Source organism: Sphaerimonospora mesophila, assembly GCF_001417795.1.
GTDB classification, from domain to species: domain Bacteria; phylum Actinomycetota; class Actinomycetes; order Streptosporangiales; family Streptosporangiaceae; genus Sphaerimonospora; species Sphaerimonospora mesophila.
In genome coordinates this window covers 115,343-172,462 of the sequence record NZ_BCBX01000042.1, presented here as the reverse complement: position 1 = coordinate 172,462, position 57,120 = coordinate 115,343, and the positions used below count along the sequence as shown (strand labels likewise).

The following is a 57,120-nucleotide window of genomic DNA, read 5'->3' as shown; positions in this document are numbered from 1 at the left end:
CGAGTGGGAGCAGCACCTCGGCGGTGCTGCTGAACCCGATGATGCCGAGCCTGGCCCGGTCCGCGACCACCGGGTTGACCGCTATCTCCTGATAGATCAGGGGAAGCTCCTGGTTGATGGCGTCGAGCGGCGGTCCCTGCATCGAGTACGACTCGTCGCAGACCAGGTAGAAGGGGAGTACCTGTTCACTCATTGGTTGTCCTCAGCTCTCCGACGTGCGGGCACAGCCGCTGGTCACGAAGTAGATCTCCATGGAGATCGATCCGGGTGGTGCGGCGAGATCATGGAAGTTTCGGGTGGCGGCCGTCCCGAAGATGCCGGGGAAGGCCGTGCTGATGGCCTTGTTGACGCGGCTCGCGAGTTGCACGCCGCCCCCGGCGCCGCCGGCGCCGCCGGCTGCGCCGAAGGTGAGCACCATGCCCGCGTGCTTGCCGACGAGACGGCTCCTGTGTTTGCGCAGCTCCGTCTTGACCTGTCGAGTGAGACGGACGTCGCTTGCGCCGGGACTCACGGAGAACGAAATCTTGGTGGCCTTCGCCCCTACGCCGGCGACTCGGGTCGCGCAGGGAGAAGGGCTCGGTGAGGGGCTCGGCGACGCGCTGGCGCTCGCCTTCGCGCCGAGGGGTTTGGGTGGTGCCGGAGGCGGTGCCTGTGCGCCCAGCATGATGATCGTGAGCCCCAGTAGAAGATCGGCGAACAGCCATCCGGCGAGGAGCAGCGACGCTGTCGGACCACGACGCGCGATCACGGACGCCGACCCTCCCCTCCGTCGCCGGCGTTTCCTGTGAGGGTGCTCGATGCAGTGCGGGTGCCGCTCAGCGCTGGATTGCCGTCGGGCCCACCGATGGGTTCATTGTGAACCGAGACGACCTCGGCGTCAGCGGGTGAGGGTCCCCCGATGCCAGCGGTGACGGCCGCCGCGGCCTGCCGTACCGCGTCGTCCAACTGGCCGATGGCACGTTGCAGCGCGGCGATCTCAGGGGCGGTGGTCTGACGGATGGCCGCCGGAACCTCCTGGAGGGCTCGTGCCAGGTCGGCGGGCAGCCGATCCAGTGCGTCCCGTGTCTCCTCCAGCAGTTGTACGGTGCGACCGGCGGTGTCCGAGACCATCTCGATCCTTGCTGCGTGCGCGCTCGCGGTCCCTGCCCAGTCGTCCAGGGCCTCCCTGACCTCGGTGCCCGCGCCTCCGAGAGCGGCGGCAAGGGTGCCGCTGGTGTCGGCCAGGACCTGACCGATGCGGTCTCCGTTCGCGGTGGCGACGGCCTCCACCCGGTCCACTGCGGAACCGATACCGGCGGTGGCGCTCACGAGTTCACCGACCCGCACGTCCAGGCTCGCGGCGGTGGCGCGTACGGCCTGGCCGGTCGAATCCGTCAGGTCTCGCACCGCCTGTCCGGTAGAGGCCGCGAGATCCTGGACCACCTGGCCGGTGGACGCCGCCATGTCGCGTACGGCCTGCTCGGTCAGCGCTGCCAGTTCGTCGAGCGATTTCCGCACGCTGGTGGTCGAGTCGAGGATGACGGTCCCGAGCCGGTCACCGATCCGGTCGACCGCCTCATCGGTCTTCTCTCCCACGGAGTCGATGGCGTAGGCGGTCCGGTCGACCGACTGGAGCAGGGTCTCGGCTGCGGAGGTGATGGCGGTCAGGTGCTTGTCGAGGGTCGCGATCGAGTCCCGTACCTCGGCGATGCCCGCCGTCATCGCGTCCGTGACCTGACCAGTGGTTTTCAGCGCCTTCTCCAGCGCCTCCAAGACCTGCGTGTGAACCTTGCCGATCGTCTCACCTACCTGGCTCAGCTCGGTCGCGCTCTTGGTCAGCTCGGCCTGAAACCGGGCGGGAGAGGACAGCTTCACCTGGCTGAGATGCAAGGTCGCCCTAGTGAGCGCGGACAGGAGGCGGGGGCGTAACTCTTCCTTCTGCTCGCTCGCCCGCTCATCCTCCCAACGGTGTACATATCGCTCAACCAGCGTCACGGTGATCACCAGGATGATGGCGCTGAATGTCATGATCGCCACGCTGTCGAACTTCCACAGGCCGGTCAGCCTGCCATCGAAGCCCTGCTGCCACATCTCCAGAAAGGGACGGCGTGCTGCTTCGACTTCTCCCGACGCGAGAGCCTCTCCATACGCCGTCGTCGCCTTCTTCAGGCCAAACCACGTGATCGCGATGGGAAGGAAGACCAACACGGCCTGGATGTAATAGATGAACTTGGAAAACTTCTGCCACGTCGGCGTGGTCAACACGATCGCCAGGACCGTGTCCTCTGGGGGGAAGGCGGAGAACAGATCCACCTCACACCACAGCCCGGCCTTGCCGGGGTCGTTCACCGCATCCGCCAGCTCGGTGAGCTGGTCTGCCCGGGTGGCCACCGCGGGGTGTTCGGCGAGCTCGCGAAGCTCGGTGGCAAGCTTCTGGTCCGTCACGGAAGACCGACGTCCTCTCGTTAGATTCGGTTCAGCACAAAACGGAACTCCGGATGGACCGATCCATCCGGAGAAGCCGCCGTGAGCCTTCCGGCTCTATGTGGGGCAAGCGTCAACTTTACGCATATAAACGCTTAGAAAAGGCTTAGGCGCGAGTGGGATGGTAGCGCGGATTTCCGCGCCATCGGTAGCGATCGAGCCGGTTTTCGATAACGGTGCGGCTGCCGGGATTTCATGCAGGGGAAAGTCTTCCTCGTCATTGCCGCCGAGATTGTGACTGCGGGACGGCGAAGGTCGATCGCATCGATTATATTGTGAATCGAAGACACATGCAAGCTAGTGGTTCATGGCTTCGACACATGATCGCCGTTGGGTTTCCACAGGCTCTACCGGCTGCTCGGCAGGCCCCGGCGGGGCGACGATGGCGTGACCTCTCGGGAGCGGGTGAGCAGATTTCAGCTTTGAGAAGTGCTGATCTCTGGGCTCATGCCTCCTCCGCGCGGTTTCGACTCCGAAGAGGTCACCGGTCCGATCGGCGCAGGAGATAGGTGTCCATGATCCAGCCCTTGCGGGCGCGGGCCTCAGCGCGGATCTCGCCGATGCGGTCGCCCACCTCGCTCACCTTCCCGGACACGAGGATCTCGTCCGAGGTGCCCAGGTAGGCGCCCCAGTAGATGGTGTGGTCGTCGAGGCCGAGGAAAGAAGAGCGGGCGTCGAGCATGACGACCGTGTCGTCGGCGGTGGGGCCATCCTCGGCCAGACGGCGGCCGGTGGTGAGATGGACCGGCCGGCCGACCTGGGTGAGGCTGGTGCGGTGGCGGGCGGTCAGGGCGGCCACCGCGCTGATGCCGGGGATCACCTCGTAGTCGAAGGTGACGTTTCCGCGGTCCAGGATCTCTTCGACGATGGCCAGGGTGCTGTCGTACACGCCCGGGTCGCCCCAGACGAGGAACGCCCCGGTCTCGTCCTCGCCCAGTTCCTCGGCGATGAGCGCTTCGCAGGCCAGCGCGCGGCGCGAGCGCCAGTCCGCCACGGCGTCCGTGTAGGCGGGAGTGGTCCGGTCGCGCTCCGGGTCGCGGGCCTCGGCGATGCGGTACGGCGGGCGGCCGTGTTCCTTGATCAGTTCATGTCTGAGCTCGATCAGCTCGTGCTTGGCCTCGCCCTTGTCGACGATGAAGAAGACGTCGGTGGCGGCGATGGCCTTGGCCGCCTGCAGGGTGAGATGGTCGGGATCCCCGGCGCCGATGCCGATGATGAGTAGCCGCACGCGTAGGAGTGTAGGCACTGGCGGACGGCCGGACGCGACCGGCCGTGCAGAAAGCCTCGATATACGATATTGCTCGCGAATCACCTGAGGAGGGTCGTGAATCTGGTCGAACAGGGGGACGGGTTCGCCAAGTTCTGGCGGGAGCGGCATCTGTGCACGCTCGCCACGGCGCGTCCCGGCGGGCCGCCGCACGTGGTGCCGGTGGGCGCGACCTTGGATCTGGCGACCGGCATCGCCCGGGTGATCACTTCGGGGACCTCGTACAAGGCCCGGCTCATCGGCGCGGGCGGCGCGCTGGTGGCGCTGTGCCAGGTGGACGGCCGCCGGTGGTCGACGCTGGAGGGCCGGGCCGTGCTGCGGACCGAGCCGGAGCAGGTGGCCGACGCCGAGCGCCGCTACGCCGTACGCTACAAGCCGCCTCGCCCGAACCCGTCCAGGGTGGTAGTGGAGATCACGGTGACGCGCGTGCTGGGCAACGTTTGATCACCGTAGTCGGCATCGGCGCGGACGGCTGGGACGGACTGCCGGCCGAGTCGCGGCTGGTGGTGGAGGCGGCGGAGGTGCTCATGGGCGGCGCCCGGCAGCTCGACCTCGTCCCCGCGTCGGCCGCGGAGCGGGTGGCCTGGCCGTCGCCGCTGCTCCCCGCGCTGCCGAAGATCATCGAGACGTACGCGGGCCGCGAGGTGTGCGTGCTGGCCAGCGGCGATCCGATGTTCTACGGCATCGGCTCCACGCTGGTGCGGCTGCTGGGCGCGGCCCGGGTCAGGGTGCTGCCGCATCTGTCGTCGTTGTCGCTGGCATGCGCCCGGCTCGGCTGGCCGGTCGAGGAGGTCGACGTGATCAGCCTCGTGGGCCGTCCGCCCGCGACGCTGAACGCCGCCCTGCTGCCCGGAAGGCGGATCATCGTGCTCGGCGCGGGCCGCGGCTCGCCGTCCCTGGTCGCCCGATCGCTGGTCGAGCGGGGGTACGGGCCCAGCACGATGACGGTGCTGTCGGATCTGGGCGCGGCCTCGGAGCGCATGGTGCGGGGCCGGGCGGACGACTGGGCGGCGCAGGCGCCCTCGGCGCTGAACGTGATCGCCGTCGAGTGTGTAGCGGAGCCCGACGCCGAGCCGCTGGCACGCGTTCCGGGGCTGCCGGACTCGGCGTTCGAGCACGACGGACAGCTCACGAAGCGCGAGGTGCGCGCGGTCAGCCTGTCGCGGCTCGCGCCGCTGCCGGGAGATCTGCTGTGGGACGTGGGTGCGGGGGCGGGCAGCATCGCCATCGAGTGGATGCGCAGCCACCCCTCGTGCGCGGCCGTGGCGATCGAGCGCAGGGCCGACCGCGCCGCCGCCGTCCGGCGGAACGCCGACCGCCTGGGCGTGCCGTCGCTGCGCGTCGTGGAGGGGAGGGCGCCCGCGGCGCTCGACGGCCTGCCCGCGCCGGACGCGGTGTTCGTCGGCGGCGGCGCCGCCACACCCGGCCTGCTGGAACGCTGTTGGGCGGCGCTGCGGCCCGGCGGCCGGCTCGTGGTCAACGCCGTCACCATGGAGTCGGAGTCCGTGATGGGCGAGTGGTACGGCCGGCTCGGCGGCGACCTGGTCAGGTTGTCCGTGCAGCGGGCCTCGCCCGTGGGCGCCTTCACCGGATGGCGGGCCGCGATGCCGGTGACCGTGTGGTCGGTCACCAGGAAGGATGTGCCGTGACCGTCTACTTCATCGGGGCGGGCCCCGGGGCCGCCGATCTGATCACGCTGCGCGGCCTGCGGCGGCTCCAGACCTCGCCCGTGTGCCTGTATGCGGGCTCGCTGGTGCCGCGCGAGCTGCTGGAGTCGTGCCCGGCGGACGCGCGGCTGGTCGACACGGCGAACCTGACGCTCGACGAGATCGTGGCGGAGCTGCTCGCCGCGCATCGGGCCGGGCTGGACGTGGCGCGGCTGCACTCGGGAGACCCGTCGGTGTTCAGCGCGGTGGCCGAGCAGATGCGCCGGCTGGACGCGCTGGACGTGCCGTACGAGGTGGTGCCCGGGGTGCCCGCTTTCGCGGCGGCCGCCGCCTCCCTGGGCCGGGAGCTCACCGTGCCCGGCGTCGGCCAGACGATCATCCTTACCCGCACGTCGGCCCGGGCGACACCGATGCCTGACGGCGAGGACCTGGCCACGCTGGGCGCGAGCGGGGCCACGATGGTGCTGCATCTGGCCGTGCAGCGGATCGACGCCGTGGTGGCCGAGCTGTTGCCGTCGTATGGCCCAGACTGCCCGGTCGCCGTGGTCGCGCGGGCGAGCAGGGCGGACGAGGTGATCCTGCGCGGCACGCTGGCGGACATCGCGGAGCAGGTGCACGAGGCCGGGATCCGGCGTACGGCGGTGATCGTCGTCGGGCGGGTGCTGACGGCGTCGCAGTTCCCCGACAGCCACCTCTACAGCGTGGACCGGGTCAGGCCGTGAGACGGGTCCTCATCCTGGGCGGTACGGCCGAGGCGCGGGCGCTCGCCGCCGAGCTGGCCGCCGATCCGGACATGCGGGTGGTGTCGTCGCTCGCCGGACGGGTGACCGATCCGCGGCTTCCCGCCGGGCGGGTGCGGATGGGCGGGTTCGGTGGCCCGGACGGGCTGGCCGCCTGGCTGGCGGCCGAGCGCATCGACGCGATGGTGGACGCCACCCACCCGTTCGCGGCGCGGATGACGGCGTCGGCGGCCGAGGCCGCGGCCAGGACCGGAGTGCCGCTGCTGATCCTGCGCCGGCCGGGCTGGCGGGAAGGGCCCGGCGACGTCTGGCAGCGGGTCGCCTCCCTGCCCGAGGCGGCGGCCCGGCTGCACGGGATGGCACGACAGCACGGGCCGGCCCGGGTGTTCCTCACCACCGGGCGGCGCAGCCTGCCGATCTTCACCGGGCTGGCCGGGGTGTGGCTGCTGGCCAGGTCGGTCGATCCGCCCGAACCACCGGTGCCGGACAACGTGCACGTGCTGCTCGATCGCGGGCCGTACACGGTGGAGGGCGAGCTGGCCCTCATCCGGGAGCACCGCCTGGACGTGCTGGTCACCAAGGACAGCGGTGGCCGGATGACCACCGCCAAGCTGGTCGCGGCCCGCGAGCTCGGACTTCCGGTGATCATGGTGGACCGGCCGCCCCTGCCGACCGGCGTCCGTACGGTTGAGACGGTCGGCGCGGCCGTCACCTGGGTCGGCGGCTGACGCGCTCCCCGACCTGGGGGCCGGAGCTCCGCGGACGGGTCAGGGGTAGCGGCGCGGGGTGTAGACGCCGCCGTCGCCGGTCACCCGGGTGGTCGAGGAGCCGATGATCAGCAGGCAGCGCATGTCGACCTGGGCGGGGTCGAGCTCGCCCAGTGTGGTGACGGTGACGCTCTCCTCGTCGCCGCCGACGTCGCGCCCGATCACCACGGGGGTGGCGGCGTCGCGATGCTCCAGCAGCAGGTCCCGGGCGGCGGCGAGCTGCCAGGTGCGGCTGCGCGAGGCCGGGTTGTAGAGCGCGAGGACCAGGTCGGCCCGCGCCGCGGCGGTCAGCCGGTCCGCCACCACCTCCCACGGCTTGAGCAGGTCCGACAGCGACAGCACGCAGTAGTCGTGGCCGAGCGGCGCGCCGACCCGGCCGGCCACCGCCTGCGCCGCGGTCAGTCCGGGGACGATCCGCACCGGCACGTCGGGGAAGTCGGCCGCCGCCTCCAGCACGGCGCTGGCCATGGCGAACACCCCGGGATCGCCGGAGGACACCACGGCCACCCGCGCTCCTTCGCGGGCCAGCTCCAGCGCGTGCCTGGCACGCTCCGCCTCGGCCCGGTTGTCGGTGCGGTGGCGGCGCTGGCGCGGGTTCGGCGCGACCCGGTCCACGTACGGGCCGTACCCGACCAGGTCGGTGGCGGCCGCCAGGGCCTCCTGCGCCTCGGGGGTGAGCCAGGGGCGACCGGCGGGGCCGAGCCCCACCACGGACACCTCGCCGGCGGATGCGACGGAGGCGGGCTCGGGCGCGAACGTGCGCTCGGCCGATCGGTCGGCAATGGGGCTGGCGAGCAGGGCCAGCGAGAAGTAGGGCACCTCGCCGGGGTCGACGTCCTTGAGCGGCGCGACCCGTTCCGCGTCCGTGGTGGCGCGCTCGACGTACCATGCGTCGTCCAGCCGCCCGGCCTCGGCGAGGGCGTCGCGGACCTTGGCGAACGTCCTGCCCAGCTTGAGCACGGCGGCCGAGTCGGTGCCGCGCAGCCGTTCGGCGAGTTCCTCGGCGGACAGCGTGCCGGGCAGCACGGTGAGCACCTCGTCCCGCTCGACCAGCGGACGGCCCAGCACGGCCGAGGCGGCGCTGACGGAGGTCACGCCGGGCACCACCTCCGTCGGGTAGCGCTGCGCGAGCCGCTTGTGCATGTGCATGTACGACCCGTAGAACAGCGGGTCGCCCTCGCTCAGCACCACCACGGTCCGGCCCGCGTCCAGATGCGCGGCCAGCCGCTCGGCGCAGTCGGCGTAGAAGTCGTCGAGCGCGCCCTGGTAGCCGCCGGGATGGTCGGTGGTCTCCGTGGTCAGCGGGTAGAGGAGCAGCTCCTCGATCTGGCCCTCGCGCATGTACGGCAGCGCGATGGAACGCGCGATGCTGCGGCCGTGCCTGGCGGCGTGGTAGGCGATCACGTCGGCCTCGCCGATCAGCCGGGCCGTCTTGACCGTGACCAGCTCGGGGTCCCCCGGGCCGAGTCCCACCCCGTACAGCCGTCCTGTCATCGCGATCACTCCGTCTCGCTGGCGATGGCGTTGACCGCCGCCGCCGTCATCGCACTGCCGCCGCGACGGCCGTGCACCACCAGATACTCGAGGCCGCTGTCCGCCAGCGCCTGCTTGGACTCCGCCGCACCGATGAAGCCGACCGGGATGCCGAGCACCGCCGCCGGCCTGGCGGCCCCTTCCTCGACCAGTTCGAGCAGCCGGAACAGGGCGGTCGGCGCGTTGCCGATCGCGACCACGGCGCCGCCGAGGCGGTCGCGCCACAGTTCGAGCGCGGCGGCGCTGCGGGTGGTGCCGAGCCGTTCGGCGAGTTCGGGTACGGCGGGGTCGCCGAGCGTGCACACCACGTCGTTGCCGGCGGGCAGCCTGCGCCTGGTCACGCCGGACGCGACCATCATGGCGTCGCACAGCACGGGTGCGCCGCGGCGGAGCGCTTCGCGGGCGTGGGCGACCACGGAGGGCGACCAGCCGAGGTCGGCCACGAGGTCGGTCATCCCGCAGGCGTGGATCATCCGTACCGCCACCTGGGCCACGTCGGGCGGCATCCCGGTGAGGTCGGTCTCGGCGCGGATGGTCGCGAACGAGCGGCGGTAGATCTCGGCGCCGTCGCGAATGTAGTCGGTCACTGCCGCCCCTCCCGGTAGCCGTCGGCTGTGGCGATCATCTGGACGACCCGGCCGCGCGGCAGCCCGCAGCGTCGCGCGCATCCGGCCCAGTGAACGGGTGTGTCCGTGGCCCGGTCCAGGCCGGCCACCCAGCGTCGTGCGTCGGCCTGGACGTCCGCCAGCGACTTGGCGCAGCCGGGACGTCCGGTGCATGCGGTGACGCCCGCCCACGGCGAGTCCGGATCGGTGACGAGCCCGGCGGCGTCGAGCGCTTCGGCCGCGCGGTCCGCTTCGGCCGGGGACAGATCCGGCACCACGACGGTACGCCAGGGGGTCAGCCGTACGTCGTCGCCGACGTCGGCGAGCGCCCGGGCCTGGGCGGCCGACAGCCTGCCGAGCGGCACCAGGGCTTCGAGGGCCACCCGGCCGTCGCGCTGCGCGTGGCGTCCGGCGCGGCGGAGTCCCCGCGGCCGCCGCACCTCGAAATCCGGGCTCACCTCGAATCCCGGGCTCACCTCGAATCCCGGGCTCACCTCGAATCCCGGGCTCACCTCGAATCCCGGGCTCACCTCGAATCCCGGGCTCACCTCGAATCCCGGGCTCACCTCGGAATCCGAGGTGGCGGGGGCCCCGAGCCCGGCCACGGCGTCGACCAGGCGGGCGGCGACGCGCGCCGGCCCGTTCTCCAGTTCGCGGATCCGCCACGCACCGGTGCTCGCCGGCGTACCGCCGTCGGCCGACATGTCGCAGTCCGCCCGCGTGGCGCCGCGCGCCTCGGCCTGCGCGGCCCGCTCGTCGAGGAACGCCTCCGCAGCGGAGATCATGAGCGAGGCCGCGGATTCGGGACGCGTGGTCAGCCCGCTGTCGGAACCCGCCAGCAGCAACCGCGCCCCGGTCCGGTGCTCGGCCGCGAGCGTGACGTCGGCGCCGAGCCCGGCGACGTCTCCGGTGCCGTCGTCGAACGCGAACAGGAACCGTCCGGGAAGCTCGGCCAGCCGAGGGCGAGCGCACAGTTCCCGATCCAGCGCCTCGACCAGCGGCCGGGTGGCGAGCAGGCCGGCGTGGCCGCGCCCGCCGAGCGGCGAGGCGACGATGTTGCGCACCCGCTCGTGCGTGGCCGACGGCAGCAGGCCGGCGGCGGCCATCCGCCCGGCGAAGGCGGCGGGCGCGCGCAGGCCGCGGACCTGGACGTTCGCCCGGGAGGTCAGCTCGATCACCCCCGAGCCCAGCTCCGTGGCGCAGGCGGCCAGCTCGCGCAGCTGCGCGGGGGAGATCACCCCGCCCGGCAGGCGGATCCGGGCCAGCGGGCCGTCGGCCGCCTCGTGCACCTGGAGCGCTCCCGGACAGGCGTCCGAGCGCTCACGTCCGGAAAAGTCGCTTATCGACACGGTGAGGATGGTAGCGCCAGTTATTTCGGAGGCTTTTGTGTCGTAGGCTCCTCGGTAGGCGATGGCAATGGGAGGAAGCCGGTGTGAAACCGGCGCGGTCCCGCCACTGTGACCGGGGAGCGAACCCCACCGCAGGCCACTGCCCGGCGACGGGTGGGAAGGCCGGGGGGAGCGTCGATCCGGGAGCCAGGAGACTCCTGCCGTCGTGACACCCGCGACCGGGGCGAGGACCCCGAGGGAGGATTGCGTCGTGCCAGGCGACAGCCGTACCGTCCTGCTGCTCTCGACTTCCGACACCGACCTGCTGAGCGCCCGTGCCAGTGGCGCGGCCTATCGCCTGGGCAACCCCGCCCGGCTCGGGGTGGACGACCTGCCCGATCTCGTGACGGACGCCGACCTGGTGGTGGTGCGCCTGCTGGGCGGACGGCGGGCCTGGGAGAAGGGGCTCGACGCGCTGCTGGCCGGCCCCCGCCCCGTTGTGGTGCTGGGCGGCGAACAGGCGCCGGACGCCGAGCTGATGGAGCTCTCCACGGTCAGCGCCGGGGTCTGCGCCGAGGCGCACGCCTACCTGGCACAGGGCGGGCCGGCCAACCTGGCGGAACTGCACGCGTTCCTGTCCGACACGGTCCTGCTGACCGGCGAGGGGTTCGCACCGCCCGCGCCGGCCCCCTCGTGGGGGCGGCTGGAGCGCCCGGCCGGTTCGCGGAGCGGGCCGGTGGTGGGCGTGCTCTACTACCGCGCGCATCACATGGCGGGCAACACCGCCTTCGTGGAGACGCTCTGCACCGCCATCGAGGACGCGGGCGGGCAGGCGCTGCCGGTCTTCTGCTCGTCGTTGCGCACCGCGGAGCCCGAGCTGCTCGACACGCTGCGCGCCGCCGACGCGCTGGTGGTGACCGTGCTGGCGGCGGGCGGCTCCCGGCCGGCCACCGCCGGGGCCGGCGGCGACGACGAGGCGTGGGACGTGGGCGCGCTGGCCGAGTTGGACGTGCCGATCCTGCAAGGGCTCTGCCTGACCACGAGCAGGCAGGCGTGGGAGGAGAACGACGACGGGCTGTCGCCGTTGGACGCGGCCTCGCAGGTGGCGATCCCCGAGTTCGACGGCCGGATCATCACCGTGCCGTTCTCGTTCAAGGAGATCGACGAGGACGGGCTGACCGTCTACGCCGCCGACGCCGAGCGGGCCGCCCGGGTGGCGGGCATCGCCGTACGGCACGGCCTGCTGCGGCACACCCCGCCGGCCGAGCGGCGGTTGGTCGTGATGCTGTCGGCGTACCCGACCAAGCACTCCCGGATCGGCAACGCCGTCGGGCTGGACACGCCCGCGAGCGCCGTACGGCTGCTGGCCCGGCTCGCCGAGGCGGGCTACGACCTGGGCGAGGGGTTTCCCGGCGTGGCCGAACAGGACGGCGACGCGCTCATCCACGCCCTGATCGCGGCCGGCGGCCAGGACCCCGACTGGCTGACCGAGGAGCAGCTGGCGGGCAATCCGGTACGGATCTCCGCCGCCTCCTACGAGCGGTGGTACCGCACCCTGCCCGAGGACCTGCGCGCGGACATGGAGCGGCACTGGGGGCCGCCCCCCGGCGAGCTGTTCGTGCACGACGGCGACATCGTGCTGGCCGCGCTCCGGGCCGGGAACGTGGTGGTGATGGTGCAGCCGCCGCGTGGCTTCGGCGAGAACCCGATCGCCGTCTACCACGACCCCGATCTGCCGCCCAGCCACCACTACCTGGCCGCCTACCGCTGGCTGGCAACGGGGGGAGGGCCCCTCGGAGAGGGGGGTGGGGAGGGCACCGGGTTCGGCGCGCACGCGATCGTGCACGTGGGCAAGCACGGCAACCTGGAATGGCTGCCGGGCAAGTCGGCGGGCATGTCCGCCTCCTGCGGCACCGACGCCGCCATCGGCGACCTGCCGCTGATCTATCCGTTCCTGGTCAACGACCCGGGCGAGGGCACGCAGGCCAAGCGGCGGGCACACGCCGTGCTGGTCGACCACCTGGTGCCGCCGATGGCGCGTGCCGACACCTACGGCGACATCGCGCGGCTGGAGCAGCTCCTGGACGAGCATGCCTCCATCGCGGCCATGGACCCGGCCAAGCTCCCCGCGATCCGGGCGCAGATCTGGACGCTGATCCAGGCCGCCCGGCTCGACCACGACCTCGGGCTGGCGGACCGGCCGCACGACAGCGAGTTCGACGACTTCATCCTGCACGTGGACGGCTGGCTGTGCGAGGTGAAGGACGCCCAGATCCGCGACGGCCTGCACGTGCTCGGCCAGGCGCCCACGGGTCAGGACCGGGTGAACCTGGTGCTGGCGATGCTGCGGGCCAGGCAGATGTGGTCGGGCCGGGAGACCCTGCCCGGGCTGCGTGAGGCGCTCGGCCTGGCCGAGGACGGCACGGCGCGGCTGTCGGCCGTCGACCGGGCCGAGACGGTCGCCCGCGACCTGGTGGAGGGCATGGAGGAGCGCGGCTGGGCGGTGGAGGCGGCGGCCGAGGTCGCCCGCGCCGTCCTCGCGGAGCGGTTCCCCCGGGAGAGCGCCCAAGGGCTCCCCGGGGAGGGCGCCGAACTCGCGGGAGGGTCCCCCCGGGAGGGCGCCGAGCTCGTCACGCGGATCCTCACCTTCGCCGCCACCGAGATGGTGCCGCGCCTGGCGCGCACCACCGACGAGCTCGACCACGTGCTGCACGCCCTGGACGGCGGGTACGTGCCCGCGGGGCCGAGCGGCTCACCGCTGCGCGGCCTGGTCAACGTGCTGCCGACCGGCCGCAACTTCTACTCCGTCGATCCCCGCGCGGTGCCGAGCCGGCTGGCCTGGGAGACCGGCCAGGCGATGGCCGACTCGCTGCTGGCGCGCTACCGCGCGGACACCGGCGAGTGGCCGCGCTCGGTGGGGCTGTCCATCTGGGGCACCAGCGCCATGCGCACGGCGGGCGACGACGTGGCCGAGGTGCTCGCGCTACTCGGCATCCGCCCCGAGTGGGACGAGGCGTCGCGCCGCGTGACACGCCTTGAGCCGATCGACCTCGGCGAGCTCGGCCGGCCGAGAATCGACGTGACGGTCCGCATCAGCGGCTTCTTCCGCGATGCCTTTCCGCACGTGGTCACCATGCTCGACGACGCCGTACGGCTGGCCGCCGCCCTGGACGAGCCGCACGGGGACAACTACGTGCGGGCCCACGTCGCCGAGACGGGCGGCGACGAGCGCCGGGCGACGATGCGCGTCTTCGGCTCGGCGCCCGGCGCGTACGGAGCCGGGCTGCTGCCGCTCATCGACAGCCGCAACTGGCACGACGACGCCGACCTCGCCGAGGTGTACGCCGTGTGGGGCGGCTTCGCCTACGGCCGCGACCTCGACGGTGTGGCCGCGCGGCCACAGATGGAGGACGCCTACCGCAGGATCGCCGTGGCGGCCAAGAACGTCGACACGCGCGAGCACGACATCGCCGACTCCGACGACTACTTCCAGTACCACGGCGGCATGATCGCCACCGTACGCGCGCTCACGGGGCGGGCGCCCGCCGCGTACGTCGGCGACAGCACCCGGCCGGACGCGGTCCGCACCCGGACGCTGTCGGAGGAGACCTCGCGGATCTTCCGCGCTCGCGTGGTCAACCCGCGGTGGCTCGCGGCGATGCGGCGGCACGGCTACAAGGGCGCCTTCGAGCTGGCCGCCACCGTCGACTACCTGTTCGGTTACGACGCCACGACGGGCGTGATGGCCGACTGGATGTACGACAAGCTGGCCGAGACGTACGTGCTCGACCCCGAGAACCAGGAGTTCATGCAGCGGTCGAACCCGTGGGCGCTGCACGGCATGGCCGAACGGCTGCTGGAGGCGGCGGAACGCGGCATGTGGGAGCACCCCGACCCGGAGATCCTGAACGGGCTCCGCGAGACCTACCTCAAGACCGAGGGCGATCTGGAGGACGACACCAGCCGCTGAGCCAGCTCGGGCCTGCCGGCCCAGTGCAGGTGCAGGTACGACGCGGTCAGCAGGGCGTCGCCGAAACCATCGCTGGAACCATCGGCGCCGCCGCCCGCCCAGCGGAACAGCGGCGCGTGGTCGTAGTCGGCGGCGGTCCGGTGGAACTCGTGGCCACGGAACCGTTCGCCCGCCCTCGTCAGCAGCGACGGCCGCAACGCGACGGCCTCCCGATATCCGAGGGTCAGCCTGGACGTCATCCGGGCGCGGGCCGGCACGCGCCCGCACATCCGCTGCCCGTCCAGCTCCTCGCACAGGTAGAGCAGCCCGGCGCACTCCGCTGCGACCGGCCCGGCGAAGGCCGCCACCTGTTCGCGCAGCGGCTCGTTGGCGGCCAGCTCGGCGGCGTACATCTCGGGGAATCCGCCGCCCAGCACGAGGGCGGCGGTGCCGTCCGGCAGCCGCTCGTCCCGCAGCGGGTCGAACACCGCGACGTCGGCGCCCGCCGCCCGCAGCAGCTCGACGTGCTCGGCGTAGCCGAACGTGAACGCGGCCCCGCCCGCGACCGCCACCACCGGACGATGTGGGAACGTCCCGGGCGGCGGCGCCCAGGGGGAGGCGTCCAGCGGGGGAGCCGAGCCGGCGAGGCGCAGCAGCGCGTCGAGATCGCACGAGCCGGCCACCAGCGCGGCCAGCCGGTCCACCGAGGCCACGGCCTCGGCCCGCCGCTCGGCCGCCGGCACCAGCCCCAGATGCCGCGACGGCGTGACCACGGCGTCGTCGCGGCGGATCGCCCCCAGCACCGGCACGCCGGCCGCCTCCAGCGCGGCCCGGCACAGCTCCCCGTGCCGGGGCGAGCCGACCCGGTTCAGCACCACTCCGGCCACCCGCACCCGCGGATCGAACGTGACGAATCCGTGCACCACGGCCGCCACCGACCGGCTCTGCCGCGCCGCGTCCACGACCAGCACCACCGGCGCTCCGAGCAGCCTCGCCACGTGCGCGGTCGAGGCGAAGTCGGTGTCGGCTCTGCCGTCGAACAGGCCCATCACGCCCTCGACCACGGCCACGTCGCAGCCCGCCGCGCCGTGCAGGAACAGCGGCGCGACGAGTTCCTCTCCCACGAGCCACGGGTCGAGGTTGCGCCCGGGACGCCCGGCCGCCAGCGCGTGGTAGCCCGGGTCGATGTAGTCCGGCCCCACCTTGTGCGGCGAGACCCGCAGCCCGCGCGCCCGCAGTGCCGCCATGAGCCCCGTGGCCACCGTCGTCTTGCCGCTGCCCGACGACGGCGCCGCGACGACGAGCCGGGGGACTACCACTCGATGCCTCTCTGTCCTTTCTGGCCGGCGTCCATGGGATGGCGAACCTTGCCCATCTCCGTCACCAGATCGGCCGCCTCGATCAGGCGCTCGGGCGCGTTCCTGCCGGTGATCACCACGTGCTGGCCGCCCGGCCGTGCGGTGAGCGCCGCCAGCACGTCGTCCAGGTCCAGCCAGCCCCACTTCAGCGGGTAGGTGAACTCGTCCAGCACGTAGAACCGGTACGTCTCGGCCGCCAGATCACGCTTGATCTGCTCCCACCCCTCGCGGGCGTCGGCCGCGTGGTCCTCCTCCGTGCCCGGCCGCTGGATCCACGACCAGCCCTCGCCCATCTTGTGCCAGGCCACCGAGCCGCCTTCGCCGGAGTCGCCGAGCACACGCAGCGCCCGTTCCTCGCCGACGCGCCACTTGGCCGACTTCACGAACTGGAACACCCCCACCGGCCAGCCCTGGTTCCACGCCCGCAGCGCCATCCCGAAAGCCGCCGTCGACTTTCCCTTGCCCGGGCCGGTGTGAACGATCAGCAGTGGTCTGGTACGGCGCTGGCGGGTGGTGAGCCCGTCGTCGGGCACCATGGCGGGTTTTCCCTGCGGCATGATCAGACAGCCTTCCTGTAGTCGCGGACGACCGAACCGAGGTCGGCCAGGGCGTCGAGGGAGACGAGCCGGGCACGCAACCGCGCCGCCAGGCGGACCGCCAGGCCGAGCCGTACCGGCCCGCTCTCGCAGTCCACGACCACCGCCGCCGTGCCCTCGAGCAGGGCGGCGGCCCGGTCCACCTCGCCGCCCGCCGTCGCGCGCCCGTCGGTCACCAGCACCAGCAGCGGACGCCTGGCCGGATCGCGCAGCCGCTCCACCCGCAGCACCTCGGCCGCGCGGGTCAGCCCCGCCGCCAGCGGCGTACGCCCGCCGGTGGGCAGCGAGCGCAACCGCGCGGCGCCCGCCTCGACCGACGAGGTCGGCGGCAGCGCCACCCGCGCGTCCGCACCCCGGAAGGTGACCAGCCCGACCTTGTCCCGCCGCTGATAAGCATCGAGCAGCAGGCTCAGCACCGCCGTCTTGACCGCGCTCATCCGCCTGCGCGCGGCCATCGAACCGCTGGCGTCCACCACGAACAGCACGAGGTTGCCCTCGCGGCCCTCGCGCACCACCTCGCGCAGGTCGTCTCCGTGCAGCACCAGCCCGGGGCCGCGTCGCCCGCGCTCCCGTTGGCGGGGCGCCGCCGCCAGCAGCGTCGCCGCCACGTGCAGGTCGCGCACCTGGCCGGTCGGACGGCGCGCGCCGGTGCTCCGTCCGTGCCGGGTCCGTGAGCGCGACCGCCGGCCGGCCGACCCCTCGCCGATCCCCGGCACCCGCAGGAGCGGCACCCGGTGGGGCGCCGCCACCTCGGCGACGTGGCCGGCCGCCTGCGGCCCGGCCTCCGGCGTCCCCGCCGCGTTTTCGCCTGCCGCGTCCTGGCCCGTGCCGTCGGCCGTCTCCGGCCGGTCGGCGGCAGCAGGTCGCTCCGGCGCCGTCGCCCGCTCCGCCTCGGCCGGACCGCGGTGTGCCGGTGGCCGCGCGTCCTCTGCCGACGGCGGCGTGCCTGGCGGGCGGGAGTCCCGTCCCGGCCCACCATCGTCGGGACCCCCGTCCTCGGGGCCGTTTCCGCGGGGGTCGTCGTCGTCCGAGGTACGGTCGAGCAGCTCGTCGAGCAGTTGCTCGTCGAGCCCCGGCGCGTCGAACGGGTCGCGCCGCCTGCGGTGCGGCAGTGACAGCCGGGCCGCGGCGCGTACGTCCTCGGTGGTCACCGCGTCGCGCCCCTGCCAGGCGGCGTGGGCGATGGCCGCGTTCGCGGTCACCAGGTCGGCCCGCAGGCCGTCCACCTCGAACGCCGCGCACACCGTGGCGATCTGCCGCAGCCGCGCGTCCGGCAGCCGTACCTCCGGCACCAGGGCCCGGGCGACGGCGATCCGGGCGGCCAGAGCCGACTCCTCCCGCTCCCACCGGGCCGCGAACGCCTCGGCGTCGGCGTCGAAGGCCAGCCGGCGCCGCACCACCTCGGCCCGCTCGGCGGGATCACGTGACGCTCTGACCTCGACGGTCAGCCCGAACCTGTCCAGGAGCTGCGGACGCAGCTCTCCCTCCTCCGGGTTCATGGTGCCCACCAGCAGGAACCGGGCGGCGTGGCGCACCGACACCGACTCTCGCTCCACGTAGCAGGTGCCCAGCGCGGCCGCGTCGAGCAGCAGGTCCACGAGATGGTCGTGCAGCAGGTTGACCTCGTCCACGTACAGCACGCCGCGGTGGGCGGCCGCCAGCAGACCCGGCTCGAACGCCTTGACCCCCTCCGTCAGCGCCCGCTCCACGTCGAGCGAACCGACGAGGCGGTCCTCCGAGGCGCCGACCGGCAGCTCCACCAGGGCGGCCGTGCGGGTCACGCCCTCGGTGCCGGGCTCGTGCGGGCCGTCGGGGCACCGCGGATCGGGCGCGTCGGGATCGCAGGCGAACCGGCAGCCGGGCACCACGTCGACCGCCGGCAGCTGGGCCGCGAGCGCGCGCACGATCGTGGATTTCGCCGTGCCCTTCTCCCCGCGCACCAGCACGCCGCCCACCCGGGGCGAGACCGCGTTGAGCACCAGCGCCAGCTTCAGGTCGTCGAGCCCGACCACCGCGCTGAACGGATACGTGACGATCAAATCGGAACCTTCCGGTTGACATATGCGACGCGCCAGCCGTCCCGGGTGACGGTCAGCTCGGTGGTGGACAGGGGAGCCAGGTCGAAGCGGGTGGCGCTGAGCGGGTCCAGCCCCAGGGCATGGCCCAGCGCCGCCCGGATGGCGCCGGCGCCGCAGACGGCGACTGCCTCGGGCTCGTCTCGCATCGCGTCGAGCCAGCCCGCGACCCTGGCCGCGTGTGCGGTCAGGGTCTCGCCGCCGTGCGGGGCCGCGTCGGGGTCGGCCAGCCAGCGCGCCAGCGCCTCCGGCTCCTCCCGCACGACCCGCTCGTAGGGGAGGCCGCGCCACCGGCCGCAGTCCGCCTCCCCGAGGGCCGGCGCCTCGCGGGCCGCCAGCCCCATGGCGCGGACGGTCTGCCGTACGGCCCTGCCGGGGGCGGCCCAGACCGTCGGAGCCTCGACGAATCCCGTCAACGCGGCGGCCTTCGCCAGGCTCGCCGCGTCGGCGTTCTCGTCGCCGGGGAAGCAGACGGTCCGCATCCCCGGCGTGGTGGCATGCCGGACGAACAGCACCTCACACTGCTCAGCCCGATGCCACGGCACTCGCGGGAGCCGCCGTACGCCGCGCCGCCCGGTCACTGATCCAGCCGAACAGCACGCCGAAGGCCGTCCAGAAGACGAGCTGCGTGCCGAGCGAGGTGAGCCTGAACTCCCACAGCAGCGTGGCGGGGAAGCCGTCGGGCACCTCGCTGACCGTGGGCAGCAGCCACCACGCGGCGACCACCGGGACGAGGAAGGCGGCCGCCGTCGCGATCCAGCGGAGCCACGGATCGGAGAGGACACGGCGGGCCGTCGTCACCGCGGCCGCCGTCGCCGCGAGCCCGATGACGATCATCACCACGTAGAGCAGGGTGCGGCTGTTGATCGTAGCGGGATCGCCCACAGCGGGCGGGTTGGCCGGATATTTCACGAAAGGAACGAGGATCATCGCGGTGAACGCCGTCCCGGCCGCGGCCAGCGCCAGCCGTCCGTCGGACCGTGGCCCGACCCGGCCGCGCAGACCGGCGAAGACGAGCGCGAAGACGCCGCCCACGGCCAGTCCGTAGAGCCCGGTGGCCAGGAAGAGCCCGGCCTTCTGCGCGGGCCTGCTGACCTCGGCCTCCTCGCCGTGGCTGTGCCCGGCCTCGGCGACGGGCTCGGACGCCTCGGCCTGTGCGGCCGCCGCCTCTTCGAGGGCGATCGCCGCGTCCACGCGGGGTTCCCCGAAGGCGAAGGCGAAACCGCCCGCGATCAATCCGGCCAGGAGCCCCAGAAGCAGGCCCCTGACCAGCAGGGTGCGTACCACGCCGTCCCCTAGTGGCACGGCACGCCGAGCAGGTGCCGCCCGTCGTGCATCAGTTCGTGCAGGAAGGCGCCCGTCTGGGAGACCGCGCCGTTGTCCATCAGGACCAGGTAGGCCACGAGCAGCAGCACGGGTACGGCCAGAAGCCAGGGGCGGAGCCGGGGTAGGGGAATGATCGAGGGGGTGGACAGCCCGCTCATCTAAGAGCCTCCTCAGGGTGACGCGTCCCATATCGTGAGGTCACGACCGCCAAGCGACCTGGCTCCCGGGATCTGCGTCCCGGATACAGTGGCGCGTCCGCACCGGCATCTCACCGGATTTCCCTCGGACGATCGTGAAATCCATCGAAACGTATCCCGTCCTCCCGTTCGCGTCAATGAGCCCGGTACCTCCTGGGGAAAGTACGCATACGAGATGATGCGGGACGTAAGCGACAGCGGAACGAGGAAGCCGGTGTGAATCCGGCGCGGTCCCGCCACTGCGATCGGCGAGCGAAGCTCGACGCAGACCACTGCCCGGAAGGGTGGGAAGAGCCGCTCCACTCCGCCTCGACCACGCACCTGCTGCCTGCACTACCGCCTGCCCGGAGCCGGGAAGTGCGGCGACCGCGCCCTGATCACCCCTCAAGCGCGCCACGAGCAGTGGGCGCGTGCCGTACGAGAATCTCAAGGAGCCTCATGAGCCACACCCTCGTCGAGGAACAGGGCACCGGCACCCGGCACGTGTGGGAGCTGCCCACCGACGCGCAGACCCTGCTGTCCCCGGTGAAGGACATCTTCGAGAGGCATTGGGAGCACATCTGGTTCGGTGTGATCATCCATGCTTCTGAGGACCCGGCGATCAGGTCCCTCAGAAGCACTCCGGCCCGCAGCCGGCGGATGGGCCTGCCCTCGGCTGTCGCGTGGCCCGGCCGGTGGACAGGAGGAGTGAAACGTTCACCGCCGTTCTGCCGGCCGGCCTTTCGCCCGCTTTCCGAAGCGCCTGTTCGACGGGGATGCCGCGGCGCGAGGTGCGAACAGCGGAAACCGCACCTCGTTGACTCACCCCTCCCTGCCGGGATTGGCTCGCGGCGGTAGCAGATCACCGTCCGTGGACATCGGCGTCCCCGAATCGTCAGCGTCGACACGCCATGTCGCGCCGACGCCGAGTACTCAACCGGTGGTCCACGAGGGCGTGTTTTCGTCGCCCTCGAGAACGACACTCTCGCAGAATGGGAAAACATCCGTGCGACAAGTCAGCTCTTTCCACCGGCGGTTGAGGCTGTCGGCCGCCGCCCTCGCAGCGGTGTTGACGGCCGGCGTCGGTGTGGCCGGTACGCCCGTCGCGTCGGCGGCCGCGGCCGGATGCCAGGTCGACTACACGGTCACCAACCAGTGGCCAGGCGGCTTCGGCGCGAATGTGATCGTCAAGAACCTCGGCGACCCGATCAGCGGCTGGAAGCTGACCTGGTCGTTCTCCTCGGGACAGACCATCACCCAGCTGTGGAACGGCACCTACACCCAGTCCGGCTCCCAGGTCACGGTGACCGACGCCTCCTACAACGGCGGCATCCCCAGCGGAGGCAGCACGAGCTTCGGGTTCAACGGAAGCTGGAACGGCTCCAACCCGGTGCCGGCGAGCTTCGCCCTGAACGGCGTGACCTGCACCGGCGGCGTCACCTCCCCGAGCCCCACCCCGACGCCCACTCCCACCCCGACCCCCACCCCGACTCCGACGCCCACCCCCACCCCCACGCCCTCGCCTTCGCCGAGCGCGCCGGGCGGCACCCCCGTCGAACGGCACGGCCAACTGCACGTCTGCGGCACCACGATGTGCGACAAGAACAACGCGAGGGTCCAGCTGCGCGGCGTGAGCAGCATGTGGCTCAACTGGGAGACCGCCCCCTACGCCGAGAACCTGTCCGCGCTGAAGTGGATGCGGGACAACTGGAACCTTCAGGTGATCAGGGCCGCGATGGGCGTGGAGCCGGCCGGCGCCTATCTGAGCGACCCGAACAAGGCGCGCGCACAGGTCGAGACGATCATCAACAACGCCGTCGCCGCCGGGGTGTACGTGATCGTGGACTTCCACGCGCATGAGGCCCACAAGGAGCAGGCGCAGGCCGTGGCGTTCTTCGCCGACCTGGCCAGGCGCTACGGTCACCTGCCCAACGTCATCTGGGAGGACTGGAACGAGCCGCTGCAGCTCAGCTGGACCGGCGTGCTGAAGCCGTACCACGAGGCGGTCGTGTCCGCGATCCGCGCGGTCGATCCGGACAACATCATCGTGCTGGGCACCCCGACCTGGTCGCAGGACGTCGACACCGCGGCGACCAGTCCCGTCTCCGGCACCAACCTGATGTACACGCTGCACTTCTACTCGTGCACGCACGGCGCCTACCTGCGGGCCAAGGGCGACACGGCGATCAGGGCGGGCCTGCCGCTGTTCGTCACCGAGTGGGGCGCGAGCAACGCCGACGGCGGTCTCGACGGCAGGGTCTGCCTCGACGAGGCGCAGGCCTGGATCGACTGGATGAAGGCGAACAACATCTCCTGGACCGCCTGGAAGCTCGACGTCGGCACCGACTCCACCAACATCCTCGCCCCCGGCGCTCCGGTGACCGGCGGATGGAACAACTACCTGCACGGCCACGCCCCGTTCGTCGTGGCCAACATGAAGTGAGCCGGCGCTCATGAAGTGAGCCGGCGCTCATGAAGTGAGCCGCGTTCCTGAACGCTGCCGGATCGCAGGCCGGACGCGGCCTGCGATCCGGCAGGCCGCATCCGGCCCCGCCGTTGCGGGCGGGGCCGACGGCCCGGGAGCGGGGCATCGGGCGCGTCGCCCGTCTGCCCGTTTGCACCGACCCGAGACGTGCCGCCTGGCGTCGTTCAGTCGGCGGCGCGCCGGGTGCCGGCGGAGGCCATACCGAGCCAGGTGTGGGGGTTTCCTTCCCAGCACCAGCCGAGTTTGGGGGCGTTCTGGCTGATCCAGAGGGCGGGGACCCGGCGGTCGCCGGAGCGGGAGCCGCCGAGGGAGAAGCATTTGTTCTTGACCAGGATCTGGGGGAAGTGGGTGATCAGGGCGATGCCTTCCTCGATGGTGAGCGGGGTGCGTCCCCTGGTGGAGATGGTGTTCATGGCGTCGCTGGGGACGGCGCCGCAGAACTCCTCGCCGCGCTCGATATCGAACAGCAGGTAGCCGCGCTGGTCGGGGAGCGCGACGGCAGGGGTGGCGACGAATCGCTCGATGGCGCCGGGCTCGAAGGAATGATCGACGAATCCGGGTCTGCGTTTTCCGTGCAGGGTGGTGCGCGGCATGGTCTGCTCGATCGCGGCGACCTGGCGGGTGAGCACGAGCAGGAACGGCACCCGGCCGGTCTCCGGATCGCACGTCGTGGGCGCGTAGCGGGTGGCGTGCTCGCGTAGCGGGGTGAGCATCGCGTCGAACCGCGTGGCGTCGAGTCCGGCCATGGCGGGGTAGCCGAGGTCGATCAGGGTGCGGACCTGCCGGTCGAACTCGGTGCCCGGATCGAAGGGCGTCGGCTGGGTCATGAAATCCTCTCGAGGTCACAAGGAGGGGGGCTGTGCTGGAGCGATGCGGGCCAGCGCGCCGATTTCCAGTGCTGTCCACAGGGCACCGTCCGGGCCGAGGGTGATGCCGTGCGGCTCGCTACCGGGTGTGGGCAGGCTGTGTACCGTGATGGTGCCGTCGGCGGTGATGGAGCCGACGCGGCCTGTGCCCCATTCGGTGAACCAGGCGGTGCCGTCGGTGCCGGTGGTGACGGCGTGGGGGCGGGCGGCCCGGTCGGGCAGGGGGAACTCGGTGACCTGGCCATCGGGGGTGATCCGTCCGATCTGGCCGGCGGCGATCTCCACGAACCAGAGGGCGCCGTCTTGGCCCGCTGCGATCCCCACCGGCGCTGCGGCCTCGGTTGGCAACGGGTAGAGGGCGATCACGCCGTCCGTGCCGATCCGTCCAAGGGCGCCTGCCTGGTTCAGGGTGAACCACAGCGCGCCGTCGCCTCCCGCGACGATGGCGGAGGGGAACGCGCCGGCGACCGGGAGCGGGAACTCGGTGACCTGACCATCGGGGGTGATCCGTCCGATGCGGTCGGCGGCGGTCTCGGTGAACCACAGCGCGCCGTCCGGCCCCGGGGCGATGCCGTACGGCCCGCAGTCGGGGGTGGGCAACGCGAACTCGTCGATGACGCCGCCGGTGGTGATCCTCGCGATCCGGTGCGCGTGGTATTCGGTGAACCACAGCGCGCCGTCCGGGCCGGGGACGATGATCGTCGGCCCGCGGCCGGAGTCGAGTTCGTAGCTGGTCGGCTCGGCCCCGGGGACCAGACGGCCGATCCGGCTGCTGTGGACCATGGTGAACCACAGTGCGCCGTCGGGTCCCGTGGTGATCGCGTACGGTCCGGCGTCGCGGTCGGCCACGGCGTACTCTTCGATGGTCACGTTGGTCAAGGGCTCTTCTCCAGTCGGTGTTCGGCGGCGACGCGGGCGATGTCGGCCGGGGTGCCGGCCATGATGGTGCGGGCGTGCTCGGTCACCAGTTCGGTGGGCCAGTCCCACCAGGCGGCCCGCAGCAGTCGTTCGATGTCGGCGTCGTCGAAACGGCGGCGGATGGGCTTGGCCGGGTTTCCGCCGACGATGGTGTACGGCGGGACGTCGGCGGTGACCACGGCGCCGGTCGCGATGATGGCGCCATCCCCGATGGTCACCCCGGGCATGACGGTGGCCTGGTAGCCGAACCAGACGTCGTTGCCGATCACGGTGTCACCGCGGCTGGGCATCCCGGTGACGATGTCGAGGGTGCGTTCGGTCCATTCGCCGCCGAACATGGTGAACGGGAAGGTGGACACGCCCATCGTCGGGTGGTCGGCGCCGGCCATCAGGAAGCGGGTGCCGGAGGCGATGGCGCAGTACTTGCCGATGATCAGCTTCTCCTGCCCGTAGGCGTACAGCACGTTGCGGTGCTCGAAGCCGGTCGCGCCGTCGGGGTCGTCGTAGTAGGTGTACTCGCCCACCTCGATGTTCGGTGAGCTGACCAGCGGTTTGAGGAAGACCACCCGCTCGTGGGCGGGCAGCGGGTGCACGGTCATCGGGTCGGGAATCAACGCGAGGGATCCTTTCGGAGAAAAATCAGGCTCGGAGAAAGGTCAGGCGAGCAGGTCGGCAAGGACGCGGGCGCGGGCGGGCTCGCGCAGCTTGTGCATGCCTTTGGCTTCGATCTGGCGGATGCGTTCCCGGGTCACCCCGAAGTTCCGGCCGATCTCCTCCAGGGTGCGGGGTGTGTCGTCGGCCAGGCCGTACCGCTGGGTGAGGACGGCCGACTCCCGCTCGGTCAGCGTCGCCAGCACCGCTTCCAGGTCGTGGCGGAGCGAGGAGACGGCGACCTCGGCGGCGGGGTCGGGTGCGTCGTCGGCGAGAAGGTCGCCCAACTTGGCGCCGTCCTCGCCGATCGGGGTGTGCAGCGAGACCGGATCGCGGCCGTGCCGCAGCAACTGCTCGACCTTTTGTGGCGTCAGATCGAGCTCGGCCGCCAGTTCCTCGGTGGTGGGCTCGCGGCCCAGTTCCCGCAGCATCGCGTGACGGGCCCGGGTGACCCGGTTGAGGTTTTCGACCACGTGTGCGGGGAGGCGGATCGTGCGGCTCTGGTCGGCCAGTGCGCGGCCGATCGCCTGTTTGATCCACCAGGTGGCGTACGTGGAGAATTTCAGCCCGCGCCGGTGGTCGAACTTCTCTACCGCGCGCATCATCCCGATGGTGCCCTCTTGGATCAGGTCCAGCAGCGGCAGCCCGTCGCCTGTGGCGTACCGCCGGGCGATCGAGACGACCAGCCGCAGGTTGGCCTCGACCATATGGTCTTTGGCGTGGCGGCCGTCGGCGGCCAGCCGTTCCAGCTCGCGCCGCTCGGATGGCCCGTCGCACCCGGCGGCGAGACGCTTCCCGGCGAGTCTGCCGGCCTCGATGCGCCGGCCCAGCTCCACTTCCTGCTCGGCGGTGAGCAGCGGGGTGCGCCCGATCTGCGTGAGGTAGTCCTTCACCGGGTCGATGTCGATGACTCCCTTCGGGTGGCGGGTGGGGCAGGCGGCGAGGTTGGCGGTGGTCAAAAGGGCGTGTCCTTCCGTGGTCACGTCAACCGAGAGATATCGGCTGGTGTGGCCTAAATTTATGGTCAACCTAGAAATATGTCAACTCCAAATTTGGGCTGATCCAAGGTAAGGTGGGTGCGTGAGCACGCAGAAGATGGGACTCAGAGAGCTGAAGAAGCAGCAGACCAGGGAGAACATCTCCCACCAGGCCACCCGGCTGTTCCTGGAACGCGGCTTCGACAAGGTGACGATCGCCGATGTGGCGGAGGCCGCGCAGGTGGCCAAGATGACGGTCACGAACTACTTCCCGCGCAAGGAGGACCTGGTCTTCGATCTGGGCGAGGAGTTCGTGCAGTCGCTGGCCAGGACCGTCCGCCGAAGGGCGCCCGGCGAATCCGCCCTGGCCTCGCTCCGCCGCGCCTACCTGGCCGCGGTCGCCGAGCACGACCCGGTCATCGGCTTCTCCGGCCCCGCGTTCGCCCGGATGATCGATGCCAGCCCGGCCCTGACCGCCCGGCTACGGGAATTCCACGACGAGCGCGAGAAGGCCCTGGCCGACGCGCTCGCCGTGGAGACCGGCGCCAGGCCCGACGACATCCTGCCCCGGGTGGCCGCCGCCCAGCTCGGCGGCGTCCACCGGCTGCTGTTCGACGAGACCCTCCGCCGTACCATCGCGGGGCAGGACGACGCGGAGATCGCGGCGGTTCTCACCCGCTATATCGACGCCGCCTTCGGCCTCCTGGAACCCTCTCTCGGCGGCTACGCCGTCCGCCCCGCCGGGTGACCGCTCAGTGCGGACGGGCGGCGTCAGGTTCACCTGCCCTCTGTGCCGGGCTTGACGGTGACGAACCGCCTCATCATGCCGGAGGTTCCAGGGGCCGGGTCAGAGGGGCCGGCGGGGGAGGGGCAGCCTGGTCCGGGTGATCAGCGCCGCCACGGTCGCCAGCAGGGGCAGTCCCACCACCACGGCGATCACGAATGGCCACGGTACGGCGACCGTGGCGGGATCTCCGGCGCCGTGCGTCGTCATCGGCCGGCTCAGCGCCACGCCCGTCACCGTTCCCGCGACCAGCCCCACCAGCGCGCCGAGTCCGGAGATGTAAAGGGCCTGGCCCGCCACGACCATCCGCAGTGTCCCGGGAGGGGCGCCGATGGCCGCCATCGTCGCCCGCTCCGGCCGCATGTCGGCGGCCGCCAGGCGGGTGGCGGCCAGCGTGCCGCCGACGCCGAGGACCAGAGCGCCGACGAGCCAGCCCCACAGGCCGGGGTCGGGCACGTTGCGGTAGCCCTCCTCGAAGGCGACCGTGACACGGCGGTCCACCTTGGTGAGATCGCGCGCCAGCGTCGAGTCGGCTGACGGCCGGTGCATGGCGTAGAGCTGGCGTTCCACCGTCGTGAAACCGGCCTGCTCGACCAGGGCGCGCGGCAGCAGGGCGCCGCCCTGGTGCTCGTCGGCGGGTGTGGCCGCCACCGCGGGGACTTCGAGCGTGCGCGGGGGACCGGACGTGGAGCTGGCCCGCAGCGTCAGTTTGCCGTCCCGCAGCGCGGCCGGGTCGAACACCACGGCCTTGCCGCTCGCCAGCGCCGCGGCGGCCCGCGGGTCATGGCGCCCTTGCAGGAGCCTGAGCAGAGCCCGGTCTCCGATGGCCGCCGTGCGACGCGTCCGTTTCCCGTTCCATCGCACCGTGTACCGCAATGCGTAGCGGTGGCCCTGAGCGTCCTTCGCGTGATAGCCGGCGGCCATCGGCAGGCCCGGCAACAGGCGTGCGGTTTCCGCGCGCATCCTGTTCCAGGCCGCGTCGCCGATGTCGCCGGCCCAGATCGCCAGCGTGCCGGTCGGGCGTGCCGAGGTGTAGGCGTCACGCCGGTCCATGTATTCGCTGTAGGTGCCGATGCCCACCGCCACGGCCGTGGCCGTGACCGCCATGACCGCGGCCACGGCGCTCGCCGTACGGGATCGGTGGCGGACCGCGTCACGTACGGACACCCGCAGCGGGAGCCGCAAGCGCGTGGCGAGGAATCCCGTGCGGCGGACCAGCCATGGCGTCAACACCACCAGCCCGAGCAGGACCAGCACAGCGGAGGCGAGCACCCACACCGTGCCCGGCTGGCGCCGCGCCACCACGGTCGCCCCCAATCCGGCCAGCACCAGCACAACTCCCATCAGGGGCCATCCCGGCCGATCGGCCACCGCGGGCGCGCGGCCGGCCAGCACGGTCGCGGGGTGCTGCCGGGCCGCCTGTACGGCAGGCACCAGCGCCGCCACGATCCCGGTGAGCAGGCCCAGCGCGGCGACGCTCAGGACCGGCGGCCACGGCACCCCGGGCGGGCCGACCTCCCCTCCCCAGCGCGCCACGATCGGGGCGCCCAGCACGCCGGCGCCGACGCCCAGCACCGTCGCCATGAGGGTGCCGGCGCCGCCGAGAACCAGCCCGTCGGCCAGCACGATCGTCCGCAGGTGCCCGGCCGAGCCGCCCTGTGCGGCGATCTCGGCCAGTTCCCGGCGCCGCCTCCGGAGCCCGACCGCGAAGGCGGGCCCGGCCAGCAGCACGGTCTCCAGCACCACCATGATCACCATGGCGCCGATCCCGACCGCGTGCTGGACGTCGAAGGCCGAGGCCGGGGGTCGTGGCGGGTCCGTGAGCACGGCGCCGGAGGTGACGAACAGCCCGGCCCTGTTCAGCGCGGGCACGTCGGCCCAGGACACCGGCTTCGCGGTGTCGACGAGCCATCCGGGGCCGTACCCGCTCGGAGTCCAGAAGTCGTCCGACGGCGCCAACGGGAGATCAGGACCCACAACCTGCCGAAGCGACGGCCGGTGCGGGTGCTCGACCACTCCCACCACCGTCAGCGGAGCCGCGCCGGACGGTCGCACTACATCGCCGGGCCGCAGGCCCAGCGCAGGCGTCACCGCGACCTCGCGGGCGGAGGGAAACCTGCCCTCGACCAGTGTCAGCATTCCCCTGGTGAGGGGATCGCGCAGGTCGATCTCCAACGCGTCGACCGGCTCGGCGCCCACCCGGAGCACGCCGGTGCTGAAAGGCGTCGACCGGGTGCCCGGTCCGAGCAGCGCCACCAGCTCGGCGGCGCCGAGCCTGGGTGCGGTCGCTCCGTCGCCGCCCGTGCTCCAGCTCACCCCGCCCGGCTCCTGGCGGAGCACCGTGCCCTCCGGCACCTGCACGAGGCGGGCGTCGGCCGCGCCGAGCTCGGCCACCAGGCCCTCCTGCGGCGTGACGGTCATGGTCTCGGTGAGGGTGAGAACCGCCGTGATCACCAGGACGGGCAAGCCGATCATCACCATGATGAGCGCGCTCCGTCCCCGGGAACGCCACGCGTTTCTGCGGGCGATGCGCAGCGCGGCGAGAACGGCGCTCATCGGGCACTCTCCAGTGACATATCCGTGGAATCCGTGATCGACCCGTCGCAGAGGAACACCACGCGATCGGCCCAGGCGGCGTACCGCGGCTCGTGGGTGACGAGCAGGACCGCCGCGCCCGCGTCACAGCGAGCGCGTAACAGGTGCAGGATCTCGTCGCCGGTGTGCGTGTCGAGCGCGCCGGTCGGTTCGTCGGCCAGCAGCAGGCGCCGCTCGCCGACCAGGGCGCGGGCGATCGCGACCCGCTGGCGCTGGCCGCCGGACAGCTCATCGGGGAAGCGGTCGGCCAGGTCGGCCAGGTCCATCTCCGCCAGCACGGTCATGGCCTCCTCGCGAGCGAGGCGCGAGCGCACGCCGTCGAGTTCGCGCGGCAGCATCACGTTCTCCGCCGCCGTCAGCGACGTGATCAGATTGAGGTCCTGGAAGACGTAGCCGACGCTACGGCGCCGCAGTGCCGCCAGGTCGCGCACGGTGGCCAGGTCCCGCCCGTCGATGTGAACCGTCCCCGACGTGGGCCGGTCGAGCCCGCCCGCGAGGTTGAGCAGGGTCGACTTGCCGGAGCCGGAGGGCCCCGTGATCGCGACCAGCTCTCCGGGGGCGACCTCCAGGCTCACGCCCTTCAGAGCGTGTACGGCCGTCGCCCCTTCGCCGTGGACTCTGGCCACCTCGGTCAGCCGTACGACCGTCATCTTTCCTCCTTGAGAACGGCCTCACAGTGGTCCAGCCACCGTTGCTCGGCCTCGGCCTGGAAGATCATGGAATCGAGCACTAGCCGCTGGGCCGCACCTTCCATGGCGGCTCGCTTGGCCCTGGTCAGCTGCTGGAGGGTGCGCATGGTCGCGGTACGTTGCCTGCGGATGACCTCGACGACGTCCACTTCCTTGGCGGCGACGGCCATCGCCAGTTTGATGACCAACTCGTCCCGCGGCCGGTCGGACTGGGCGACGGGGGTGCTGAACCATCGTGCCATCTCCGCCCGGCCGGCCGCGGTGATCGCGTAGACGACCCGGCCATGCTCGTCCGACTCGCCCTGCTCGACCAGACCGTCGCGCTCCATGCGGGACAGCGTCGTGTAGACCTGGCCGATGTTGAGCGGCCAGGTCGCCCCCGTCGACGCCTCGAATTCCACCCGCAGTTGGTAGCCATGCCGCGGCCCCACGCTGAGGAGGGCGAGCAGCCCGTGTCTGATCGACATGCCTACTAAGTATGCATACGCGGTATGCATAACTCAAGGGGTCCGCTCGATGGCGGCCGTACGAGAACGGGGCCGGATCGAGCCGCGATCAGATCAAGCTTCCGTTCATGCGCAGCACGGCGACGGCCTCGACCGTCATGTGGCCACGCCATTCGAGTGATGCGGCGGCCGAATGGCTGGTGAAGTCGACCGTCCATCCGCCGTCCTGCCGCTGCCCCAGCTCCAGGCGGTCGAGGTCGTCCGACACGGCCTGGGGGTCGAGCAGGCCGCGGATCGGTCGCCCGGTCTCGGGCGCGTAGTCGAGAAGACGCAGCGTCTCGCCCTCCGCCCCGCCGACGACGGCCAGTGCCCCGCTCTTCGGGACGAACCGTCCGAGGCGGTCGAGCAGATCATGTGCCTTGGGGTGGGTGTCGGCCGCGGTGTCGAGGAACTGGATCGCGAAGGAGAGCACGTACGCGAAGGGCGCCTCGTCGATCCGGCGGATCGCGTCGAAGCAGTACCGCGTCGCCTTCGCAAGCCATGGATCGTCTCGTACGGCTTCGTCCCAGCGCGCGGCGCGGTAAGCCTGCGTCGCCACCGCCGCCGTGATCTGCAGCGACGACTCCGCGGGATCGGCCTGCACCCAGAACGGGGCGCACGCCACGGGGTCGCCGATCGGGAGCGCGAACGGCAGCCCGCCATCGGGCAGCGTCACGGACTCCAGCCAGCCGAGGAGGGCCGGGGTGTGCGGCGAGGTCGCGGGGCCGGCGTCGGCGAGCGCGGCGAGCGCGTGCTGGGCGCCTCCCGGCTGGCTCCCCGGTGCACGAAGGTCCGGTTCGAGCCCCCATCCGTAGCCGCCGTCGGGGTTCCGGTAGGCGTCGAGCGCGTGGATGACGGCCGTACGACCCGCGTCGCTGCCGGTGGTGACGGCCTCGAAGCGCCGCCGATCGAGAACTCGCCCGTGTGCGGCCATGAATGCTCTCGCGCGACCCAGGTTGATGCTCATGTGAGCGCCCTGTCATCCATCCGCCAATGGGCGCGGAGGCTGCTGATGTACCAGTGTGGCGATGGAGGCCCTCAGCGTTTGTGGGCAGTTCCGGGAGCCGGAGGCGGCGAGACGTATCGGGGTGGGGTGCGACTCAGCTGGATCGGGTTTGCAACTTGCCGCGACTTCCTTCCACCACGGGCCAGGTCGACGATGGGTTGGAGATCGAGGCTCTCGGCAAGCTCGAATGCCTCGGGAATGCTGTTGACCTGGCCCGCCGGGACGCCAGCGGCGCTCAGCCGACCGATCCAGACGCTCCTCGGGGCTGCCGCCAACAGGTTGTCGATGACCTTCACCAAAACATGCCGGTTCTCCACTCGCTTCGCATTGGTCGAGTAGCGACTGTCATCGGCGAGGTCAGGCCGCCCGAGAACGTCCATGAGCGAGCTGAACTGTCGGTCATTCCCAACCGCCAGGACCATGGCGCCATCACCGGCCTGGAAGACCCCGTAGGGAACGATCGAGGGGTGGTCGTTTCCGGTGGCGGCGGGGTTCACGCCACCCTCCACGTAGGCGCTTGCCTGGTTCGTTAGTGCCGAGAGAGCAGATGAGAGTAGATTCGTCTCCACGCGCTGTCCCTCTCCGGTACGGCTTCGATGACGGAGCGCCGCCAGGATCCCGATGGTGGCGTGCAGCCCGGTCACGACGTCGATGAGCGCGACGCCGACCTTCGTCGGTGTGGCCGGCTGGCCGGTGATCGACATCAGCCCGCTGGTGGCCTGGACCAGCAGATCGTAGCCGGGCAGGTCGTGGCCGCCCTTGGCGCCGAACCCCGTAATGGAACAGTAGACGATCCCAGCGTTCAGCTTCCGCGCCGTGTCGTAGCCCAGGCCGAGGCGGTCCATCGTGCCGGGGCGGAAGTTCTCCACCAGAACATCACTGTTCCTGACCAGTTCGCGCGCGCGGGTGAGATCGTCGGCGTCACGCAGATCCAGCACCAGGGAATCCTTGTTGCGGTTCACTGCCCGGAAGTACGTCGACTCGCCATCCCGCCACGGTGGCCCCCAGTGCCGGGTGTCGTCACCTTGCGGGCTCTCGATCTTGAGTACCTCCGCCCCGAGGTCAGCGAGCAGCATGGTCGCGTACGGAGCCGCGAGCACCCTTCCGAAGTCGAGTACACGGATTCCCTCAAGCGCCGACGTCATGGTTTCTCCTCAGGGATGTACGGCTCACCCGATGTCTGTGCACAGCCGAAGACAGAAGTGTATGCACTTGCCGCGCCGGAAGCTCGACAACATGCGAAGTTTGTTCTAGATCGGCTGGAATCTTCAGGCGAAACCCTTGACACTTGTATGCAGGTTTGAGAGTGTCCTCACCAGGCTTGTATGTAGGAAGGGATGAGTGGGCGATGAGGTTGGTCACATACGAACGAGACGCCATGTGGCGAGCCGGCCTTCTGGTTGAAGGGAACGTGATCGACCTTGCCGATGCTGCCGCAGAGCTGCAGTTGACGGATCGACCCGCTGGCGCCTGGCTCTCTGTGCGGGGTGTGCTGGAGTCGGTGCCTGCCGCCGACCTGGAAGCGGTCCACGCGCACGTTGCGCGTCAGGGCACTGACGGCGAGGCGGTTCCGGTGAGAGACGTACGCCTGGGGCCGCCGATTCCGGACCCAGATAAGATCATCTGCATCGGCCTCAACTACCCGCAGCACGCCGCCGAGGTGGGCCTCAAGCCGAGCACATTTCCGGAGATCTTCTCCAAGTATCGCAATGCTCTGACGGGCTCGACCGAGCACATAGTGTCGCCGGCCAGGACGGCGCAGCTGGACTACGAGGGGGAGTTGGCCGTCGTCATCGGGCGTCGGTGCAAGAACGTCTCGCCGGAAGATGCCTTGGACCAGGTCGCCGGCTACATGGTCTTCAACGACGTAAGCGCCCGTGACCTCCAGCTACGGGGAAGCCAGTGGCTGCCGGGCAAGAGCTGCGACTCCTTCGCGCCGTGCGGTCCTGCTCTGGTGACCGCGGACGACATTCAGGACTTGGACCACTTGCGCATCGTGACCAGGGTCAACGGGGACACCGTGCAGGACGCGCGGATCGGGGAGATGACGTTCTCCATCGCTGAGGTCATCGCCGAACTGAGCGCGCTGATGACTCTCGAAGTCGGGGACGTCATCGCGACCGGGACGCCTCACGGGGTAGGCATGTCGTTCGACCCACCCAGGTTCCTGCAGGTCGGTGATGAAGTGGTCGTCGAGGTCGACGGACTCGGCCGGCTGGTCAACACGGTGGTCGCAGCGGATTGTCATCACGGTGAGGACGAGCGCCGATGAACGAACCGCTTGACCTGATGGCTCCGAGCCTGGCAGTAGAGGGACTCGAGGGGCCCGAACAGATTCGGGCGATACTCCGTGAGTTGATCTTCTCCGGCCAGCTTGCCGCTGGTACCCCCTTGTCGCAGGTCCAGCTCGCCGAACAACTGTGCGTGAGCCGTACCCCGCTTCGGGAAGCGCTGCGCATGCTCGAGGCCGAGGGGCTGGTCGAGTCCGAGCGCAATCGCAGGATGCGCGTCGCGTCACTTTCCGTGACCGACCTCGTGCACTCCTATGCCGGCCGCATCGTGCTGGAAGCGTTCGGCGTCCGCCTGACCGTTCCGCATCTCAATGCAGAGCGGATCGCCGCACTGCGGAACTGCCTCGAGGAAATGGACGAGTGCGCCAAGCGCGGTGACTTCGACGGCTGGGAGATCCCCCACCAGCGGTTCCACGACGGGCTCATCGAGGAGGCGGGCCCACAACTCGTGCGCCTCATTGATCAACTGCAATCGCATGGTCGTCGGTTCAGGAGCCTCTACGTCACTCGACGTCCGACCGAGGCCTGGACCCGATCGGCCGTGGAGCACGGAGAGATTCTTGACGCGTGTCAGAGCGGGGATGCCCAGATCGCCAGCGAGCGAGTGGCCAGGCACCTGGCGCAGACCGCGCTCACCATGGTTGCCGCCACTGATCCCGGACACGACCCCGTGGCGATCAGGACCGCGTTGCAGACCGTGTGCCCGCGCGACCAGTCAGAAAGCAAGTAGCCCGACCTTCAACATCCAGCTCAGATAGGAGCCTGCGCAGTGAACGCCCCCCGGAGCCTCCAGGATGTCCAGTTCAAGCCACGACGGATCGGGCACGGGAACTTCTTCGTCAGTGATCTGGAACGTTCGATGGAGTACTACGAGAACGTCTTCGGCCTGCAGGTTGTCTTCCGTGAACCCGGCATCGGGGCAGGATTCCTGAGCAATGGCAACAGCCATCATGACATCGGCCTCATCGAACTCCCCAAGCAGACGCTGATCGGTCGCGACGGCCAGGTGCAGGTCCCCGTCGACAAGAAGCGTAAACCGGGGCTCAATCACATCGGTCTCGAGATGGAGAGCGAGGCTCATCTGGTAGCGGCGTACGAACGGGCCGTGGCGGCCGGCGCTCCTGTCCACCGGACGGTGGACCACACGATCGCCTACAGCGTCTACATGTTCGACCCGGACGGCTACTACCTGGAGTTCTATGCCGACTCTCAGGACGACTGGCGGGTGATCATGGAGGAGAAAAGCGAGCAGTTGCTGACGGGCAACTGGACGCCTGATCCCTCGGTCGCCTCGGACGTCCCCAAGTACGTCGTGGAGACGGAACGTCGAACGGTCGAAGGCGCACCGTTGCAGCCCCACCGTGCCGCACGTGCTTCTCTGTTCGTCAAGGACCTGGCCACGTCCATCGAGTTCTACACCGACATCGTCGGGATGACGCTCGTCGCCGGCTCGGTCCACGAGGGTTACGCGGTCTTCGCCGGGACGGTTGGATCCTGGGACCTGGGTCTCTTCCAGACCGATGATGGAAAACCCACTCCCCGGATGCACCACTTCGGCTTTGAGCTGAGTGGTCCGATCGAGCTGGAGACTGTCGTGGAACGGCTGCGGGAAGCCGGCGCCCGCGTCGAGGGCCAGATCGTCCACGCCACCAAGCAGAGCGTGTGCGTCCGGGATCCCGATGGGATTCTGTTCGAGTTCTACTTCCAACAGTCACGAGATGCCGCAGAGCTGCGGAACTTGCCGGAGGAACCGGCCTTCCTGGTCTGAGCTGAGGCTCGGCAACCTTCAGGTGCATTGCGAGAGCGGTGCGCACCTTCTCGGGGATCAGCAAGTCGTCAATGGGCCGCTGCCCATTCGGCGACACACATTTCTCACGGTGTGTCCCATATGGCTGGTCGCGTACGGCAGCCACGAACTAGAGGAGAACAGCAATGGAGCTGCGTCCAACGAGAAGAGCCAGGGCTGCAGTGGCTGCTGCTACGACTTTCGCCCTGGTGCTCACAGGCTGCGCCAGTGAGGGCGGCTCGGGCAGCAAATCAGACACCATCCGGGTAGGACTCATCGCCGCCCTGAGTGGCCCCGCGGCGGCCTTTGGGGGACCGCAGCAGGCGTCCATGGCAGCGGCGGTCGACCGCATCAATAACGCCGGCGGAGTCGAACTCGACGGAAAGACGTACAAGTTCGAGCTCAAAAGCTACGACCACGCCTACGACCCGACCAAAGCCGTAACGGCCGCGAACCAGGCGATCACCAAGGACGATATCTCCTTCCTGCAGGTGGACGGCGGCTCGATCGTTCCAGCCGTACAGCCGATCGCGGAGAAGCGCGACGTCATGGTGATGGCGCTGGCCGGTGGTGACCAGTACCTGGGCGAGAAGCATCCCACCACGTTCCGGCTCTACTACGACATCTCCCGGTCCTTCGGAGCCTCGCTCTCCTACATCAAGTCCAAGGATCCCAAGGTGCAGAAGGTGTTGGGCATCTTCACCGATGACGAGGTCGGACGAGTGATCGCCGAGCAGAGTGACGGCATCGCCAAGTCACTCGACGTCACACCTTCCAGTGTCTTCGTCTCCCGCGATGCCACGGACTTCGCTCCCGTGCTGAACCAGGTGCTGCCGAAGCGCCCGAACGTCATCCAGTTCGGGGGCATGCCGCCGTCCCAGTACGCCGGAATCGTGAAGACCGCGCGCCAGCTGGGCTATGAGGGTGCCTTCATTTTCCCGGACACCGTCTACCTGCCGGCCGTCATCGACACCGCGGGTCCGGAAGGTGCTGCGGGAAGCGTCTCTTCGCCGTTCTTCGGAGCCTTCACAAGCGAGGAAGGCAAGTACTGGACCGAGCATATTGCGAACTACAAGGGCGGCGACCCTTCACAGGGTTGGAGCGCTCTGGCGTACGACAACCTCTTCCTGCTGAAGGCGGCCATTGAGAAGGCGGGCACCCTCGACACGAAGAAGGTCAGTGAGGCCATGCAGGAGGTCAGCTTCGACGGTGCTGTGGGCCAGGTCAGGTACGGAGGCAAGGACCAGTACGGCCTGAACCAGATCATCGAGCTGGACTTCCCGGTGGCTGAGATCCAGAAGGACGGCACCCTCAAGCAGGTCACCGTGGTGCCTGCCGCGGAGGCGAACCGCTGGTGAGTTCCTCCCTCGCCTCGTTCCTCCAGATGCTCTTCAACGGGCTCTCTCTCGGAGCGACGTTGGCCCTCATCGCGGTGGGTCTGACGATGGTCTTCGGGGTCCTGCGCGTGGTGAACTTCTCGCACGGCGTACTCTTCATGTTCGGCGCCTACACCACCTACTTCGTGGTCGAGGTGCTGGGACAGGGCTACTTCACGGCGCTGGTGGTGGCGGCGGTGGTCGTCGCCTCCATCAGCGCAGCGCTGGGCGCCACCGTTTTCCGGAGGTTCGAGGGCCTGCTGCTTGAGGGTGCGATCGCCGGCATCCTCCTGGCTCTCCTGCTGGAGAACGTGGCGCTGGTCTGGTTCGGGGCCTCGCCGAAGAGCGTCGCCGGCCCGTTCACCGACGTGGTGGCGATCGGCGGTGTGTACCTCGAAGGCCATCGGATCCTGATCATTGCGGTCGCCATCGTCCTGGTGACAGCACTGCATCTGTTCGTGACCCGGACCCGTTACGGACGAGCCCTCAGGGCGGCGCAGCAGGATTCCTTTGCGGCTCGTTCGCAGGGCATCGCCGTCCCTCGAATTTTGATCATGACATTCGCGATCGGTGGTGCACTCGCCGGAGCCGCTGGCGCGCTCGTGGCACCGCAGCAAGTGCTCCTGCCCTCGATGGGGCAGCCGCCCCTCCTCCTGGCATTCGTCATCGTCATCGTCGGCGGCATGGGCAGCGTCAAGGGAAGTCTCATCGCCGCGGGGGCGATCGGATTGCTGCAAAGCGGGATTTCGACGTACTGGGTCCCCGAGGCCGCCGTGTGGAGCAGCTTCGCTGTCGCCCTCTGCTTCCTGGCCTTCCGCCCCCAGGGAGTGTTCGGAAATGCCTAATAGCGCTCGTCTCAGCCGATCTGGACGCCCGCGCCAGTGGGGCAAGATCAGTGCTGCCCTCGGCCTTCTCGCGGGTATCACCTTCGGTTTGACCGCGGGCGAGTACTACCTCAACGTCGGTGTGCTCGCATTCCTCTCGCTGATCATGGCCATCAGCCTCAGGCTCCTCATGCTGGCCGGCGAGGCGGCGTTGTGCCACGGGGCGTTCTATGCCTTCGGCGCCTACACGACCGGCATCCTCACCACGCAGCACGGCATGCCGTTCTGGCTCACCGTTTCCCTCGGGGGTCTTGTGGCCGCGTGCGGTGCCCTGATCATCGGTGTGTCGAGCTTTCGGACCAGCGGATCCTACTTCCTGCTCATGACGTTCGCCTTCCTGATCGTCGCCTCGTCGATCATCGAGTCTTGGACAAGCCTCACCGGTGGCTTCTCAGGCATCGTCGGGATTCCGTCTCCAGGGGGAGTCGACTCGCTCGCCGACTGGTACTGGCTCATGCTCGTGCTCGCCGCACTCGTCTTCCTGGTCTTCCTCTTCATCGAGTCGTCCCGGTGGGGACTAGAGCTCAAGGCGTTGGGCCAGTCGCGTGAACTCGCACAGTCGATCGGAATCTCGCCCGGCCCGAACATGTTGGTTGCCTTCACGGTCGGTGCCTTCTTCGCCGGTGTCGCAGGCTCCTTCTACGCCAGCTACGTGTCCTTCATCGCGCCATCCAGCTTCTCGTTCTGGCTGTCGGTCTATGTGCTGATGTACGTGATCATCGGCGGCTCCCGGTATCTCGTTGGGACGGTGGTCGGAACCTTCGTGCTCGCTGTGATCCCAGTCCTGACGGACTGGTCCGAGGGATATGTCGGCATCTTCACAGCTGCCATAACATTGCTCATCCTCATGGCCGTCCCGAACGGAATCGTCACCGCGCTCGCACACCGGTTCGGTAGCCAGACCGCGGCAGCGACTCTCCGCCGCCGTGTTCACCCGGGCGTTCGCTCACATCGGGACGCCGCCCAGGACGCCCCTACCCGCGATCCGGAGTCCCGGACAGACGCGATCCTGCGGCTCTCTGGCGTCTCCAAGAACTTCGGCGGACTGCAGGCCCTCGATAATGTTTCGTTCAGCGTCCGACCGGGGGAGACGCTGGGCATCATCGGTCCGAACGGCGCAGGGAAGACCACGCTGTTCAACCTCATCAGCGGATTCGATGCCCCGTCAGGGGGCACGATCGAGTTCGGCGAGCGCCGGCTTGAGACGCTCAGACCGGCAAGAGTCGTCCGCTATGGTCTGACACGCACCTTCCAGCACTCGAGCGTGTTCGGAGAACTCTCCGCCTTCGAGAACCTGGTGGTTGCATGTCGGGGTCGGCGCACCGGACTGCTGCACTGCCTCCAGCCGGTTCAGCGGGACAGGGCGGCGCTGGCCGAAGCCCAGTCGCTGCTCGAACGATTCGACATGGAAGCCTGGGCCGAGACCGCCGCCGAGGACCTGCCATACGGCGCCCGCAAGCGGCTGGGTGTCGCGATCGGCATGGCGACGAAGCCGCGGATGCTGTTTCTGGACGAGCCCATGGCCGGCCTCACCGACCCAGAGGTCCAGGAGATGACCGAGCTGCTTCGAGACCTGGATCGGTCGGGTGAGACAACGATCGTGCTCATCGAGCACCGGATGAGTGCCGTCACGAGCCTCTGCGACCGGCTCGTCGTGCTCGACTTCGGCCGTGTGATCGCGGACGGAACCCCGAATGACGTCCTCAATGACCCACAAGTCGTCGAAGCGTATCTGGGCGGGTCGTTGGAAGGGTTCGAACATGTCTGAGGCACTCTCCCTGGAACTGCGCTCAGTCTCGGCGACGTACGGGCCGGTACAAGCGCTGTCAGGCGTCACAATGCGGCTGCGAGCCGGGCTCACGACAGCGATCATCGGTGCGAACGGCGCGGGAAAGACCACGTCGTTGAATGTCATGGCCGGCCTGCACAGGGTTGCGGAGGGGACGGTCCTCGTCGGCGGAGCCGAACAACCCATACGGCGTACTGCTGTGATCCGCCCTGGCATCGGATACTCACCTGAAGGGCGCCGGGTGTTCACCCAGATGACCGTCGAGGAGAATCTCCTGATCGGTGCCCACTGCGACCGCCGTCGCCGAGACGTCGAAGCTCGGCTGCACCGCGTCTTCGACCGGTTGCCGCTGCTCCACGAGCGACGGTTCCAGGCTGCCGGCACTCTCAGCGGCGGCCAGCAGCAGATGTTGGCCATCGGGCGTGCGCTGATGCGCGACCCCGAAGTGCTGCTCCTTGACGAGCCAACGCTCGGTCTGTCCCCCAAGATGGTCTGGGAGGTCGCCGGCCTGATCCGCAGCATCGGCGCCGAGGGCATCACCATTGCACTCGTCGAGCAGAACGCACGAGTCGCCCTGTCGCTGGCCCAGCATGCGTACATTCTGGAGTCCGGCAAGGTCACGATGAGCGGCCCGGCCGAGGAGATGCGGAACGATCCGCGGATCCGGGAGAGCTACCTGTCGAAGAGCGGTGGGTGAGCGGCTGTGCCTGAACGTACAGATTATTTCTGGACCTCCACTGCGCGCGTGCCCTCGCGCACGTACTGGAAGCCCATCGACGGCGTTTCGACGCGAATTCTCGAGTTCGGGGAAGTCACGGCTACCCCGCTGATCATGGTGCATGGAACCGGCGGACATGCCGAGGCATTCATCCGCAACGTGGCCGCACTGTCCGAGCACTACCGGGTGATCCTCTACGACTTGCCCGCACACGGTTGGTCCAGCGCTCCGCAGCGGGCATACGAGATCGCCGACTACATCACCCACCTGGAAAAGATCACCGAGGAGCTGGACATCTCCGAGTTCCTCCTGTGCGGTCAGTCCCTCGGCGGCTGGATCGCGAGCCGGTTCGCTGCTCAGAACGGTGCGCGAGTCCAGCGCCTGGTGCTGGTCGGCGCCGGTGGTCTCGACAGCGATGTCACCAGGATGCGGGCCGTCCGTCAGCAGAGCCTGGACGCGGTCCATCGGGCGACAGAGGCCGCGGTTCGGCGCCGGTTGGAAGCCATCATGAGTCACCCCGAGCACGCCACCGATGAACTGGTGCACTGCCGCATGGCCATCTACTCACAGGCCGATGCGGAACAGAGAATGGATTACGCACTCCGGTTGCAGGACCCGGGGGTGCGGTCCCGCAATATTCTGCGACCCGAGGAATTGGGTCGGATCGTTTCTCCAACCCTGGTGCTGTCCGGCGACGCTGACAGGATCGTTCCACCGCGGACGTCGCTCCGGCTGAGCCGGTACATCCCCGATGCATCCTACTCGGAAATCGGCCCGGCAGGGCACTGGCCGCAGTTCGAGCAGCCCAAGCAGTTCAACGAACTCGTCCTGACGTTCTTGAACAGAGATCAGTCCCCGAAAAGTAAGGAGTCGAACAATGAGTGATCTGACCACGTTCTCGCAGGCTGACGGGGTTAGTTCGCCGATCGCGCCCTATTCCCTCATGGTACGCAGCAACAATGCACGCTCCATCTACCACATCGCCGGACAGTGCGCCGTGGACGCGTCCGGTGCCGTAATGGGCGCGACCATCGAGGAGCAGACCGCCGCGGTGTTCGACAACCTCACCAAGGTTCTGGCGGTGGACGGGCTGAAGTGGTCGAACGTCGTAAAGCTGACCTGCTACGTCGTGAACCGCGGTGACATTCGGGGATTCAATGCGGCCCGGGAGAAGGCCTTCACCGAGCTCCTGCCGAATGGTCCATACCCGGCCAACAGCCTCATCATCGTCTCCGGACTCGTCTGGCCCGAGCTGCTGCTCGAGATAGAGGGGGTGGCGGTTGCCTAGGTATCTCGAGGTGAGTTCCGCAGACCGTGGCGGGCAACCATGATGACCCGGATCAGTCCTCTGGAGCTACGGCGGGTGTTCGGAAAGTTCGCAACCGGCGTGACGGTTGTGACATATCGGGCGGATGGTGTTCCGCGCGGTGCGACGGTGAACTCCTTCACATCAGTGTCCCTCGACCCGCCCTTGGCGCTGGTAAGCCTAAGCCGGCGTGCCAAGGCGTGTGAAAACCTGCACGGTCGCCAGTTCGCGATCAACATCCTGACCGTCGACCAGCGAAACCTGGCGCTGCACTTCGCCGGGGTCCCGCAGCCCTCGGTGAGAAATCCCTTCATAGAAGCCGATGCCGGAGACGAGCCGCCTGTACTCCAAGGCTGCCTGGCGTACATCGTCTGCGATCCCTGGGCAGTGCACGACGCCGGGGACCACAAGTTGTTCATCGGCGAGGTCGTCGGCCTGTCCGAGGTCCAGCCGGATGCCGAGCAGCGCCCGCTCGGCTTCTTCGGCGGCCAGTTCTGCCGTGTCGAGAGCGGTGAGCGCATCTGGGCGGCGAACAACGAGTTGATCGCGGCGATGCAGCAGAGCCTTTCGTTTTCCTGGTAGAGCAACAACACAAGGGAGCTTCAGATGAATGACCAGCGGCATGGTTGGGATGTCACGGCGGAAATCCTGGGCAACTCCGGATCCAGGCCCCCGACAGGAGAAGAGTATCTGGAGAGCCTGCGCGATGGCCGCGAGGTATGGTTCCGGGGCGAGAAGGTCGCTGACGTCACCTCCCACATCGCCTTCAGGAACAGCGCGAGGATGCTCGCACGGCTGTACGACGCTCTCCACGACGCCGACCGCAACAAGAACCTGATCGTCGCCACCGACACGGGAAGCAACGGGTACACCCATGGATTCTTCCGGGCGCCCTACACCGTCGAAGACTTGCAGAGAGGCGCGGACGCCTGCGAGGCCTGGGCGCGAATGACGTACGGCTGGATGGGGCGGACGCCTGACTTCAAGGCGGCCTTCCTCACCACGCTTGGATCGAACGAGGAGTACTACTCACCCTTCCAAGAGAACGCGAAGCGCTGGTATCGGAAGGCGCAGGAGCAGGTCACCTTCTTCAACCACGCCATTGTCAATCCTCCAATCGACCGGAATCGCCCAATGGAGGAGGTACGGGACGCCTACATGCATGTGGAGGCCGAGACCGATGCCGGACTCGTCGTCTCGGGTGCGAAGGTGGTCGCCACGGGCTCGGTGCTCTCGCAGATGAATTTCATCAGCAACGCGGGTCCGATTCCGGTGCGTGACAAGGCATTCTCTGGGACCTTCGCGGTACCGATGAACGCCCCTGGGGTGAAGCTGATCTGCCGACCCTCCTACGAGTACAACGCTGCCGTCAGCGGTAGCCCGTTCGACAACCCGCTCTCCAGTCGACTGGACGAGAACGACGCGATCCTCGTGTTCGACAAGGTGCTGGTCCCGTGGGAAGACGTCTTCTGCTACGACGACATCGACAAGGCGAACTCGTTCTTCATCGGCTCCGGGTTCGCACTGCGTGGTCGACTACAGGGATGCGTCCGTCTGGCGGTCAAGCTCGACTTCATCTGCGGGCTGTTCCTCAAGGGTCTGGAGATGACCGGCGCCAAGGATTTCTACGGTGTCCAGGTGCGCATCGGCGAGATGATCACCTACCGTCACCTGTTCTGGACGCTGGCAAGGGCCATGGTCAAGGGGGCCGAGCGCTGGTCCGATGGTTCCGTCGTGCCGAATGCCGAAGCCGGCGAGGTCTTCCGCGTCATGCTCGGAGTGCTGTACCCGCGCGTGCGTGAAATCTTCCAACAGGACCTGGCCAGCGCACTGATCTACACCAACTCGAACAGCAGCGACTTCGACTCCGAAGAGCTGGCGGGCTACTTGGACAAGTACGCCCGAGGCAGCAACGGAGCGAGCGGCGACGAGCGGATGAAGGTCGTCAAGCTTATCTGGGATGCCATGGGCTCGGAGTTCGGCAGCAGGCACGAGCTGTATGAACGCAACTATGGCGGAAGCCATGAGATGGTCAAGATCTTGAGTTACAAGGGCGCCCAGGCGACCGGTCAGGTCGCCGACTTCGTGGCGATGGTGGACGAGTGCATGTCCGAGTACGACGTCCACGGCTGGACCGTCCCTGATCTCGTCAACCCCACTGACTGAGCGGGCTGCGCCCGACGCGTGGCAGGAAGTCGTCTGTCTCGGGGGAATGAAGGAGTTTCAGCATGTCAAACCTGGCGCAGGTCCTTGAAGGCACCACACGAGAGTTCGGTGACCGCACCGCCATCATCCATGCCGGTTCTCGGATGACGTACCGGGAGTTGAACGCGGCGGCGAACCGAGTGGCGAACCTGCTCGTCGGTCGCGGGATACGACCGGGTGACAAGGTCGCCCTGTCATGTCCCAACACGCCGTACTTCTCGCTCGTGTACTACGGGATTCTGAAGGCTGGCGCAACGGTGGTGCCGCTGAACGTCCTGTTGAAGCCGAACGAGATTGCCTACCACCTGGTCGACTCGGATTCACGGGCGTACTTCGCCTTCTGCGGAGACGCGGCGCTGCCCCTGGGCGACCAGGCGCGAGCCGCCTTTGAGCAGGTGGACTCCTGCACCGAGTTGTTCCTGATGGGAGGGACCGACGGCAGCGCTGCCGACGGGGGCGAGGACCTCGACTCGCTGCTTGCCACGGTCGCAGCGGAGTTCTCGGCAGCGGAGCGATCCGACGACGATACCGCCGTCATCTTGTACACCTCGGGAACGACGGGGCAGCCCAAGGGCGCTGAGTTGCGACACCGGAACATGCGCGACAACGCTCTGGTCGGCAAGGAGTTGTTCCGGGCGGACGCACAGCGGCCGGACGTCTACCTGTGCACCCTGCCGTTGTTCCACTCCTTCGGACAGACGGTGGTCCAGAACGCCGGCTTCGCGTTCGGCGGCACGCTGGTCATGATGCCCCGATTCCATGCAGGCGACGCGTTGTCGCTCATGAAGCAGCACAGGGTCAGCTTCTTCGCCGGTGTGCCCACCATGTACTGGGGGCTCCTGGACGTGGCTTCCGGTACTCCGGATGCCGACTCTCTCGCCGAGCACCTTCGAGTTGCCGCTTCCGGCGGCGCCTCGCTCCCGACGGAGATCCACCGTCGGTTCGAGCAGCGTTTCGGGGTGAAGATCCTGGAAGGTTACGGGCTCTCGGAGACCTCTCCGGTGGCCAGCTTCTCGCCCTATGGTGAAGAGCCTCGTGTCGGTTCCATCGGGGTGCCGATCCCCGGAGTCGAGATGAAGCTCATTCGCGACGACTGGTCGGAGGTCTCCGGTGGCCCGGAGGAGGTCGGTGAGATCGCGATCAAGGGCCACAACGTGATGAAGGGGTACTACAAGCGTCCTGAAGCGACCGCCGAGGTCATGCGCGACGGCTGGTTCCGGACCGGTGACCTGGCGACCAGGGATGCGGATGGCTACTACCGGATCGTCGACAGGTCCAAGGACCTGATCATCCGCGGTGGGTTCAACGTCTATCCGCGTGAGGTCGAGGAGGTTCTCCTGACGCACCCCGCGGTAGTGATGGCGGCCGTTATCGGTGTCGATCACCCCTCCCATGGTGAGGAGGTCAAGGCCGTGGTCGTCAGGGCCGAAGGCGATCCCACCACCGAGGCGGAGCTTGTTGATTGGGTCAAGGAGAGAATTGCCGTCTACAAGTATCCCCGGATCGTTGAGTTCGTCGAGGCGCTGCCGATGACATCAACGGGGAAGATCTTGAAGCGCGCTCTTAGATGACGCTGCCCACATAAGCTCACCGCGCGGCGACGGTCTGTCCCTCAGCCCCGATTCGAGGCTATGGATCACAGGTACGACCACCGAAGCTCGAAGCTCTCCTGGTGGATCCGTTCGGCATCGGACCCGAGCCGGTACGTCTGAGTCAGACGCGGATAGCGGTCCAGGTCGATCCGCATGTCCTCAGCGAAGTCACTCCGAACGGGCGGACACTGCGCCGATCACCAGGTACTTTCACCGCCCCGAAGATCGTCATGGCTACCTGAAGCCGCCGGCCGGCGGCGACCAGTTCACCGTGCACCGCTTTGGCCCCCGCCGGAAACGTGTGGTGGTGGCCTATGGCGACCAACAGTCTTAGGTAAACGAGGAGGTTCATCCCATGGTCACTGTTCGCAGCCCATTGGGTCTGTTCCAGACCGATTCGCTCATTGGCGAGGAGGACCGAGCGATACGCGACACGGTCCGTCGCTTCGTCGATGAGCGGATCCGGCCCGAGCTGGCCGAATGGTATGAGTCCGGCTCGATTCCCGCTCGTGAGCTGGCCAGGGAGCTGGGTGAGCTCGGGGTGCTCGGCATGCACCTGGGCGGTTACGGGTGTGCCGGCACTTCCGCCACGGCGTATGGGCTCGCGTGCCTGGAACTGGAGGCCGGTGACTCCGGGCTGCGTTCACTGGTCAGTGTCCAGGGCTCGCTGGCGATGTTCGCCATCCATCGATGGGGCTCGGAGGAGCAGAAGCAGGAATGGCTGCCGAGGATGGCCAAAGGGAACGCGATCGGGTGCTTCGGGCTGACGGAGTCTGACTTCGGTTCCAACCCGGGCGGGATGCGTACCCGAGCCACCCGTGCCGGCGGTGACTGGGTGCTGAACGGGAATAAGATGTGGATCACCAACGGCTCCGTCGCAGACGTGGCCGTGGTGTGGGCGCAGACGGACGACAAGGTGCGCGGCTTCCTGGTCCCGGCGGGCACTCCCGGCTTCTCGGCTCAGGAGATCAAGAAGAAGCTGTCTTTGCGGGCCTCGGTGACCAGTGAGCTGGTGCTGGATGAGGTTCGACTTCCTGACTCAGCGATGCTGCCCGAGGCCCGTGGGCTCTCCGGGCCGTTGTCGTGCCTCAATGAGGCCCGCTACGGCATTGTGTTCGGTTCGCTCGGTGCCGCCCGCGACTGCCTTGAGACGGCGATCGCCTACGCGCAGGAGCGCGACATCTTCGACCGAAAGCTCGCGTCGTACCAGCTGACCCAGGCCAAACTGGCGGACATGGCCGTCGAACTCGGCAAGGGGATGCTGCTCGCTCTCCACCTGGGACGGCTCAAGGACGCTGGACTCCTCCAGCCGGAGCAGGTCAGCCTCGGTAAGCTGAACAACGTACGCGAGGCCATCACTATCGCCCGGGAGTGCCGCACGATCCTCGCCGCCGCCGGTATCACTCTGGAGTACCCGATGATGCGGCACGCGAACAACCTTGAGTCAGTGCTCACCTACGAGGGCACCTCGGAGATTCACCAGCTCGTCATCGGTCAGGCCCTCACCGGCCATTCTGCCTTCCGATGACGCGGACAGGTGGACCTGACGGCGCAGTGTCCCCGGCTGACGGTTCGACGCGCGCGGCGGCGGATGTCTGTTACGCGATCGGATCTTCAGGGCACCCGGGTCACGGTGCGGAGGAGGAGTCCGTGGCCGAGCCCACGGGCGACCTTCCGCAAGTTCGGGCGACAACGCCGCGAGGCGCCATCTGGGCCGCGCGTAACAGGACATGACTTTTGAAACACGACCTAGGACGCCCAGGTCTCCACCGCGAGCAGGTCGCGCATCGACACCATGCCGACCAGGCGTCCGTCCTCCTCCACCGGCATGTGCCGTACGCCCGCGTCCAGCATCCGGCGGGCGACGTCACGGGAGTCCTCGTCGAGCCGCGCCGTGCGCAGCCGGGTGGTGGCGTAGGAGGCGGCGCTGACGGCGGCGGGGTCCTGGCAGGTCGCGAGCGCGTCCGTCAGATCGCGCTCGGTGATCACACCGGTGACCCGCTCGCCCTCCAGCACGGCGAGTGCGCCGACGTTCTTCTCCATCATCTGCCGGGCGACCTGGGGCAGCCGCTCATCGGTCTGGCATCCGTAGACCGCCGGACGGTAGACGTTACTGATCCGCATCGTCCCTCCCCTGACACACGATTCCCGCCAGGTCGCGCCGGCCCCCGCTCAGCGGTCCCGCGGGGAGTTTCGGCGGAACCGGACGGGACAGGATTCCCGACGGAGCGCCGGGCGAAACCTTCCGCTCGGAAGACGGACGGCGGGGGTGATCTCTATGTTCACGCGGAGCGTCATAGGGGCCGGCACCGGGCGCCTCACCCACCACTGGACCTCGCCGACGACGGAGGTGGCGCCGTCCTCCGTCCGGTCGGTGGGAGAGGAGGGGAGGCATGACACCGGAGGGCGGGCACCTGTTCGACCGACCCGATGAGGAGTTGGGGCGCATCCAGGCGGGGCTGAGACAGCTCGCGGATCAGTACGGCATGCTGCGCGGGCTGCTGGACGCGGTGCTGGCGATCGGTGCGGAGCTGGAACTGGAGCCGGTCCTGCACCGGATCGTGGAGGCCGGACGGGGGTTGGTGCGGGCCCGCTACGGCGCCCTGGGCGTACTGAACGAGGCGGGACAGTTCATCGAGATGATCAGCTCGGGGTTCTGCCGGGACCATTCGTCCGCACGCGGCGAAGAACTGCCCCACGGCAGCGGACTGCTCGGTGACCTGGTGCGCGACCCGCGGCCGCTGCGCGTGGACGACCTGGCCACCCATCCCGGCGCGGCCGGTTTCCCCCGGGAGCATCCCGTGATGACGACGCTGCTGGGGGTGCCGATCCGGGTCCGTCAGGCGATCTACGGCAACCTCTATCTGGCCGACAAGGCGGGTGGTCCGTTCACCGCCGAGGACCAGGAGGTGGTGATGGCGCTGGCCGGGGCGGCCGGCATGGCGATCGAGAACGCGCGTCTCTACCGGCGGACGTGCCGGGCCACGGAGGACTTCCAGCGCCGGCTGCTGCCGGAGATGCCGCACCTGGAGGGCTGGGAACTGCAGGCCCGCTTTCAGCCCTCCAGCAGAGCGCCGTGCATCGGGGGCGACTGGTACGACCTGATCCGCCTGCCCGATGGGGTGCCCTGCTTGGTGATCGGGGATGTGATGGGCCACGATGTGCAGGCCGCGATCGTGATGAGCCAGATCAGCAACATGCTCCGCGTCATCGCCCTGGACGAGCAGGAGTCGCCCAGCCGCATCCTGCGCCGCCTGGACCGGGTGCTGCACTGGTTGCACGGCGGGCCGATGGCCACCGTCGTCGTCGCCCGCCTGGAGCAGGCCGCGGGGTCGGGACGGCGACTGCGGTGGACCAGCGCCGGACATCTGCCGCCCCTGCTGGCCGTCCCGGGGGAGCGGGCACGCTATCTGTACGCCGATGTCGGCGTCCCGCTGGGGGTCGACCCGGACCTGCCGCGGACCGACAACCACGTCGACCTGCCCGGCGGCGCCGCCGTACTGCTGCACACCGACGGCCTGGTGGAGAACCGCGACCATTCCATCGGCCAGGGGATGGACCAGATCGCCGCCGTCGCCACGACCCACGCCGCCGATCCGCTGGCGCGGCTGTGCGACGCCCTGCTGGCCCACCCCGGCGGCGCCTTCGAAGACGACGTCGCGCTGCTGGCCGTCCGCCCGCCCGCGTAGCGGCCTCCGGCGGGAGGCGGCGAGCACGGCAGCAAAAGATCGCTTTCGACGGGTTAGTCTGACCCGCGTGGTCGAACTCAGGGGCGGGGTCAACACGGTGACACGGGTCGGCTCGACCGTGCTCCGGCCGACCGGGCCGTGGAGCCCGGCCGTGCACGGCCTGCTGCGCCATCTCGAACGGCGGGGCTTTCGCGGCGCCCCGCGGCTGCACGGCACGACCGACGACGGCAGGGAGATCCTCGATTTCCTTCCCGGGCAGGTGGGCGAGTATCCGCTGACCCCGGAGGTCGCCTCCCCCGAGGCGTTGGAGAGCGCGGCCGAGCTGCTCGCGGCCTACCACGACGCGACCGCCGACTATGTGGCGGGGCACGAGACCGGTTGGCTGATGCCGACGCTGTCACCGGCCGAGGTCATCCTGCACAACGACTACGCGCCGTACAACTGCGTGCTGGACGGCACCAGGGTGATCGGCGTCATCGACTTCGACACCGCCGCTCCCGGCCCCCGGGTGTGGGACGTTGCCTACGCGGTCTACCGCTGGGCGCCGACGACCGCCCCGGACAACGGAGCGGGCTTCGGCACCACCGAGGAACAGGCCGCACGCGTCCGGGTGTTCTGCGACCGCTATGGCCTGGACGCCGCCGGACGGAGCGTCCTGGTGGACACCATCACCGCCCGGCTCACGGCCCTGGTCGACTTCATGCGTGCCCGGGCCGCGGCGGGTGAGGCGGCGTTCCGGCGCCATATCGACGAGGGCCACGACAGGCTCTATCTCGGCGACATCGCCTACCTGGAGGACCGGCGTGCCGTCTTCGAGGCGGCGCTCCTGGCGGGCTGACACCGTCGGCCCGGCAGGAGAGAGCGTTCGTCCGCGCGGGGCGAGGACACGCACTCAGTGATCGCCGCGCAGGGAACGTCTCGCCTCGGCCGGGTCGTCGGCCTCCAGTGCCGATCTGGCCGCCTCCCGGCATTCCTCGAGCGTGCGCCCGGCCAGGGACTCCCGTACGGCCGGGATGCCCGGCGCCGACATGGACAGGCTCGTCACGCCGAGTCCGACCAGCACGGCGGCCAGGAGTGGGTCGGCCGCGGCCTCTCCGCACACGCCGACGGGTTTTCCCGCCCGTTCGCCCGCGGCGGCGCACTCGGCGATCAGCCGCAGCAGCGCGGGCTGCCACGGGTCGAGCAGGTCGGCGAGTTCGCCGTGCTGGCGGTCGGCCGCGCAGGTGTACTGGCTGAGGTCGTTGGTGCCGATGCTGAGGAAGTCGAGCTCGGCCAGCAGCCGGTCCGCCCGGAGCGCGGCCGCCGGCACCTCCACCATCGCGCCGACGTCGGTGATCCCCCTGGCCCTGGCCATGCGGGCGAAGGCGGTCGCCTCCGCCACCGTGGTCACCATGGGCGCCATCACCCACGGCCGTACGCCGCTGGACCGCGCGGCCGCCGCGATCGCGTCGAGCTGGGTGTCGAGCACGCCCGGACGCACCCGGTCCACCCGCAGCCCGCGGATGCCGAGCGCGGGGTTGATCTCATCGGGCAGCGTGAGGAACGGCAGCGGCTTGTCGGTGCCCGCGTCGAGGGTGCGCACGATCACCCGGTCGCCGGGAAGCGCTCGGAAGACCGCCTCGTAGGCGGCGACCTGCTCGTCCAGGCCGGGTGCCTCGCGCCGGTCGAGGAAGAGGAACTCGGTGCGGAACAGCCCGACGCCCTCGGCGGAGAAACCGGACTCCAGATCGGCCGCGGAACCGATGTTCAGCAGCAGCTTCACCGGATGGCCGTCGGCCGTACGGCCCGGGCCGCCGCTCGCCTGCAGGCGTTCGCGCTCGCCGGCCGCGCGCCGCCGGATCGCCGCCGCCTCGTCCTCGCCGACGGCGGTGCGTACCTCGCCGAGCACGCCGTCGACGGCGACCATCTCGCCGTCTTCGAGCGCGGCAGCGTCGGGGCAGGCGACCACGGCGGGCAGCCCCCGGGCCCGGGCGAGGATGGCGGTGTGGCTGGTCGGCCCGCCCTTCTCCGTGACCAGCGCGAGCACCATCGCCGGGTCGAGCGTGGCGGTGTCGGCGGGGGAGAGGTCCTCGGCCACCAGCACGAACGGGTGTCCCGGGTCGGGCACGCCCGGCATGGGCAGGCCGAGCGCGGCGGCGATCGCGCGGTTGCCGATGTCGTCGAGGTCGGCGGCGCGTTCTGCGATGTAGCCGCCGACGGCGAGCAGCGCCTCACGGTGGTGGGCGCAGGCGGCGGCGATGGCGTGCGCCGCGGTCATCCCCGCGCCGACGTTGTCTCCGACCATGTCGGACAGACCGGGGTCGGCGGCGATGAGCGACTGCGCCTCCAGGATCTCTCTGGCGGCGGGTTCGGCCGCCTTGGCGGCGAGCGCGCTGAGCGCAGCCGAGGTCTCCCGCAGGGCGCGCTCGGCCGTCCGGAGTTCCGCGGCCCGGTCGTCCGGTGGGACGGTGGCGGGGTCGGGGAGCCTGGGCGGGCCGGCCATGCGGCAGACCGGCCCGGCGGCGGCGCCGGGGCTGACGCCGAGCCCGCGCAGCGTACGGCTCTCGCCCGGGGAAGTGTTCTCGCCGGTCACGGTGGTCTCGTGCATCGGGGCCTCAGTCGGCGTCGAGGTCGCGGGAGAGGAGCTCGGCCAGGGCGTCGAGCGCGGCGTCGGCGCCGGGGCCGTCCGCGTCGAGGGTGACCTGCGTGCCGTGCGTGGCCCCGAGTGCCAGTACGGCGAGGATGCTGTTGGCCGGGACCGGTTTCCCGTCGCCGACCCGGATGCGTACGGGTGTGGTCTGACGGGCCGCGGCCTCCGTGAAGATCTTCGCGGGCCGGGCGTGCAGGCCCGTGCGGGAGGCGATGACCACTGTCCTTTCCGGCATCGTCGTGACCTTTCTCTGCGGGGGCTGGGAAATTTCCGTCCGGGGGTGGTCGGGTCAGGGTTCGATGGTGACCTTGATGGCGGCGCCGCGGCTGACGATGTCGATGCCGTCGAGGACCTCGGTGAGCGGGAGCCGGTGTGTGATCAGGTCGGCGACCGGTACGGACCTGTCGGCGATCAGCTCGAGTGCCCGGGTGTTGTGCGCGGGGCTCGATCCGTTCGCGCCGACGATGGTCAGCTCCCGGTAGTGCACGAGGTTGGAGTCGCAGCGGATGATCGGGTCGTTCTTGGGCAGGCCGCCGAAGAAGCTGACCCGTCCCTGGCGGGCGGCGATCCGCAGGGCCTGCTCCTGGGCCGCCCCGGAGGCGGCCGCGGTGATCACCACGTCGGCGCCCCGGCCCTCGGTCAGCTTGAGGATCTGCTCGACGATGTCGTCGCCGTGGACGGCGGCGTCCGGCCGCACCCGGTCGGCGGCCAGGGCCAGCCGGTCGGGGTTGATGTCGGCCAGGAAGACCCGGGCCGCTCCACGTGCGCGGGCCAGCCGTACGTGCAGGCAGCCGATCGGGCCCGAGCCGATGACCAGGACGTCGTCGCCGGCGCCCACCCGGGCCAGCTCCTGCCCGTTGAGCACGCAGGCGAGCGGTTCGGCCAGCGACGCCTCGGCGAAGCCGACGCCGTCCGGGATGCGGTTGAGCCCGCCGACGGCCAGGACCTTGGCCGGGACGACCATGTATTCGGCGAAGCCGCCGTCGTAGTGGTAACCCATCGACTCCTGATCGGGACAGACCGTCATCCGGCCGCGGCGGCATTCCCCGCAGGTCCCGCAGGGGATGGCCGCGATGACCTGGACCCGGTCGCCGGGAGACCAGCCGGGCGCGTCGGTCTCGACGATCTCCCCGGCGATCTCGTGGCCCATCACCCGGGGCGGCCTGATGTGGTGGTGCCCGTACTTGAGGATCTTCGCGTCGGTGCCGCACGTCGAGCAGTTCCGTACGCGTATCTTCACCTCGCCGGGACCGGCGACGGGTTCGGCCGCGTCCTCGATGCGGATGTCTTCTGGGGCATGGAACCGGGCGACCTTCACGCGGAGGTCTCCTCTCCTGTCGGGTGCAGTAGACGGACGACGTCCTCCACCCGGGTCGCCTCCCGCAGCGCGCGGGCGCGGTCCGGGTCGAGCAGGATCTGGGCCAGCTCGGCGAGCAGCCGCACATGCCCGTCGCCGCGTGCGGCGATGCCGACGCACACGGTGACCGTCTGGCCGTCCCAGTCGACGCCGTCCGGGAAACGCAGGACGCAGATGGCGTCGTGGTGGACGGAGTCCTTGCCGTCCAGGGTGCCGTGCGGGATCGCGACGCCCTCGCCGACGTAGGTGGAGATCGAGCGCTCGCGCTCGATCATCGTGTCGACGTACGGCTCGGCGACCGCGCCGACCGCGACGAGGGCCCGGCCGCACTGGCGGATCGCGTCGTCGCGGCTCACCGCCGAGGCGGTGAGCCGGACGGCGCGGGGGTCGAGCGGGAGTGGTGCCGTCTCAGGCATTCACGATCCCGCCGTTCTTGATGGTGGTGACGAGCGCGGTGACCGCCGGGTCGCCGATGAAGATCTGGAAGGGGATGAGCACGGTGTCGGGGGCGGTCTTCCTGGCCCGGTCGGCGAGCCCGGCATGGCAGACCACGACGTCGGCGTCGGAGGGGATCGAGTTGACCGGGGTGTGGGCGACCTCGATCCCCTGGCTCTTGAGCTGCTTGCGCAGCTGGCTGGCGAGCATCACGCTGCTGCCCATCCCCGCGTCGCAGGCAACGATGATCTTGCGGATGTCCTTGCTGTCGATGCTGGGCATGTCGGGTCAGGCCTCCTTGGTCGCGGACTGGGCGGTGGGCTGAGAGGTGGTCTCGGGTTCTGCGCCGGGTTCGTCCTTGCCGGCCGCGCGGCCGAAGCCCAGGAGCACGGAGGCGACGGCGAAGGAGGCGGCGGTGGCGACCAGGACACCGGCGAGCATGCCGAACCAGCCGCCCTTGGGGGTGACCGCGAAGTAGGCGAAGATGCTACCGGGTGAGGGGGTGGCGATCAGTCCGGCGCCGGTGGCCATGAAGGTGGCGATGCCGGCGGCGCCGCCGGCGATCACCGCGAGGATGAGCCGCGGCTTCATCAGGACGTAGGGGAAGTAGATCTCGTGGATGCCGCCGAGGAAGTGGATGATCATGGCGGCGGGGGTCGAGGGCCGTAGCGAGCGGGGGCCGAAGAACAGGAAGGCGAGCAGGAGGCCGAGGCCGGGCCCCGGGTTGGACTCCAGCATGAACAGGATCGACTTGCCCTGTGCGGTCGCCTCGGCGACGGCCAGGGGGCCGAGGACACCGTGGTTGATGGCGTTGTTGAGGAACAGGACCTTGGCGGGTTCGATCAGCAGCGAGGCCACGGGGAGCAGGCTGTGGTCGATCAGCCAGGCGACGGCGTCGCCGGCGGCTTCGGTGACGACCCTTACGATCGGTCCGATGCCCCAGGCGCCCAGGACGGCCATGGCGCCGCCGACGATGCCCGCGCTGAAGTTGTCGACCAGCATTTCGAACCCGGCCCTGGTCCGTTGCTGGGTGAATCCGTCGACGAGTTTGATCACCAGGGCGGCGAGCGGTCCGATGATCATGGCGCCGAGGAACATGGGGATGTCGGTGCCGACGACCACGCCCATGGTGGCGACGGCGCCGACCACGGCGCCGCGCTGGCCGTGGACCATCCGGCCGCCCGTGTATCCGATCAGGACGGGCAGCAAGACGGTGATCATGGGGCCGACGAGTTCGGCGAGTGACTCGTTGGGCAGCCAGCCGGTGGGGATGAACAGCGCGGTGATCAGACCCCAGGCGATGAACGCGCCGATGTTCGGCATGATCATCCCGGCGAGGTGGCCGCCGATGCGTTGGATGGTGGCCTTGGCCCCGGTGCCGTAGACCGTGGGGGTGTAGTTGGCCATGGGTCGTGCTCCTTCCGGAGGGGGTGAAGGGTGCGGCTGGACCTTCACCCCCGTCCCACACCACCCCCGGCCCTGCCTGGCCTGGCCGGAGATGGTTGTGGGATGGGGGTCATGTCACCGCGGATCTCAGTGGCCGGTCGAGGTCGGGCCGGCCGATGCGGACCAGGTCGCGCCGGATGTCGGCGGGGCCGGGCATCCGGCTTCCGGGCAGGGCGACGGCGGCCGTTCCCCAGGCCAGCGCCTCGACCAGGGCCCCCTCACCGCTGGCCCCGCCCGCCAGGAAACCGGCCAGCATGGCATCGCCCGCGCCGACAGCGCTGCGGGGTTCCGCCACCGGGCACCGGCCGTACCATGCGCCGTCGTCCTGCACCAGGACGGCGCCGTCGGGACCGATGCTGGCCAGCACCGTTCCCGCGCCCAGCGCGCGGAGCTTCTCCGCCGCCTCGATGACATCGCCCACACTGGTGATCGTCATCCCGGTCGCTTCGGCGAGTTCCTCGCGGTTGGGCTTGATCAGTGCGGGGCCGGCGGCGGTGGCGGCCGGCAGGGCCGGGCCGCTGGTGTCCACGGCCACGTTCATGCCCGCCTCGGCGAACCTGCGGCACAGGTGGGCGTAGACATCGGTGGGCAGGCCGGGGGGGAGGCTGCCGGAGGCGACCACCCAGTCGGCGGTGTGCGCCGCGTCCACGACGGTTCGGGCGATGGCTTCCAGTTCGTCCGCCGCCATGGCGGTGCCGGGTTCGTTGATCTTGGTGACCGTGCCGTCGGGTTCGGCCAGGGTGATGTTGGACCGGGTCGCCCCGGCGACCGGGACGGTGATCATGTCGATGCCCTCGCGGCAGAGCAGATCCACCAGTTGCCGGCCCTCATGGCCGCCGAAGGGGACCACCGCGCACGACTCGACCCGGTTGGCCAGCAGCGCCCGGGACACGTTCACACCCTTGCCGCCCGGATCGAGACGCGCCGCCGCCGCCCGGATGACCGCACCACGCTCCAGCGCGCCGATCTCGATCGTACGGTCCAGACTCGGGTTGAGAGTCAGCGTGAGGATCATGCGCGCACCACCTCGGGGCCGGCCGCGGTGATGTCGGCGGCGATCGCCGGGTCCAGCCCGTCATCGGTGATGATCATGTCGATCTCGGTGAGCGCGGCGAACCTGGCGAGGTAGACGCCGGAGAACTTGGTGTGGTCGGCCAGCACCACGGTGCGCTCGGCCGCGCCGATCATCGCGCGCTTGATCGCGGACTCGGCCGGATCGGGCGTCGTCAGCCCCTTGTCGACCGAGCACCCGTTGGTGCCCATGAAGGCCACATCGACGTTAAGGTCCTCGAGCGGGCGCAGCGCCCAGTCGTCGACGGTGGCGAGAGTACGGCCGCGCACCCGGCCCCCTAACATGATCACGTTGAGGTTGGCCCTGGTCGCGAGCATCGTCGCGAGCGGCGGCGCGTTCACGATGACGGTGAGCTCACGGTCGCCGGGCAGCGCCCGGGCGAGACGACGCGTCGTCGAGCCCGCGTCGATGATGATCGAGCCGTCTTCGGGCAGCTCGGCCAGCGCGGCCTTGGCGATGCGCTCCTTCTCGTCGGTCATGACCTCGTCTCGTGTGGCGAGTGCGGGCTCGAAGCCGAGCCGTTCGACCGGGATCGCGCCACCGTGTACGCGTCGGAGCACGCCGGCCCGCTCCAGGACGGTCAGGTCGCGGCGGATCGTCTCCGTGGTGACGGCGAACTCCTCCGCCAGCTTCACCACATCCACCCGTCCAGCGGCGCGCGCACGGCGCAGGATCTCCTGCTGCCGTTCCTCCGCGTACATGATGTTGGTTCACCACCGTTCAATGTGTTGTTTCGCCTTTGTTTATACCTATTTTCCGTGGAGGTCAAGGGTCCGTGCGACGTGCGCCCGAATCTGCACCGCCGGTATCAGCCCTGGTCACGTCGCTGTACGGCACCGGCCAGGGTGTGACTATATGTGGGCCATATGTGGGCTACATGCGGGAGTCGGATGCGGTGTCGTGCCCACATCGACGACAACCCTGCCCGTGATCTTGCATTTTCTTGCAAGTCGTCCTTCTGACCTGCGCAAATCCCGTCAGTGATCTTGCAGATAATCGCAGACGAGCCATCTGACCTGCGGCTATACATTCCGTGATCTTGCAGTCGGAGGTGCAAGATCACGGGAGGTGTTCTCGCTGTCCAGGGGCATGTCCCGCGAGAAACTGCAAGATCACGAACGGGAAATCCCTGGTCAAGGCTCGATGTGCGAGTATTCGCAAGATCGCGGGCTGAGGTGTAGGCCTGGAGGTCGGCGCCCTTCAACGGGCGAGGTGGCCGACCTCGGGTTCGAAGTCGAC

54 protein-coding genes, 1 pseudogene and 2 riboswitches (1 of these 57 running past the window's edge) are annotated in these 57,120 nt (G+C 69.7%); of the genes and pseudogenes, 24 read left to right on the top strand and 31 right to left on the bottom strand.

What is annotated here, in order from left to right:
- The 4 genes from AP234_RS24345 to cobF form a co-directional block, all read right to left on the bottom strand.
- Positions 1-193: the 5' end (the start) of a VWA domain-containing protein gene (locus AP234_RS24345; protein ID WP_055482036.1), read on the bottom strand. 479 nt of this gene lie to the left of the window's left edge; the window shows 193 of its 672 coding nt (coding positions 1-193); the start codon lies at positions 191-193; its stop codon lies beyond the left edge, outside the window.
- 9 nt (positions 194-202) lie between these two features.
- Positions 203-748 carry a hypothetical protein gene (locus AP234_RS24340; protein WP_152990595.1) on the bottom strand — a complete coding sequence of 182 codons (546 nt, stop codon included), beginning with the start codon at positions 746-748 and terminating at the stop codon, positions 203-205.
- The gene (locus AP234_RS24335; protein WP_055482035.1) at positions 745-2,424 is read right to left on the bottom strand and encodes a hypothetical protein; all 1,680 of its coding nucleotides are present in this window, start codon (positions 2,422-2,424) and stop codon (positions 745-747) included. The genes AP234_RS24340 and AP234_RS24335 overlap by 4 nt, the downstream gene beginning before the upstream one ends.
- A gap of 520 nt (positions 2,425-2,944) precedes the next feature.
- Positions 2,945-3,691, bottom strand: a complete 747-nt coding sequence (gene cobF, locus AP234_RS24330; RefSeq protein ID WP_235558346.1) for a precorrin-6A synthase (deacetylating) — start codon at positions 3,689-3,691, stop codon at positions 2,945-2,947.
- A 96-nt stretch (positions 3,692-3,787) separates the two neighbouring features.
- Here cobF and AP234_RS24325 point away from each other — a divergent pair, with 96 nt between their 5' ends.
- Genes AP234_RS24325 through AP234_RS24310 form a run of 4 tightly spaced genes read left to right on the top strand, consistent with a single transcriptional unit; the run spans position 3,788 to position 6,865 of the window.
- On the top strand, positions 3,788-4,174 hold the full coding sequence (locus tag AP234_RS24325) for a pyridoxamine 5'-phosphate oxidase family protein (RefSeq protein WP_055482034.1): 387 nt from the start codon (positions 3,788-3,790) through the stop codon (positions 4,172-4,174).
- Entirely contained in the window at positions 4,171-5,379 is a 1,209-nt protein-coding gene (locus tag AP234_RS24320; protein ID WP_055482033.1) for a bifunctional cobalt-precorrin-7 (C(5))-methyltransferase/cobalt-precorrin-6B (C(15))-methyltransferase, read from the top strand. The genes AP234_RS24325 and AP234_RS24320 overlap by 4 nt, the downstream gene beginning before the upstream one ends.
- Entirely contained in the window at positions 5,376-6,119 is a 744-nt protein-coding gene (gene cobM / locus AP234_RS24315; protein ID WP_055482032.1) for a precorrin-4 C(11)-methyltransferase, read from the top strand. Before AP234_RS24320 ends, cobM begins: the two co-directional genes overlap by 4 nt.
- Positions 6,116-6,865: a cobalt-precorrin-6A reductase gene (locus tag AP234_RS24310; protein ID WP_055482031.1), complete on the top strand. Its 750-nt coding sequence runs from the start codon at positions 6,116-6,118 to the stop codon at positions 6,863-6,865. The genes cobM and AP234_RS24310 overlap by 4 nt, the downstream gene beginning before the upstream one ends.
- 39 nt (positions 6,866-6,904) lie before the next feature.
- Here AP234_RS24310 and AP234_RS24305 read toward each other — a convergent pair whose 3' ends face one another.
- From AP234_RS24305 to cobG, 3 genes are read right to left on the bottom strand one after another with little or no spacing between them, the layout of a single operon-like run.
- Positions 6,905-8,398 carry a precorrin-2 C(20)-methyltransferase gene (locus AP234_RS24305; protein WP_055482066.1) on the bottom strand — a complete coding sequence of 498 codons (1,494 nt, stop codon included), beginning with the start codon at positions 8,396-8,398 and terminating at the stop codon, positions 6,905-6,907.
- Positions 8,399-8,403: 5 nt separating this feature from the next.
- On the bottom strand, positions 8,404-9,024 hold the full coding sequence (locus tag AP234_RS24300) for a precorrin-8X methylmutase (protein WP_055482030.1): 621 nt from the start codon (positions 9,022-9,024) through the stop codon (positions 8,404-8,406).
- Positions 9,021-10,391 (bottom strand): precorrin-3B synthase, encoded by a 1,371-nt coding sequence (gene cobG, locus AP234_RS24295; RefSeq protein ID WP_055482029.1) that lies wholly within the window; start codon positions 10,389-10,391, stop codon positions 9,021-9,023. The genes AP234_RS24300 and cobG overlap by 4 nt, the downstream gene beginning before the upstream one ends.
- A 27-nt stretch (positions 10,392-10,418) precedes the next feature.
- A riboswitch (cobalamin riboswitch) is annotated at positions 10,419-10,610 on the top strand.
- A 31-nt stretch (positions 10,611-10,641) separates the two neighbouring features.
- Here cobG and cobN point away from each other — a divergent pair.
- On the top strand, positions 10,642-14,340 hold the full coding sequence (gene cobN, locus AP234_RS24290) for a cobaltochelatase subunit CobN (RefSeq protein ID WP_055482028.1): 3,699 nt from the start codon (positions 10,642-10,644) through the stop codon (positions 14,338-14,340).
- On the opposite strand, the gene AP234_RS24285 is transcribed toward cobN, so the two are convergent.
- Genes AP234_RS24285 through AP234_RS24260 form a run of 6 tightly spaced genes read right to left on the bottom strand, consistent with a single transcriptional unit; the run spans position 14,295 to position 19,832 of the window.
- Complete coding sequence (locus AP234_RS24285; RefSeq protein ID WP_055482027.1) at positions 14,295-15,638, bottom strand: cobyrinate a,c-diamide synthase; 1,344 nt, start codon at positions 15,636-15,638, stop codon at positions 14,295-14,297. The genes cobN and AP234_RS24285 overlap by 46 nt on opposite strands.
- Positions 15,632-16,234 carry a cob(I)yrinic acid a,c-diamide adenosyltransferase gene (cobO, locus tag AP234_RS38125; protein WP_055482026.1) on the bottom strand — a complete coding sequence of 201 codons (603 nt, stop codon included), beginning with the start codon at positions 16,232-16,234 and terminating at the stop codon, positions 15,632-15,634. Before cobO ends, AP234_RS24285 begins: the two co-directional genes overlap by 7 nt.
- 2 nt (positions 16,235-16,236) lie before the next feature.
- Entirely contained in the window at positions 16,237-18,312 is a 2,076-nt protein-coding gene (locus AP234_RS24275; RefSeq protein WP_152990593.1) for a putative cobaltochelatase, read from the bottom strand.
- Positions 18,309-18,893 carry a histidine phosphatase family protein gene (locus tag AP234_RS24270; RefSeq protein ID WP_235558345.1) on the bottom strand — a complete coding sequence of 195 codons (585 nt, stop codon included), beginning with the start codon at positions 18,891-18,893 and terminating at the stop codon, positions 18,309-18,311. Before AP234_RS24270 ends, AP234_RS24275 begins: the two co-directional genes overlap by 4 nt.
- Complete coding sequence (locus AP234_RS24265) at positions 18,874-19,635, bottom strand: CbtA family protein (RefSeq protein WP_055482025.1); 762 nt, start codon at positions 19,633-19,635, stop codon at positions 18,874-18,876. The genes AP234_RS24270 and AP234_RS24265 overlap by 20 nt, the downstream gene beginning before the upstream one ends.
- A gap of 8 nt (positions 19,636-19,643) precedes the next feature.
- Positions 19,644-19,832 carry a CbtB domain-containing protein gene (locus AP234_RS24260; RefSeq protein WP_083502385.1) on the bottom strand — a complete coding sequence of 63 codons (189 nt, stop codon included), beginning with the start codon at positions 19,830-19,832 and terminating at the stop codon, positions 19,644-19,646.
- 207 nt (positions 19,833-20,039) lie between these two features.
- Positions 20,040-20,214: riboswitch (cobalamin riboswitch) on the top strand.
- Between AP234_RS24260 and AP234_RS39650 the strand changes: the two are divergent.
- From AP234_RS39650 to AP234_RS37380, 3 genes and pseudogenes are all read left to right on the top strand, one after another.
- Positions 20,188-20,313, top strand: a pseudogene (locus AP234_RS39650) ((2Fe-2S)-binding protein); the annotation flags it as partial. It overlaps the preceding riboswitch by 27 nt.
- Complete coding sequence (locus AP234_RS39645; RefSeq protein WP_431999076.1) at positions 20,310-20,708, top strand: DUF7676 family protein; 399 nt, start codon at positions 20,310-20,312, stop codon at positions 20,706-20,708. The pseudogene AP234_RS39650 and the gene AP234_RS39645, both read left to right, overlap by 4 nt.
- A gap of 148 nt (positions 20,709-20,856) precedes the next feature.
- On the top strand, positions 20,857-22,293 hold the full coding sequence (locus AP234_RS37380) for a cellulase family glycosylhydrolase (protein WP_160330484.1): 1,437 nt from the start codon (positions 20,857-20,859) through the stop codon (positions 22,291-22,293).
- Between the two features lie 206 nt (positions 22,294-22,499).
- Here AP234_RS37380 and AP234_RS24245 read toward each other — a convergent pair whose 3' ends face one another.
- The 4 genes from AP234_RS24245 to AP234_RS24230 are packed head-to-tail and all read right to left on the bottom strand — an operon-like array spanning position 22,500 to position 25,729.
- Positions 22,500-23,162, bottom strand: coding sequence for a DUF5701 family protein (locus AP234_RS24245; protein WP_055482022.1), 663 nt, complete (start codon positions 23,160-23,162; stop codon positions 22,500-22,502).
- A 15-nt stretch (positions 23,163-23,177) separates the two neighbouring features.
- On the bottom strand, positions 23,178-24,071 hold the full coding sequence (locus AP234_RS24240) for a Vgb family protein (RefSeq protein WP_063843078.1): 894 nt from the start codon (positions 24,069-24,071) through the stop codon (positions 23,178-23,180).
- Between the two features lie 5 nt (positions 24,072-24,076).
- A complete protein-coding gene (locus AP234_RS24235) occupies positions 24,077-24,718 on the bottom strand; it encodes a CatB-related O-acetyltransferase (protein WP_063843071.1) in 642 nt (213 codons plus the stop codon).
- A 57-nt stretch (positions 24,719-24,775) separates the two neighbouring features.
- Positions 24,776-25,729 (bottom strand): sigma-70 family RNA polymerase sigma factor, encoded by a 954-nt coding sequence (locus tag AP234_RS24230; protein WP_055482019.1) that lies wholly within the window; start codon positions 25,727-25,729, stop codon positions 24,776-24,778.
- A gap of 121 nt (positions 25,730-25,850) precedes the next feature.
- Here AP234_RS24230 and AP234_RS24225 point away from each other — a divergent pair, with 121 nt between their 5' ends.
- Complete coding sequence (locus AP234_RS24225; protein WP_055482018.1) at positions 25,851-26,495, top strand: TetR family transcriptional regulator; 645 nt, start codon at positions 25,851-25,853, stop codon at positions 26,493-26,495.
- 99 nt (positions 26,496-26,594) lie between these two features.
- Here AP234_RS24225 and AP234_RS24220 read toward each other — a convergent pair whose 3' ends face one another.
- From AP234_RS24220 to AP234_RS24200, 5 genes are all read right to left on the bottom strand, one after another.
- Complete coding sequence (locus AP234_RS24220) at positions 26,595-29,087, bottom strand: FtsX-like permease family protein (protein WP_055482017.1); 2,493 nt, start codon at positions 29,085-29,087, stop codon at positions 26,595-26,597.
- Positions 29,084-29,776: an ABC transporter ATP-binding protein gene (locus AP234_RS24215; protein ID WP_055482016.1), complete on the bottom strand. Its 693-nt coding sequence runs from the start codon at positions 29,774-29,776 to the stop codon at positions 29,084-29,086. Before AP234_RS24215 ends, AP234_RS24220 begins: the two co-directional genes overlap by 4 nt.
- Complete coding sequence (locus tag AP234_RS24210) at positions 29,773-30,282, bottom strand: PadR family transcriptional regulator (RefSeq protein ID WP_055482015.1); 510 nt, start codon at positions 30,280-30,282, stop codon at positions 29,773-29,775. Before AP234_RS24210 ends, AP234_RS24215 begins: the two co-directional genes overlap by 4 nt.
- Positions 30,283-30,370: 88 nt before the next feature.
- On the bottom strand, positions 30,371-31,267 hold the full coding sequence (locus AP234_RS24205; protein ID WP_055482014.1) for a hypothetical protein: 897 nt from the start codon (positions 31,265-31,267) through the stop codon (positions 30,371-30,373).
- Between the two features lie 71 nt (positions 31,268-31,338).
- A complete protein-coding gene (locus AP234_RS24200; RefSeq protein ID WP_055482013.1) occupies positions 31,339-32,451 on the bottom strand; it encodes a CaiB/BaiF CoA transferase family protein in 1,113 nt (370 codons plus the stop codon).
- A gap of 203 nt (positions 32,452-32,654) precedes the next feature.
- On the opposite strand from AP234_RS24200, the gene AP234_RS24195 reads away from it, so the two are divergent.
- From AP234_RS24195 to AP234_RS24135, 13 genes are all read left to right on the top strand, one after another.
- A complete protein-coding gene (locus AP234_RS24195) occupies positions 32,655-33,578 on the top strand; it encodes a fumarylacetoacetate hydrolase family protein (protein WP_055482012.1) in 924 nt (307 codons plus the stop codon).
- Positions 33,575-34,327: a GntR family transcriptional regulator gene (locus AP234_RS24190; protein ID WP_055482011.1), complete on the top strand. Its 753-nt coding sequence runs from the start codon at positions 33,575-33,577 to the stop codon at positions 34,325-34,327. Before AP234_RS24195 ends, AP234_RS24190 begins: the two co-directional genes overlap by 4 nt.
- Positions 34,328-34,366: 39 nt before the next feature.
- Positions 34,367-35,365, top strand: a complete 999-nt coding sequence (locus AP234_RS24185) for a VOC family protein (RefSeq protein ID WP_055482010.1) — start codon at positions 34,367-34,369, stop codon at positions 35,363-35,365.
- Positions 35,366-35,529: 164 nt separating this feature from the next.
- Positions 35,530-36,741, top strand: a complete 1,212-nt coding sequence (locus AP234_RS24180) for an ABC transporter substrate-binding protein (protein ID WP_083502383.1) — start codon at positions 35,530-35,532, stop codon at positions 36,739-36,741.
- Entirely contained in the window at positions 36,738-37,604 is an 867-nt protein-coding gene (locus tag AP234_RS24175; RefSeq protein WP_055482008.1) for a branched-chain amino acid ABC transporter permease, read from the top strand. The genes AP234_RS24180 and AP234_RS24175 overlap by 4 nt, the downstream gene beginning before the upstream one ends.
- Positions 37,605-37,692: 88 nt before the next feature.
- Positions 37,693-39,411 carry a branched-chain amino acid ABC transporter ATP-binding protein/permease gene (locus tag AP234_RS24170; protein ID WP_055482007.1) on the top strand — a complete coding sequence of 573 codons (1,719 nt, stop codon included), beginning with the start codon at positions 37,693-37,695 and terminating at the stop codon, positions 39,409-39,411.
- Positions 39,350-40,129: an ABC transporter ATP-binding protein gene (locus AP234_RS24165; protein ID WP_200926682.1), complete on the top strand. Its 780-nt coding sequence runs from the start codon at positions 39,350-39,352 to the stop codon at positions 40,127-40,129. The genes AP234_RS24170 and AP234_RS24165 overlap by 62 nt, the downstream gene beginning before the upstream one ends.
- A 6-nt stretch (positions 40,130-40,135) precedes the next feature.
- Positions 40,136-41,035, top strand: coding sequence for an alpha/beta fold hydrolase (locus AP234_RS24160; RefSeq protein WP_152990588.1), 900 nt, complete (start codon positions 40,136-40,138; stop codon positions 41,033-41,035).
- Positions 41,028-41,438 carry a RidA family protein gene (locus tag AP234_RS24155; RefSeq protein WP_055482004.1) on the top strand — a complete coding sequence of 137 codons (411 nt, stop codon included), beginning with the start codon at positions 41,028-41,030 and terminating at the stop codon, positions 41,436-41,438. Before AP234_RS24160 ends, AP234_RS24155 begins: the two co-directional genes overlap by 8 nt.
- Positions 41,439-41,477: 39 nt before the next feature.
- Complete coding sequence (locus AP234_RS24150) at positions 41,478-42,038, top strand: flavin reductase family protein (protein WP_063843070.1); 561 nt, start codon at positions 41,478-41,480, stop codon at positions 42,036-42,038.
- A gap of 24 nt (positions 42,039-42,062) precedes the next feature.
- The gene (locus AP234_RS24145) at positions 42,063-43,622 is read left to right on the top strand and encodes a 4-hydroxyphenylacetate 3-hydroxylase N-terminal domain-containing protein (protein ID WP_055482003.1); all 1,560 of its coding nucleotides are present in this window, start codon (positions 42,063-42,065) and stop codon (positions 43,620-43,622) included.
- A gap of 62 nt (positions 43,623-43,684) precedes the next feature.
- Entirely contained in the window at positions 43,685-45,232 is a 1,548-nt protein-coding gene (locus AP234_RS24140) for a long-chain-fatty-acid--CoA ligase (RefSeq protein ID WP_055482002.1), read from the top strand.
- 376 nt (positions 45,233-45,608) lie between these two features.
- Positions 45,609-46,781 (top strand): acyl-CoA dehydrogenase family protein, encoded by a 1,173-nt coding sequence (locus tag AP234_RS24135; RefSeq protein ID WP_055482001.1) that lies wholly within the window; start codon positions 45,609-45,611, stop codon positions 46,779-46,781.
- Positions 46,782-47,002: 221 nt separating this feature from the next.
- Here the strand turns inward: AP234_RS24135 and AP234_RS24130 are convergent, their stop codons facing one another.
- Complete coding sequence (locus AP234_RS24130) at positions 47,003-47,377, bottom strand: CBS domain-containing protein (RefSeq protein WP_055482000.1); 375 nt, start codon at positions 47,375-47,377, stop codon at positions 47,003-47,005.
- A 269-nt stretch (positions 47,378-47,646) separates the two neighbouring features.
- On the opposite strand from AP234_RS24130, the gene AP234_RS24125 reads away from it, so the two are divergent.
- Both AP234_RS24125 and AP234_RS24120 read left to right on the top strand, forming a co-directional pair.
- Complete coding sequence (locus tag AP234_RS24125; RefSeq protein WP_200926681.1) at positions 47,647-48,942, top strand: GAF domain-containing SpoIIE family protein phosphatase; 1,296 nt, start codon at positions 47,647-47,649, stop codon at positions 48,940-48,942.
- A 67-nt stretch (positions 48,943-49,009) separates the two neighbouring features.
- Complete coding sequence (locus tag AP234_RS24120) at positions 49,010-49,780, top strand: phosphotransferase enzyme family protein (RefSeq protein WP_235558344.1); 771 nt, start codon at positions 49,010-49,012, stop codon at positions 49,778-49,780.
- Positions 49,781-49,834: 54 nt separating this feature from the next.
- Here the strand turns inward: AP234_RS24120 and ptsP are convergent, their stop codons facing one another.
- The 8 genes from ptsP to AP234_RS24080 all read right to left on the bottom strand — a co-directional run bounded on the left by ptsP (position 49,835) and on the right by AP234_RS24080 (position 56,582).
- Positions 49,835-51,529 (bottom strand): phosphoenolpyruvate--protein phosphotransferase, encoded by a 1,695-nt coding sequence (ptsP, locus tag AP234_RS24115; RefSeq protein ID WP_055481999.1) that lies wholly within the window; start codon positions 51,527-51,529, stop codon positions 49,835-49,837.
- A 7-nt stretch (positions 51,530-51,536) separates the two neighbouring features.
- A complete protein-coding gene (locus AP234_RS24110; protein ID WP_055481998.1) occupies positions 51,537-51,806 on the bottom strand; it encodes an HPr family phosphocarrier protein in 270 nt (89 codons plus the stop codon).
- 54 nt (positions 51,807-51,860) lie between these two features.
- Positions 51,861-52,889, bottom strand: coding sequence for a zinc-dependent dehydrogenase (locus tag AP234_RS24105; protein ID WP_055481997.1), 1,029 nt, complete (start codon positions 52,887-52,889; stop codon positions 51,861-51,863).
- Positions 52,886-53,344: a PTS sugar transporter subunit IIA gene (locus AP234_RS24100; protein WP_055481996.1), complete on the bottom strand. Its 459-nt coding sequence runs from the start codon at positions 53,342-53,344 to the stop codon at positions 52,886-52,888. Before AP234_RS24100 ends, AP234_RS24105 begins: the two co-directional genes overlap by 4 nt.
- Positions 53,337-53,645 (bottom strand): PTS lactose transporter subunit IIB, encoded by a 309-nt coding sequence (locus AP234_RS24095; protein WP_055481995.1) that lies wholly within the window; start codon positions 53,643-53,645, stop codon positions 53,337-53,339. Before AP234_RS24095 ends, AP234_RS24100 begins: the two co-directional genes overlap by 8 nt.
- 6 nt (positions 53,646-53,651) lie before the next feature.
- On the bottom strand, positions 53,652-54,770 hold the full coding sequence (mtlA, locus tag AP234_RS24090) for a mannitol-specific PTS transporter subunit IIC (RefSeq protein ID WP_055481994.1): 1,119 nt from the start codon (positions 54,768-54,770) through the stop codon (positions 53,652-53,654).
- A gap of 109 nt (positions 54,771-54,879) precedes the next feature.
- Positions 54,880-55,824: a 1-phosphofructokinase gene (gene pfkB / locus AP234_RS24085; protein WP_055481993.1), complete on the bottom strand. Its 945-nt coding sequence runs from the start codon at positions 55,822-55,824 to the stop codon at positions 54,880-54,882.
- On the bottom strand, positions 55,821-56,582 hold the full coding sequence (locus tag AP234_RS24080) for a DeoR/GlpR family DNA-binding transcription regulator (protein WP_055481992.1): 762 nt from the start codon (positions 56,580-56,582) through the stop codon (positions 55,821-55,823). The genes pfkB and AP234_RS24080 overlap by 4 nt, the downstream gene beginning before the upstream one ends.
- Between the last annotated feature and the right edge of the window lie 538 nt (positions 56,583-57,120).

Excerpts from the sequence above, each read along its gene's own strand:
- AP234_RS24305 (WP_055482066.1), bottom strand. The coding sequence starts at position 8,398 with ATGACAGGACGGCTGTACGGGGTGGGACTCGGCCCGGGGGACCCCGAG.
- cobO (WP_055482026.1), bottom strand. The coding sequence starts at position 16,234 with ATGCCGCAGGGAAAACCCGCCATGGTGCCCGACGACGGGCTCACCACC.
- AP234_RS24260 (WP_083502385.1), bottom strand. The coding sequence starts at position 19,832 with ATGAGCGGGCTGTCCACCCCCTCGATCATTCCCCTACCCCGGCTCCGC.
- AP234_RS39645 (WP_431999076.1), top strand. The coding sequence starts at position 20,310 with ATGAGCCACACCCTCGTCGAGGAACAGGGCACCGGCACCCGGCACGTG.
- AP234_RS24245 (WP_055482022.1), bottom strand. The coding sequence starts at position 23,162 with ATGACCCAGCCGACGCCCTTCGATCCGGGCACCGAGTTCGACCGGCAG.
- AP234_RS24235 (WP_063843071.1), bottom strand. The coding sequence starts at position 24,718 with ATGACCGTGCACCCGCTGCCCGCCCACGAGCGGGTGGTCTTCCTCAAA.
- AP234_RS24220 (WP_055482017.1), bottom strand. The coding sequence starts at position 29,087 with ATGAGCGCCGTTCTCGCCGCGCTGCGCATCGCCCGCAGAAACGCGTGG.
- AP234_RS24215 (WP_055482016.1), bottom strand. The coding sequence starts at position 29,776 with ATGACGGTCGTACGGCTGACCGAGGTGGCCAGAGTCCACGGCGAAGGG.
- AP234_RS24210 (WP_055482015.1), bottom strand. The coding sequence starts at position 30,282 with ATGTCGATCAGACACGGGCTGCTCGCCCTCCTCAGCGTGGGGCCGCGG.
- AP234_RS24205 (WP_055482014.1), bottom strand. The coding sequence starts at position 31,267 with ATGAGCATCAACCTGGGTCGCGCGAGAGCATTCATGGCCGCACACGGG.
- AP234_RS24200 (WP_055482013.1), bottom strand. The coding sequence starts at position 32,451 with ATGACGTCGGCGCTTGAGGGAATCCGTGTACTCGACTTCGGAAGGGTG.
- AP234_RS24195 (WP_055482012.1), top strand. The coding sequence starts at position 32,655 with ATGAGGTTGGTCACATACGAACGAGACGCCATGTGGCGAGCCGGCCTT.
- AP234_RS24190 (WP_055482011.1), top strand. The coding sequence starts at position 33,575 with ATGAACGAACCGCTTGACCTGATGGCTCCGAGCCTGGCAGTAGAGGGA.
- AP234_RS24180 (WP_083502383.1), top strand. The coding sequence starts at position 35,530 with ATGGAGCTGCGTCCAACGAGAAGAGCCAGGGCTGCAGTGGCTGCTGCT.
- AP234_RS24165 (WP_200926682.1), top strand. The coding sequence starts at position 39,350 with ATGACCCACAAGTCGTCGAAGCGTATCTGGGCGGGTCGTTGGAAGGGT.
- AP234_RS24155 (WP_055482004.1), top strand. The coding sequence starts at position 41,028 with ATGAGTGATCTGACCACGTTCTCGCAGGCTGACGGGGTTAGTTCGCCG.
- AP234_RS24150 (WP_063843070.1), top strand. The coding sequence starts at position 41,478 with ATGATGACCCGGATCAGTCCTCTGGAGCTACGGCGGGTGTTCGGAAAG.
- AP234_RS24145 (WP_055482003.1), top strand. The coding sequence starts at position 42,063 with ATGAATGACCAGCGGCATGGTTGGGATGTCACGGCGGAAATCCTGGGC.
- AP234_RS24140 (WP_055482002.1), top strand. The coding sequence starts at position 43,685 with ATGTCAAACCTGGCGCAGGTCCTTGAAGGCACCACACGAGAGTTCGGT.
- AP234_RS24135 (WP_055482001.1), top strand. The coding sequence starts at position 45,609 with ATGGTCACTGTTCGCAGCCCATTGGGTCTGTTCCAGACCGATTCGCTC.
- AP234_RS24130 (WP_055482000.1), bottom strand. The coding sequence starts at position 47,377 with ATGCGGATCAGTAACGTCTACCGTCCGGCGGTCTACGGATGCCAGACC.
- AP234_RS24125 (WP_200926681.1), top strand. The coding sequence starts at position 47,647 with ATGACACCGGAGGGCGGGCACCTGTTCGACCGACCCGATGAGGAGTTG.
- ptsP (WP_055481999.1), bottom strand. The coding sequence starts at position 51,529 with ATGCACGAGACCACCGTGACCGGCGAGAACACTTCCCCGGGCGAGAGC.
- AP234_RS24110 (WP_055481998.1), bottom strand. The coding sequence starts at position 51,806 with ATGCCGGAAAGGACAGTGGTCATCGCCTCCCGCACGGGCCTGCACGCC.
- AP234_RS24100 (WP_055481996.1), bottom strand. The coding sequence starts at position 53,344 with ATGCCTGAGACGGCACCACTCCCGCTCGACCCCCGCGCCGTCCGGCTC.
- AP234_RS24095 (WP_055481995.1), bottom strand. The coding sequence starts at position 53,645 with ATGCCCAGCATCGACAGCAAGGACATCCGCAAGATCATCGTTGCCTGC.
- mtlA (WP_055481994.1), bottom strand. The coding sequence starts at position 54,770 with ATGGCCAACTACACCCCCACGGTCTACGGCACCGGGGCCAAGGCCACC.
- pfkB (WP_055481993.1), bottom strand. The coding sequence starts at position 55,824 with ATGATCCTCACGCTGACTCTCAACCCGAGTCTGGACCGTACGATCGAG.
- AP234_RS24080 (WP_055481992.1), bottom strand. The coding sequence starts at position 56,582 with ATGTACGCGGAGGAACGGCAGCAGGAGATCCTGCGCCGTGCGCGCGCC.